We start from the raw sequence: 57,671 nt of genomic DNA, 5'->3' as shown, positions 1-57,671 counted from the left end.
TGACACCAATTATTCCTGTATTGATAGAATATATTGACAAAAAAAGAAAAGAAGACAAGCAGAAGCGCTATCGCGAAGAGTTTTACAAGCACTACAAAATACATGTGCCACCAACCATGCTCGTCTACCCCACAACCACGACTCAAGACATTGGCATATTCAGAATGCGCTATCCGGCTTGGGAGAGACGGAACAAAGACGGCACCCACGCCGGGCGATCAAACAATATGCGAATCCATCAGCACTCAAGTGAGTTGTTCATCGGCCAATGGCAATTGGCAGGGAGCAATCCTTTTGTTGTATATAACCTGATACTGCAACTTCGCGCCGCGGGAGTCGCGATCGCATACTGCGCCGAAGAACAGCGAAAACGAGAGGCCATCCTACGCCGAATGAATACACGATACAACACCGGCAGCATCGATGCCATTGTTGAGCAATTCAGCGATGACCCCGTGAAATTTGAACCCTTCTGTGCTGATATGTTCCGGCACCTCGGCTGGCAGGCATCGGTGACACCGCCAAGTCGCGATGGAGGGTTTGACCTTACACTCTGCGATACGAATGGGAACACTTTTATCGCTGAATGCAAATGCTACAACCGCAAGCACCGCATTGGGCGCCACGTTCTCCAGAAACTCCAAGGCGCCAACGCGACACAGCTCGCACAAGGCACCATCTTCATCACGACAAGTGATTTCACAGCCGACGCTATTGCGTATGCACGACAGGTTAATATGCGGCTCATCGACGGCGCAACGCTCATCCGTCAGGACATCATGAGACATATTCCCATCGATATGCAATACCGCTACGGGTAGTGCTTCTTGTGCTACGGGTAGTGCTTTTTGCGGTACCTCTCTGTATGAACCGCCATTTTCCAATGGTTCTACTTGGACGTGGGCGGTAGAAGCACTACCCGTAGCACAAGAAGCACTACCCGTAGCAGAAAAGTGACAAGAATGAATGACTACCGCTTTGCCACGGCAGTCATTCTGCATGGCACCAGTCTAGAGCGCGGGGTCAGCCAGACGACCGGCGATCAGCTGCGCGAACGGCATGTCGTCCTGCGTCGTCACCTTCATGTTGAGCGGAGAACCGCCCACAACCGCCACGGGCTCGTTGGGCAGGTAGTCCACCACCACGCGGGTGTCGTCGGTCGGGCGGAAATCCGGGTCGTCGGCGGCCAGGTCGTAGGCGGTGCGGATCGTCTCGAAACGGAACGCCTGCGGGGTCTGCGCGCGGAACGAATGGCGGCGCTCCGGCACCTGCACCACGGTTTCGCGGTCGCCCAGGTCCTGCGTGAGCAGGATCGTGTCGGTCGACGGGCAGGCCACGGTGGCGGCCTTGAACTCGTCGAGCGCGTCGATGCAGCCGTCGATCTGGGCCTGTGAGACGAAGGGACGCACCGAATCGTGGATGAGCACCTTCGCGTTGGCGGGCACGCCATGGTCGGCGAGCATGCGCAGCGCGGCCTCGGTGCTGTCGGAGCGTTCGGCGCCGCCGCCGATCACAGCCTGCACCTTGGTGTAGCCGGCGGCGGCGATGAGCTGTTCCACCGCCTGGCGCACCTGCGCGTTGACGACGACGAGGATGTCGGTCACACGCGGGTTGCGTTCGAACGCGGCGATGCTCCAGCCGACGATTGGCGTGCCGGCGAGCGAGACGAGTTGTTTGGGATTGGCCGGGTCGAACCGCAGGCCCGAGCCTGCGGCGAGCACCACGGCCACGACCGGGGTGGTCTGTGCGGTGGTCATTGTGATTCCTTACTTAATTCAATAAATATATGGGTCAGTGGCGCACAATCAGCGCGAGCATGCGGCCTTCGTGGGCCTTGTGCGCGAGCTGGGCGCGGCGGTGCGAGAACCACAGCGGGTTTTCGAGCGTGCACATGCTGTGGCGGATGTGCTTGATGCGCTCGTCGAGCTGCGGATCGCCCTCGTTGTCCTCGCGGCACAGCTGCTCGAGTTCGGCGTCCTGCGCGAGGTACTGTGTGGCGGCGTTGACGCGCGGCTGCGACGAATAGATGTGGTCGGCGCCCACCCCGGCCTGCTCGAGTGCCATGAGTGCGGCCTTGTTGATGTCGATGCCCGGGCCGCCGAAGCGCGTGAGCGTGAACGTGCCGGGGAACTTCGCGTCGAACGCGTCGGCGATCGCGTCGCCGGTCTCATAGCAGTCGCCGCAGATCGCGGGGCCGAGCGTGGCCAGGATGTGCGCGGGGTCGGCGCCCTTGGTCTTCATCATCTCCACTGTGGAGCCGATGACGCCTTCCATGAGGCCTTTGCGCCCGCAATGCGCGGCCGCGATCACGCCGGCCACCGGGTCGGCGAGCAGCACGGGCAGGCAGTCCGCGGCGAACACGCCGAGCGCGATGCCGGTCTGCGTGCTGACCTGCGCGTCGCCTTCGATGATCTGCACGGCGCCGTCCACCGATTCCACGTCGTCCACGGGCGCGGCTTCCTGCGTGCCCGAGGCATCGAAGCCGAACGAACGGTTGGACTCGAAGCGTTCGTCTATGTCGATGGCGTTGCCCGAATGCACTTGGTTGATGAGCGAGAGCTTGGCGTGCAGTTCGTTCGCGAGCGCGTCGCGGTTCGCGCGCACATGGTCCGGCACGTCGCCGGATTTGCCGCCCAGATTGAAATGCGCCCATTCGTCGGTGCTGGCGCCGCCCAAGCGCGTGGTGTAGACCACGGTGATGTTCGGCGCGAGCACAATCGGGATCGTCACCGGGATCGGATTGCCTTCGCTGTCGGTCGGTTCGATCGCGGAGCTGTCGAGGATCGCCTCGTCGTACTGCGAGGCCTTCGCCGCGGCTTCGTCCTGCTGCTGCACGGTCTTCTTGCCGAGCGACTGCACCGCCTCGAGCAGGTCCTGCATGTTGATCTGCACTGGCTTGTGTTCGCCCGCGCCGGCGGGCTGGTTGTTCTGCTGTGGTTCGGCGGGCTGCGCCGATGGTTCTTGTGCATTCATACCGCCCACTGTAGCCGCTCCACCGGCGCGCGTGCATGTTCGCTGACCGTAGATGCGCGCGGGCGGGCGTCATTCGGCCTTGAGCGTAGGACGCTTGGTGCGCGAGCGCAGCGCCGCGTTGACGGGCACTTCGACCGGCATCGGTAGCGAGAATACGTGCGCCGGATGGTTGATCAGCGCGACTGGCTCGCCGTCGGCGTCGCGCAGGCCTTCGGCCGGCACGATATATTGCAGTGGCGCCTCGCCCGGCAGCAGGATCTCGACGAGCTGGCCCGGTTCGATCTTGTTGCGGCTCATGATTGTGAGCCTGCCGCCGTCTTCGGGCGTCCATTCGAGCGCCTCGCCCACCACGAGCCAATCGCGGAAATACGCGCTGCGGTCGGTGTTCTGCGTGACCTTCTGCTGGGGGTAGTAGAAGCCGGTGCTGTAGTCGCGGTGCGCCACCTTGCCCGGCTCCTCACGCAGCCAATCGGGCAGCTCCACGGGCGGGGCCGGGTGCACACCCGCGTGCTTCCAACCGGCGTCTTCGGCGTATTCGGCTTGGCGTTCCAGACCGGTGCGGCGCGCCTGACGGTTCGACAGCTCGCCTTCGTCGACCGCGCTGTCCCAGTTCGGCATGCCGGCGAACGCCTCGTCGGCGTGCAGCGTGATCGAGTCAGGCCGGGCGGCATCTTCCATGGCCTGTTCGCCCACACGGATGACGCGGTCGAGGAACGGCTTGAGCTCGTTGCCCTCGGCGTCTTCGAAGCCGCGCTGCACCATGTATTCGTTGACGGCGCTCTTGTAGGCGTTCGTCATGGCCGCCACATAATACGCGCTCTTGGAGCGGCCTTCGATCTTGAGGCTCGTGGCGCCCGAGTCGATCAGGTCGTCGAGGTGCTCCATCATGTTCATGTCCTGCGAATTGAACAGATAGGTGCCTTGCGCGGTCTCCTCGATCGGGAACACCTGCCCGGGCCGCTTCTCTTCGACGAGCGAATACTTCCAGCGGCACGGCTGCGCGCATTCGCCATGGTTGCCGTCGCGTCCGGTCAGGTAATTGGAGATGAGGCAGCGGCCGGAGAACGCCATGCACATCGAGCCATGCACAAAGGTCTCGATGTCCAGGTCGTCGGGAATGTTGGCGCGGATGTCGCGCACGGCCTGCAGGTCCATCTCGCGCGCGAGCACGACGCGGCGCGCGCCGAGTTCATAAAGCGCATTGGCGGCGGCGTAGTTCGTGACGCCGGCCTGCGTGGAGACATGCAGTTCGAGTTCGGGCGCGATGCGGCGCGCCATCATGAGCACGCCGATGTCAGTGACGATCAGTGCGTCGACGCCGGTGCCGCGCAACTGCTCGATGTAGCGTTCGATCGCGGTGACCTCGTTGTTGCGCGGCAGGATGTTGAGTGTCACGTAGACGCGCGCGCCGCGCTCATGCGCATAGCGCGCGCCTTGCGTGAAGTCGTCGATGCTCAGGTTGCGCGGCGCCGAGCGCATGCCAAAGGCTTTGCCGCCGCAGTAGACGGCGTCGGCGCCGTAGTCCACGGCGGTCATGAGGCCGCGCAGATTGCCGGCCGGTGCCAGTACTTCGGGTTTGGAACGACGTTTGATCACAGGCGTATTCACGAGGGACCAGTGTACAGGCAGGGGCGGCTGACCCCACCTCCGGCAGTGGGGATCAGCCCAGCGTGGCGAGCTCTTCGGGGGTGAGCTCCAGGTCGCCCGCCTTGAGGCTGTCGAGGATCGTGGCCGGGCGGTGCGCACCAGGGATTACGAAGACATGGTCGCCCTTGGCGAGCTCCCAGGCGAGCACGACCTGCTGGTAGCTCACGCCGCGCTTGTCAGCGATCGCACGGAACGGGTCGAACTTCGACTCGTCCTTCGGCTTGCGGAAGCCGCCGAGCGGGCTCCAGCACACGAAGCTGATGCCGATGCGCGCCGCGTGCTCAAGCGTGTCCGCGGTCTCGGTGTAGATCGGCGAGAACTGGTTCTGCACGGCGATCAGCTTGTTGCCGAGGATCTCCTGGGCGATGTCCATCTGCTCAATGGAGGCGTTGGAGACGCCGGCCTCGCGGGCCACGCCTTCGTCGACGAGCTGCTTGATCGCCTCGATCGACTCGCCGTACGGGATGCGCGGATCGGGGCGGTGGAAGTACAGCAGGTCGATCGTGTCCACGCCGAGTGCGAAGGCGCTTTCCTTGGCGCGGCGGATCAGGTTCTCGGGGCTGCCATCGACGGCCCATGTGGGCTTGCCGTCGGTGAAGTTGCGGTAGTGGCCAACCTTGGTGGCGATGAGCACCTCGTCCTTGGGGCCGCTCCAGCTGGCCATGGCCTCGCGCACGAGTTTTTCGCCGGTCTGCTCCTCGCCGCCCGAGCAGTAGTAGGCCCAAGCCGTGTCGATCTGCCGGCAGCCGGCGTCGAGGGCCGCGTGGATCGTCTCCACGCCCATGTTGGGGCCAAGGTTGTTCTCGATCGTCAGTGGCATTTCGCCCAGGCCGATCGCCGTGGTGTCGAATGGGCCCATTGTGCGGTGCAGTACCATCGTGTTCTCCTTATGGTGGCCATTGTGATGCTGACCCCACGGTAGCAGCCTCCCCACATTTTTGGGTTGCCCCGCAATAGTGCGCGCTCCAGCGCGCACTATTGCGTCAAGCCCCGGTGTGTCCCGCGCACTTTTTTCCGGGACGGAAAAAAGTGCGCGGCGGGTCCTGTGACAAATCCCACATAGGCACATCCGGGCCAATGGCCGACACACCGGCCACCACACCGATTTGCAGCACACTGTGGCATTGCTCACAACCACAACCACTGCATCTAGTGGCGTAATTAGATAACAGCCACAAGATATGGTGGTCGCATGACAACATTCACCATGGAAACCACTGAAACCACACGCACGCTGCACGTGACCGTCTACACCAAGGACAACTGCCAGCAGTGCGCCGCCACCGAGCGCGCGCTCAACCGCATGGGCCTAGACTACCGGGAAATCAAAATCACTGAGGCCAACATCCCTTTGCTGCAGGAGGCCGGCTTCACGCAGGCGCCGGTGGTGATGGTGAGCATGGGCTCCGAACTGCAGGACTTCTGGAGCGGCTACCGCCCCGACAAAATCCAGGGGCTGCTTCAGTAAATGGCCGCCGTCGTCTATTTCTCGTCGGCGTCGAACAGCACGGCGCGCTTCGTGGAGCACTGCGCGTTTGAAGACGCCGGCATCCACACCGCGCGCATCCCGCTGCGCCCCGCCGACAAGCCACTCCATATCGATGAGCCATTTGTGTTGATCTGCCCCACATACGGCGGCGGCGAGGCCACCAAAGCCGTGCCGGTGCAGGTCAAGCGGTTCCTCAACGACCCCGCCAACCGCCAATGGATCCGCGGGGTCATCGCCGCCGGCAACACGAACTTCGGCACGGCCTACGCCGCCGCCGGCCCCATCATCGCACGCAAATGCCATGTGCCGCTCATGTACCGCTTCGAGCTCATGGGCACAAGCGCCGACGTGCGCGCCGTCAGAAAAGGACTCATTGAGTTCTTCCGTACCCAGTCACAGGACCAGCCATGACCCAGAACCCACAGCAGGACTACCACGCGCTCAACGCCATGCTCAATCTGTACGGCAGTGACGGGCGCATCCAGTTCGACAAAGACCGCGACGCCGTGCGCGCGTTCATCACCACGCACGTGGAGCCCAACACCAAAAGATTTGACAGCACGGCCGAACGCCTGCAATACCTGATCGACCACGACTATTACGAGCGTGCCGTGTTCGAGCAATACTCCCCCGAGTTCCTCGACGCGTTCTACGCGCGCGCCGCCGGCCTGGGCCACGAGTTCGCCACGTTCGTGGGCGCGTTCAAGTTCTACCGGTCGTACGCGCTGCGCTCATTCGACGGCGCGACCTACCTCGAGGACTTCACGCAGCGCGCCGCGGCCGTGGCGCTCGCGCTCGCCGCAGGCAATGAAAAAGAAGCCGAGCGGTTCCTCGACGAGATCGTGCTCGGACGCTTCCAGCCCGCCACCCCCACCTTCCTCAATCTGGGCAAAGCGCAGCGCGGCGAGGCCGTCAGCTGCTTCCTTGTGCGCATCGAAGACAACATGGAGTCTATTGCGCGCGGCATCAACGCGGCGCTGCAGTTGAGCAAACGCGGCGGCGGCGTGGCACTGCTGCTGAGCAATCTGCGCGAAGAGGGCGCGCCGATCAAGCACATCGAGCACCAGTCGAGCGGCGTGGTGCCGGTCATGAAACTGCTCGAGGACTCGTTCAGCTACGCGAACCAGCTCGGCGCGCGCCAAGGCGCCGGCGCCGTGTATCTGAGCGCGCACCACCCCGACATCCTCAAGTTCCTCGACACCAAACGCGAAAACGCCGACGAGAAGATCCGCATCAAATCGCTCGCGCTGGGCGTGGTGGTCCCCGACATCACGTTCCAGCTGGCCAAGGAACGCAAGCCGATGGCGCTGTTCAGCCCCTACGACGTGGAGCGCGTGATGGGCATGCCGTTCGCCGACGTCGACATCACCGCACACTACAGCGAGATGCTCGCCGACGAGCGCATCCGCCGCACGATGATCGACGCGCGCACGTTGTTCACCACGATCGCCGAGGTGCAGTTCGAATCCGGCTACCCGTACCTGCTGTTCGCCGACAACGCGAACCGCGCGAACCCGATCGACGGGCGCATCACGATGAGCAACCTGTGCTCCGAGATCCTGCAGGTGCAGGAGCCGAGCACCTACAACACCGATCTGAGCTATGCGCACGTGGGGCGCGACATCTCGTGCAACCTGGGCTCGCTCAACATCGCGAAGGCGATGGACGGCGATCTGGCGGCGAGCGTGCGCACGGCGATCCGCGCGCTCACCGCCGTGGCCGAAGCCACGCAAATCGACTCCGTGCCGCCGATCCGCCGCGCGAACGACGAGGGCCATGCGATCGGCCTGGGACAGATGAACCTGCACGGGTTCCTGGCGCGCGAGGGCATCATGTACGGCTCGCCCGAGGCGCTCGACTTCACGAACTGCTATTTCATGGCGGTCGCCTACCACGCCTACCGCGCGTCGAACGAGCTCGCACGCGAGCGCGGCCGCGCGTTCGGCGGCTTCGAGCGCTCCACCTACGCGAAGCCGGTCGGGGCGGGCAATTACTTCGACCGGTATGTGGACGGCCGTGAAACGCTCGAGCCGCGCACACCGGCGGTGCGCGAGCTGTTCGCGCGCTTCGGCGTGGCGCTGCCCACGGCCGCCGACTGGGCGGACCTGCAGCGCGCGGTGCTGCAAAGCGGACTGTACAACCAGAACCTGCAGGCCGTGCCGCCGACCGGCTCGATCTCGTACATCAACCACGCCACGAGTTCGATCCACCCGATCGCCTCGAAGATCGAGATCCGCAAAGAGGGCAAGATCGGGCGCATGTACTACCCCGCGCCATACATGACGAACGAGAACCTGGGCCTGTACCAAGACGCCTATGCAATCGGCTGGAAGGCGATCATCGACACCTACGCCGAAGCGAGCCGGCATGTGGACCAAGGGCTTTCGCTGACCTTGTTCTTCCCCGACACGGCCACCACGCGCGACATCAACAAGGCGCAGATCTACGCGTGGCGCAAGGGCATCAAGACGCTCTACTACATCCGCATCCGCCAGCAGGCGCTCGAAGGCACTGAAGTGGCCGGCTGCGTCTCGTGCATGCTCTGAACAGTTTCATTCATTTTTAAGACAGGACCATCATCATGACCGCATTGATCGACCGCGTGACCGCGATCAACTGGAACCGACTCGACGACGAGAAAGACCTCGAGGTGTGGGACCGCCTGACCGGCAACTTCTGGCTGCCAGAGAAAGTGCCCGTCTCGAACGACATCCCCGATTGGCGCGCGATGAGCGAGGCCGAGCACACACTCACGATGCGCGTGTTCACCGGCCTGACGCTGCTTGACACGATCCAGGGCACGGTAGGCGCGGTGAGCCTGATCCCCGACGCGCTGACCCCGCACGAGGAGGCCGTGTACACGAACATCGCGTTCATGGAGTCGGTGCACGCGAAAAGCTATTCGTCGATCTTCTCCACGCTGTGTTCGAGCGAGCAGATCGACGAGGCGTTCAGCTGGAGCGAACGCAACGAGCACCTGCAGCGCAAGGCGCAGATCGTGCTCGACTATTACGAGGGCGATGACCCGCTCAAACGCAAGGTCGCGTCCACGCTGCTCGAATCGTTCCTGTTCTACTCGGGCTTCTACCTGCCGATGTATTTCGCCTCGCACGCCAAGCTCACCAACACCGCCGACGTGATCCGCCTGATCATCCGCGACGAGGCCGTGCACGGCTACTACATCGGCTACAAATACCAGCGCGGCCTCGCCTTGGCCACTGACCAGAAGCGCGCTGAGATGGAGGACTACACGTACGCGCTGCTCGACGAGCTCTACGCGAACGAGGTGCTGTACACGCATTCGCTCTATGACCCGGTGGGATTGAGCGGTGACGTGGAGAAGTTCCTGCGCTACAACGCCAACAAGGCTCTGATGAACCTGGGCTACCCCGCGCTGTTCCCGTCCGAGGCGTGCGACGTGAATCCTGCGATTCTGGCTGCGCTCTCACCGAACGCCGATGAGAACCACGACTTCTTCTCGGGCTCCGGCAGCTCATATGTGATGGGCAAGGCCGAAGAAACCGACGATGACGACTGGGACTTCTGACACTTTTTTGCGCCGCGGCAAAAAGTGGAAGGTGTTCGAGGGGATATAGGCAAAAAGTGGGAGCTGCAGCTCCCACTTTTTCATGGCCATGCAAAAAAGTGCGCGGGCACCTACCGCGCGCCGCCGCGCCCGCCGCCGGATCCGCCCGAATGGCCCTTGAATCCGCCGCTGCGGAACGAGCCGCCACCGCCCGAGCTACGGCTGCCGCTGCGGGAGCCGCTTGAACTTGACTGCGGCATCGCGTCGCGGATCGTGGACCCCACCGACGAGAAGCTGCTGGAGACCATCGAGCTGAACGACCCACCTGCATGCATGCCATGCATGCCAAAGGCGCCGCCGCGCGCCCGCATGGCGCGGCGGCGCGCGGACCAATACACCAGGCTGTCGTTGGACGTATGCACATTGACCCACTCCGGGTCGGCGAGCTGCGGGTAGGCGCGTTCCATCTGCTCCATGAGCTTGTCGCTGATGCCGAAGGCCGCCGCATAGACCATGTACCGGCCCCACAGCACGGTGTCGAACACACCACGGTCGGAGAACTCGCTGAAATCCTCCATGTACCGCATGAGGCCGCCCACTTGGTCGGCGTAGACCTCGCCCTGCGCCGTGAACGCGCTGCGGGGGCTCACCTGTGCGGCGAACGTGGCGGCGAACAGCAACGGCAGCGAGATGACGAGCGCGAGCGCGACCTGCCCCACCGCCGCCGTGTAGATGAACGCGGTGAGCCACGAGACGATCATCGCCGCGCCACCGAGCATGCGCGCGCCCACACCGACCGGCACGGTGGCGCGCAACGCCTGGTATTCCGCATTGCAGGCATCCTCAAAACCACGCAGCCATGCGTAGCCTTGGCGCCAATCCTTCAACGCGGCCTGCATCTGCCCGAAGTCAAACACGGGCAGGCCAATGCGTTCGGACGCGCGCAGCAGCACGTCGAGCAGCGCGCTCTCCGACCGGCACAACCGCAGCCCCGCGCGGTCGGTGTAGACGCGCGGCATGATCACGAGCGTGCACATGCCCGCGGCGTCCGCTTCACGGCGCGGGTCGCTCGCGATGAGCTGGCCGACCGACACACAATCCGCCTGGCTCAGGTCGATGCCGCGGTAGCCGGCGGCGGAACCGGGATAGATGGCCACGGCCCCCTTGGTCACGAGTGAGAGCAGGGTGGAGGTCATCTGCCGGTCGTCCACGGCCCCCTGGACGCCCGGCATCACGTCGGTGATGAGCGCGGCCGCCGCGGCGGGGCTCATATCCGGGGGTTCCCGCCAATAGGCAAGCCCTTCCGTGGTCCTACGCCCCTGTGTGCACGCGCGTTTGGCGCCGATGAGCGCGGCCACCGTCAGTATGAGCGCGAATGCGGCGGGAATGCTCCACATGACGATTCGCCCGCCCGCCTTGCGGCGCCGGTCGTTCTCCGCGATCTGCGCCTCCTGCCGCTCCTGGCTGAGGATGCGCTGCTTCATCTTGCTCGCTTGGGTGCGGGTGACGGCGGAACCGGGGCGCTTGTCCGTCATGACCACCACATTGATGTATTCACCGCCGGGCAGGTCGGTCACGGTGAACTGGAGCGAGCCGTCGGCGGTGCGCGTCGTCTCGCTTGCCGCGCCCGTGTGCAGCCATGCCCAGGAATTCGACTCGCCAATGCCGTCAGGGAAGGTGAACGTGCCGCTCACCCGCGCGGCGGGCGTGGTGTGGAGCGCACCGAACGGCTCCCATTCGAGTGCCACCACGTCGTCGTACGCCGTGGACACGCCATGCCATGTCATCGACAGCTCGAAGCGCATACTGTCCGCGGAAGCCGTGGACGGGATGTTCCACCCGATCTCCACGTCCTTGGTCTGCGCCGGCTCGCCCATGGCGGTGGATGTGAGCGCGTCCAGCTCGGTGTCGTATGGTTCGGGGTTCGCCGCCGATTGGGTGATGTCGGCGATGTACCAACGGCCGGCGCATTCGCTGTTCCAACCGTGATCGCCGTAGCCGCCCGGCGACCTCACCGTGTCGTCCTGCGTGTAGGTGCGGCCGGTCGTCAGGTCCTTGACGCTGATGTCGCTGATGTTGGTCAGGCGGTCGGAACTGAGCGTGTACTGCTGGAACATCTGGCGCCACGGCGTGCCGCGCGATTCCAGCCGGTAGTCGAAGACCTGCGTGATGCGCAGGTCGCCGTTGTCGAGCATCTGCGCGCGCATGTCCACGGCATTGTAGGAGACCTGCGCGCGGTCGCCGCCCGAGCCATGCCAGGCGAACCCCATGATCAGCACGGCGGCCGCGGTGATCGCCGTGACGACCGCCGCGGCGATGACCGCGCGCGCAGTGCGATGAGTGCCCATTCCCGTCACCGTCCGCCGAACGAACCACCGCCCGAACCGCCGCCCGAACCGCCGAAGCCGCCGCCGCCGAACGAGCCGCCCGAGCTGCTCGACGGCGCCGCGGCCGTGATCGTGGAGCTGACGGCGGCGAAGCCGGAGCTCAGCTGTGTGCCGAGGTCACCGAAGCCGCCTGAGAATCCGCCGATTGCGCCGCCGACGAACCCGGTGCCCGAGGCGCCGATGATCGTGGATGGGCGTGTGGACCAGTACAGCAGCGACGAGGAGCCCGAGGCATGGTCGTCGAGCCACGCGGCGTCGGCAATCTGCGGGTAGGCGGCGTGCAGCTGCTCCATCGCCTTCTTGGAGATGCCGAACGCCGTGGTATACACCAGATACCGGCCCCACAGCGTCACGTCAAGCACACCGCGGTCGGAGAACTCGCTGAAGTCCTCCAAGTAGCGCGTCAAGCCTTGCACTTGACCCGCGTATTCCTGCCCCTCGTCGGTGATGCCGTTCGTGCGGCTCATCACGAGCGCGGCGCTGCCGATGATCGTCATCGGCGCGCTGATGCACAGCGCGAGTGCCAAGTTGTTATTGGCAATCAAGAAATACAGTGCGCTGAACACGCCCAGCAGCATCGCGAAGACACCGCATGTGCGCGCGACCACACCCACCGAGCGTGTGGCGTGCAGTTCGTCGAGTTCGCGATCGCACGCGGTGGTGAACTTGTCGACCTCTTTGTGGCCGTCGGTCCACTTCCTGAACGCGTCGCTCATCTGCTTGAGGTCGAACACAGGCGAATGCAGGCGTGTGTAGGCCTCGGTGAGCAGGCGCAGCATGCGCTCCTCCGACTCGCACAGGTTGAGGTCCTCATGGTGCGGGGCGAGCGCGCGTGGTTTGATCACCACGGTGCTCGTTTTGCCGATCTTCTTGCCTTCGGCCGCCTGCTGCGCGAGCATGCCGGCGAGCACGGCCGAATCGACGCGGCTCATGTCGATGCCGCGGTAGGTTTCGGCTTTGCCCGGGTAGATGGCGATCGCGCCTTTGGTGACGAGCGACATGACGGTGGCGGCCATGCGCCGGTTGAGCAGGTTGCCGCCATTGCCGCTCACCACGTCGTACAGTTTCGCCGCGGCGCCCGGGCTCATGTCCGGCGGGTCGCGCCAGTACTCGATCGGCCCGGTGTACTTGGCGGCCTTGATGCTGCGCACGGCGCTGATGACCGCGGCCACGCACAGCGCCGCGCCGCACACCGCGATGGCGATCCAGATGACGAGCCGGATGATGGCACGGCGGTGCTGCAGGTCGTGCCATTCACGTTCCTGCCGCGCCTCGTCGTCAAGGGTGAGTTGTTTGGCGTCGCCGTTGCCGCGGCGTTCCACGCCCACCGTGTGTGAGGAGTCGACCATCACCACGAGGTCCAGGAATTCGCCGGCGGGCACATTGTAGGCGGTGAATTCGAGGCCGTCGTCGATGCGCTTGGTCGTGGAATTGCCGGTGTAGTGCAACCACGCCCATGATTCGTCTTCGGGTGTGCCCGCCGGGAAGCGCACGGTGGCGTGCACCACGCCGATCGGCGTCTGGTTCTTCTCGCCGAACGGCTCCCATTGGAACTTCGTCACGTCGTCATAGGCGGTGCTCACTCCATGCCAGGTCATGCCGATCTCGAAGCGCATGCTCGAGGCCTTCTCGGTGGACGGGATGTTCCAGCCGATCTCCACCGTGCGCTCATCGTCGCCGTCGGCGTCGAGCCCATCGGTCTCGGGCACATAGGGGTCCGGGTCCGTGGTGCCGTACGTCACGTCGGCGATGTACCAGTGGTTCGCGTAACGCGCGTTCCACTCGTTCACGGGGATTTCGCTCGGGTTCTGCGGCGCGGTCTCCGTGTACTCGCGGCCCGTGCTCAGGTTCTTGACGCTGATGTCCGAGATGTTCGTCAAATTCGAGCTTTTCAGCTGGTACGTCTGGTACAGCTGCCGCCATGGCTTCACGTTGTCGTCGGAATCCTCGCGCTTGTCGAGTTTGATGTCCACGGTCTCGGTGATGCGCAGGTCGCCGTTGTCTTCGACCTGCACATCGTAGTCGAGCGAACGGTAGGTCAGGTCCGCCGAATTGCCTTCCGCGGCGATCAGGTAACCCAGACCCATGGCGAACACCGTGACGATGACGCCTATGACGAGTGACAGTGCGGCGGATTTGGTGTAGGTCCTCATGTGACGCTCCTAGTGGCGCGGCGCAGGGGCGGTTCAGAAACGCACTTGCGGCACGGTGGGGTTCGTGAAGTTGACCTGCGGCACTTGGCGCGACTGTTCGTCGGCGGCGAAGTACTGCGCGGGCACGAAGTGGAACATGCCGGCGATGATGTTGGTGGGCACCTGCATGATGCGGTTGTTGTACTTGAGCACCACATCGTTGTAGAACTGGCGCGCGTAGGCGATCTTGTCCTCGATCTGGCGCAGCTGGTCCTGCAGGTTCATGAAGTTCTGGTTCGCCTTGAGGTCCGGGTACGCCTCGGCCGTGGCGCGCAGGTTGACCATCGCGTTGCTCAGCTGCTGTTCGGCGGCGGCGCGCTGTTCGAGCGTCGCGTTCGGGTCGCTCGCCGCGGCCATCGCGCCGGCGCGCGCCTGCGTGACCTGCGTGAAGACGGCCGATTCGTGCCCCGCGTAGCCCTTGACGGTCTCCACGAGGTTCGGGATCAGGTCGGCGCGCTGCTTGAGCAATACGTCGATCTGCGACCAGCCGTTGCCCACGCGGTTGCGCATGCCGACGAGGCTGTTGTAGATGCCGATGATCCACACACCGATCACCACGATGATCGCGATGATGAGGGCGATGATCCAACCACTCATGATTCTTGGGTCTCCTTGCCAACTGATTGCCGGCCACGGCAGCGCCGTGCCGATACTGGGGCTTCATTGTCTCATGACGCCACCGGGGTATTGACAACGTTGTCCAGCTCGTGGGCAACGCCTCTCCCGCATGCGGCGCCGGATTGCTTTGCGCAAGATATGCAAAGGGCCCTGCGCCAAAATCATGGCACAGGGCCCCAAGCATGGGCGCTCATGGTAGCCCATGCCCTGTCAGCAGGCAGACGCATGGGCTATGCGTGGGGATCAGTCCTCGAACGGGTCGAAGTCGCGGCGCACACGGCGGCGCGGACGCTCGTGGCGCTCCTCACGGCCGGCGCGGTACTCGTCGTAGTTCTCGTCGGCGGCGTAGCGCGGGTTGCGGTCGTCGTTGCGGCGGCGGCGCGGACGGTCATCGCGGTCCTCATGGTGGCGGCGCGGGCGATCGTCGTAGTCACGGTCGTCATCGCGGCGCGAACGACGGCGCGGACGGTCATCGTAGTCGTCGTCGTAATCGTGACGGCGGCGCGGGCGATCGTCGTAGTCGCGGTCGCGGTCATCGCGGTCGCGGCGCGGGCGGCGCTCGGAACGGCGGTCGTCGCGGCGCGGGCGGTCGTCACGGTCGCGGCGCGGCGCCGGGGACTCCTGGTTCTCAAAGCCCGGGATCGCGAGCGAGATCTTGCCGCGGTCGTCCACACCCTGCACCACGACCTCGACGGTGTCGCCTTCCTTGAGCACGTCCTCGACGGCGTCGATGCGCTCGCCGTCGGCGAGGTTGCGGATCTGCGAGATGTGCAGCAGGCCGTCGGTGCCCGGGGTCAGGTTGACGAACGCGCCGAAGCTCGTGGTCTTCACGACCTTGCCCGTGTATGTCTCGCCGGCTTCCGGCACATGCGGGTTGGCGATCTGGTCGATGATCTCCTTCGCCTTCGCGGCGGCCTCGCCACCTTCGGAGGCGATGTAGACCGTGCCGTCGTCCTCGATCGTGATCTCGGCGCCGGTGTCTTCCTGGATCTGGTTGATCATCTTGCCCTTCGGGCCGATGACCTCGCCGATCTTGTCCACCGGGATCGTGATTGTGACGATGCGCGGCGCGGTCGGGCTCATCTCGGCCGGGCCGTCGATGCACTCGTTGATCACTTCGAGGATCGTGGTGCGCGCCTCATGCGCCTGCTTGAGCGCGCCGGCGAGCACGTCGGCCGGAATGCCGTCGAGCTTCGTGTCGAGCTGCAGTGCGGTGATGAAGTCGGCGGTGCCGGCGACCTTGAAGTCCATGTCACCGAACGCGTCTTCGGCGCCCAGGATGTCGGTGAGCGTCTTGTAGACGTGCTCGCCGTCCACATCACCGGAGACGAGACCCATCGCGATGCCCGCGACCGGCGCCTTGAGCGGCACGCCGGCGGCCAGCAGCGACAGCGTGGAGGCGCACACGGAGCCCATCGACGTGGAGCCGTTCGAACCGATGGCCTCGGAGACCTGGCGGATCGCGTACGGGAACTCCTCGCGGCTCGGCAGCACCGGCACGATCGCCTTCTCGGCGAGCGCGCCATGGCCGATTTCGCGGCGCTTCGGCGTGCCGATGCGGCCGGTCTCACCGGTCGAATACGGCGGCATCTCGTAATTGTGCATGTAGCGCTTGGTCTGCGGGCCGCTCAGCGCGTCGATCTGCTGCTCCATCTTGAGCATGTTGAGCGTCGTGACGCCCAGGATCTGCGTTTCGCCACGCTGGAACAGCGCGGAGCCGTGCACGCGCGGCACGATGTCCACTTCGGCGGACAGCGTGCGGATGTCGCGCAGGCCACGGCCGTCGATGCGGTAGTCCTGGGTCAGGATGCGGCGGCGCACGATCTGGCGCTGCAGTTCCTTGAACGCGTTGCCCAGCTCCTTGTCCTTCTCCGCCTCGTCCATGTCGGTGAACTCGACGGACAGCGTCTCGCGCACGCGCTCCTTGATCTCGTGGATGCGCTCCTGACGCGGCAGCTTCTCGGCGATCGACAGCGCCTCGTCGAGGTCGGCGTGCGCGATCTCGTCGATGCGGTTGTACAGGTCGTCGGTGTATTCGGGGAACAGCGGGAAGTCGCGCGTCTCCTTGGCGGCGATCTCCTTGAGCTCGTTCTGCGCGTCGCACAGCACCTTGATGAACGGCTTGGCCGCCTCAAGGCCACCGGCCACGACCTCTTCGTCCGGCTTGGCCTGGCCCTCGTCATAGATGAGCGACCATGCGTTCTTGCCGGCGCCGGCCTCGATCATCGCGATCGCGACGTCGCCGTTCTCGATCACGCGGCCCGCGACCACGATCTCGAAGACGGCGCGCTCGCGCTCGCTCCAGCGCGGGAACGCGACCCACTGGCCGTCGATGAGGGCCAGGCGCACGCCGCCGACCGGGCCGGAGAACGGCAGGCCGGAGATCAGCGTCGACGCGGACGCCGCGTTCAGCGCGATCATGTCGTACGAATCGTCGGGATTGACGGCGAGCACCGTCTCCACAACCTGCACCTCATTGCGCAGGGTGTGCGGGAAGAGCGGGCGCAGCGGGCGGTCGATGATGCGGCACGCCAGAATCGCCTCGGTGCTCGGGCGGCCTTCGCGGCGGAAGAACGAGCCCGGGATCTTGCCCGCGGCGTACATCTTCTCTTCCACGTCGACGGTCAGCGGGAAGAAATCGTAATTCTCCTTCGGGCTGCTGCCGGCGGTCGTGGTCGACAGCACCATGGAGTCGTCGTCGAGATAGGCGGCCACCGCACCATCAGCCTGCTGTGCGAGGCGGCCCGTCTCAAAGCGCAGCGTGCGCTTGCCATATGAACCATTGTCGATGACTGCTTCCACAGCCTTGATTTCGGGACCCTCCATAGGGTTCCTCCTTTTGTTTTGTTCTGTTTCCTACAAACATCCTCGTCAGGCCCGCGGCTCGTGCGCCGCAAGGCCGTGATTATGCCGCGCGCAGTCCGCGCGCTGTGGCAGGCGGTCAGCCCGACCGCATGCCGCGTGATTCCACCAGTGCCTCATTGTAATACCAGCCATGGCGCGAAGGGCGGGCTCACGCCCCGCTTCGCTCACGGCGGCAGCAAAAAGCCCGAGCCGGCTGTGCCGAACTCGGGCGGAAGAATGTCTTATCGACGCAGACCCAGGCGCTCGATCAGGTCACGGTAACGGTTGATGTCAACGCCCTTGAGGTAATCAAGCAGACGACGACGGTCACCGACCATGAGCAGCAGACCACGACGCGAATGGTGGTCATGCTTGTGCTCCTTGAGGTGCTCGGTCAGGTCCGCGATGCGCTTGGTGAGCAGCGCGACCTGAACCTCCGGGGAGCCGGTGTCGCCCTCATGGGTAGCGTACTTAGCGATGATGTCCTGCTTTTCTTCAGCCGTCAATGCCACGGCATCCTCCTTATTGCACTGCGCGGTGCCGCCGGCACTGTGCCGGAGCGCTCTCTATCCGCGGGCGAAAACACGCCAAAGAAACAGTGTACCCACTCCCCGCGACCGTCCACCATGTGGCCTTTTTGTTCACCGAGCGGCGAGCCGCCCATGCGCTCCGCATGGCCGCAACAGGAGCGCCCATACAATGTGCGCAACCATCCAACCGAACCACCAAGGAGGAACAACCATGGGCACTGTTACGAAAATCGGCATCGTCGGCATGGGGCATGTGGGGGCGCACGTGGCGAACAGCCTCGTGCTGCAGGGCATCGGCGACGAACTGTATATGACGGAGCAGTGCTCGGGAGACGAGGACCACAGCGCCAAGCTCGCCGCCGAAGTGCAGGACCTGGGCGATTCGCTCGCCTTCTGCCCGCACAACGTGGCGCTCGCCAACTGCGGCGACGACTATGCGCGGCTCGCCGAATGCGACGTCATCGTCAACGCCGCCGGCAAGGTCAGCCTCGCAAGCCAGGACCGCGACGGCGAGCTGTTCTACACCACCGAGACAGCGAAGACGTTCATCAAGCCGATCGCCGACGCGGGGTTCGACGGCGTGTGGATCACCCTCTCGAACCCGTGCGACGTCGTCGCCACCGAGATCTGGAAACTCTCCGGCATGGACCCAAGCCGCGTCATCGGCACCGGCACCGCGCTCGATTCCAGCCGTCTCAAATATGCGCTCTCGCGCGCCACCGGCTACGACCAGCATTCGATCTGCGCCTACATGCTCGGCGAGCACGGCAGCAGCATGTTCGCCGCGTGGAGCGCCGTCAACTTCGGCGGCAAGCCACTCGCGCAGCTCAGAGGGGAACAGCCGGAGCGATTCGGATTCGACGAGGCGCAGGTCGAGCAGGAGGCGCGGCACGGCGGATATGTGACATACGCCGGCAAACAGTGCACCGAGTTCGCGGTGGCCGACGCCGCCGTGCGCCTTGTGCGCGCCGTCGTGTCGAACGAACATTACATCACGCCGTGTTCGACGCTCATGACCGGCGATTACGGCGAGAGCGGCTTCTTCACGTCGCTGCCGTGCGTCATCGGCGCCAACGGCGTCGAAGAAGTGCTGCACTTCGACCTCAGCGACGCCGAACTGCGCGAATTCCAGGCGAGCTGCGCGCATGTGAAGGAGAATCTGCGCCGCATCGGGCTGTTGTGAGCGGCACGCCTATACGACCGTGAGCAAACCGCCGAACATCACAATGAGCAGCGCGATCGTCTCGAAGACGAGCAGCAGGATCAGCGACGTCCACACATGCGTGAGCACGTTGAGCGGCGAGTCTTTTTTGATCGCGACGAGCAGGCCCACCCACACCACGGCGAACACGGCGAGCGCCAAGCCGGCGGCGATGATGCCCAAGTCGGCGGCGTTCGCCACGCGCGCGGCGTCGCCGTAGATCACGTAGGTGGAATGCCAGAAGTCGAAGCGGAGCATCGCCACGCCGCCGATGAACTGCTCGACGCACAGCAGCACCACGAACAGCGTGAACCACAGCGCCTTGACCCGGTCGATGATGAGCATGACGACCGACAGCACGGCGAACACCGTGACCGACCAGGAGACGAGCGCAATCGCGCGCGGGTCGATGGCGCCGAAGCGTTCGACGACCCACGCGGTGTGCTGCGAGCCGACCGTGCGGCCGGCCCAGTACGGCAGGATCAACGCGACGAGCACGAGCACGATGTAGCACAGCGTGCGCAACGGGTGCGCGCGTTTGCGCTCGATGTCGGCGAGCGAGATGTCCGATTCGGGAATCGTGGCGTCGGGGTGCTTCGACACCACGTTGAGCTCCACAGCCGCGCCGGTGGTGGGGTGCGCGGCGGCGGGGCGCGGCTCGTTGCGCACCGTCGTCTCCTCGTCGAGCATGCGTAGGGGGGCTGCGGTCTGGTCGTCGCCTGTGTGCTGCGAGTGGTGCGCGTCTGTGGTGTGCGGGTCCGTGCGCATTCGTCAACCGCCTTCCTGTGGCTCGCCGTGTGCTGTGCGTGTATGTCTGTGTACGACTGTGTGCGTGGGGCGGCGCGCCATGCCCCAGGTGGCGGCGTGCCGGCCCATGTTCTAGCCGCAACTCTAGCGCAACCCTGGTGCACAGGCGCCGATTCAGCTGCCGGAGGCTGTGTGCGGGTTCGAGTGGCGTGGTCGCAGGTGCGAGACGTATGCGGCTCCCTCCGTGGCCCGCGACGCCAACCCACCTCGCTCTGTAGTGCCCTTCACAAGCGCCCTTCACACTCCATGGCTACCTTCTTCATGCGATCCGCGCTGTCGGACGACGAACCTCAGAGCACCCCTTGACGAAAGTCATATCCGGGGCCGCTGAGCATGACAACCGTCTGTATCTGTCCGAAAACACGGAACGGCACCGATTTTTCAGACAGATACGCCCCGCAACTGTCCGAAAAAACGGAGGGACATTGATATTTGCGACAGATACGCCTAATAACCGTCCGAAACACCTCGGGCACACATGCAAAAACGGCTGAAATCGTTGGAAATCAGCCGTTTCTAGTGGAGCGGATGACGGGAATCGAACCCTCGTATAGAAGCGCTTAGAAACGTTGGAATACCAACGATTCCTTATGGCTGATATGGTGCAATGGCTCATATTCGGCTCACGAAGGCACACGGAAAGAGTGATTTACTCTTTTTACTCTTTCCGTTACTCTTTCCATCTCAGAACCCTTGATATTACTTACTCTTCTTACTCTTTCTACTCTTTTCGCATACTCTCTCTAGAGGGGGCCGGGGTGGGTGGCGTGGTCATGGCGGCGTTCATCCGGTCCGCGACTTCATCCAGATCGCGCTCGAACAATGAAGCGTACGTGTTGAGCGTTTCTTTCGCGTCCTTGTGGCCTAAGAGCTTCTGGACGGCTTTCACGTTCGCACCAGCAGATATGGCTATAGAGGCCGTCGTGTGGCGGAGGTCGTGTATGCGCAGCGAAGGTACGCCGCTGTCCACGATCGCGCGCCCGAACCATTGGAACGCACCTTCCTTCTTTGCGACGTGCGCGCGCTTTTGTTGGGGCATCATCTCACCGTTTGGTTGGCGGAAAACGAAGTCGTCCGGTGCTTTGTCGGCGCAGAGTTCGCGTAGCGCGTCGATCGTGACGGCCGGTACGGCGACGTCCCGACGCTCCCATGTCTTGGGCGGGTTCTCTATCCATCCTTCGGTGTTGGTGCGTTCAAACGTGGATTCGACGGCGATGCGACGCTTGTCGAAGTCGATGTTGCGTACGCGCAGGGCACGGGCTTCACCGTCACGTAACCCGCACGTGCCCAGCGTGAGGATATATGGCTTGTAGTAGCCTGAGGCGTCCGCGAGTCTGCCGAGTTCTTCCGGCGTGAGGCACACCATCTCACGCGGCGGTATCTTGGGGAGCTTGATACCGTCGCATGGGTTCACGGTGATGAGCCGGTCGCGCAGCGCGTATCGGATGAGCGCGGCGAAGTCCGCGTAGACGTTGTGGACTGTCTTCGGTGCGAGTCCTTCCCCTGTGAGTTCCGCTACCCATGCTTGGATGGCGCTGAAGCGGATTGAGCCGATGGTCGTGTCACCCCAATACGGGACAATATGTACGCGGTGGTGCGACTCTTCGGATTCCCATGTGCGTGTCTTTACGACTGACTTGCGCATGTCGAGCCATTCTTCGGATAGTTGGCTGATGGTGATGCGGCTGGCCGCTGGGTCGATGCCGACGCCACGATCGTTCGCTTCTTCCATCTTGCGCTTGTATGCGGCGGCGTCGCGTATCGTTGCGAATCCACGCTTCTTGCAGTGCTTCTTGTAGCCGTTGGCGAGCGGCTGCACCCACTGCGCCATGTACAGGCGTCCAGACCGCGCCGTGTCGTACCCAGTCACCCCGGGGACGGAGGTCGTATAACTGGCAGAACTCTTAGCCATGGCTCACTCACCGCCTTTCATTGGCTGCTTGTAGGCGATGTCAACGAACCAGTCCGTCGCCGCTCGCGTTGCGTCATCATCCATGCTGGAGTGCTTGTCTCCGTTGGGGTAGGGCGTCAGCGATTTCTCGCCGCCGCGTAGCTCAGGCCCAAACTTCGCCTTCGCTTTTTTGACCCAGTATGACGCCGTGCGCAGAGGCACGCCAAATGTTTCGGCAACAGTTTTCGTTGGCGGATCACCTGATATGGACGCCACTGCGTAAACGCGCAGCGCCCATTTAAGCACTTCATCGAACCCCGCCGTTTCTCGCAGTTCCTTGAGCGGTACCGTCTCCATCACCTGACGCCAATTCAACAAACCGGACACATGGTCATCCACATAGGCATGTAGCAGCGGAAGATTCGCGTGAACAACGACATCCATGGGTACTTTATTCAACGTAGCCATTGGCACAGGCTCGAAGCCCGCGCCACTGAAAACACACTTCAAAACATCATATTTTGGCGTTGTACGGATATTGAGGTTCAGTTCAACACTGACGTCTATACCCCATTGCGGGATAGAGCACCCCGTTACGACACTATTAGGGGCGAGAAGATTCGGCGCAATGGCATATGCCATATCGCCGGAGTTGTTCCACCACTCGGCTATGTCCGATTCTCTATATACAGCAACGCGCGTATTGGTGAAGAATGCGGTGCCCTTGTATACGAGTTTCCCGTCAACTGTGCAGCCAGTTGTCTCAATCCCATTGCCCATACAGCCATGATACGCAACACTCCGGCACGTTCGGGTTGCGTATGTCCCGAAAGTACGCAATAATATGGTTCAACACGATAGGTTGCGTATATATCATTACTACGCAACATTGGGGAAAGGATCACCATGAGCAGGACAAAGACAACGACGAAGGCGAGGGAGGACTTCTACAACCCGGACTTCCCGGCGTATCTGACAGTCACTGACGCGCTTCGGGCTGCACCATTCCTAACGGAGGGAGTGCTAAAAAACATGCGCTACCGCAGGACTGGCCCAACGTTCGTGAAGCCGTCCAGAAAAACTGTTGGCTATCCGAACGCAGCATTCTTCGAGTGGCTGGCGTCCAAGACGGTGGACACGTCGCCCACTACTCGCCCGCGCGACACCCGCCCGGCATCGAAGGGCGGTGCCCGATGATCGCGATGCTCAAGATGCTGCTGGACGTGATGGCGATGCAGCTCGCCGGTACCGTCGAAGAGATAGACGAACGAGGCTATATCGCGGTCAACAAGGTTCAGATGCTTTTGCAGCTCATGGCCGAGGTGACGAACGCGATCATCGAGGCGAAGAAGTCGAAGGACACTCCGGCCGAGAACCGCCAGCTGTTGCACAAGCTGGACGCGCAGTTCGAGGCGTTGGAACGCAGCACCCGCGCCATGGCGTCTCGTGCGGTACGCGGCGCGGACGTGAAGAACGCGATCGTCGCCGGCGCACTAGCCCAACTCAGGGCCGTGGAATGGGCAGTCACTGACGAGAAGAGCGAGGCGGCATGAGCAATATTTCACAATCGTTGGCAGCATCGAAGCCGGCCAAGTTCTCACCAGACGACACCCATTACTTTGGTGATGGGAACGCGCGCACGGCTGGAGGCGACATCTACGCGAGCATGGACGAAGAACAAGCCCTTAACCCCGAAGAGGAGCACCCTTGCTGGAGCCGTTTGGGAACGTCCATAGCCGACGACAACCAGCAGGATCGACTTGTGTTGAACATGCCCAACGTCGAACTGTTGCGCGCACCTGATTATGTCATGCGGCCGTTGCTACCGCGCAAGAGCGTGGTCGTGTTGGGTGCTGATTCGGGTACTGGCAAGAGCACTCTCGCGGCCCATATAGAGGCGTTGGCGAGCCGTGGTGAACTGGACGAAGGACGCCCGTTGAAGTGCTTGGTCATCACGACTGAGGACAGCGCGGACGACCTCGCCGCCCAATACGCCGCCGAAGGCGCCGACGTGCAGAACTACATCAGAACCGTTTCCATAGAATCGGACACGATCGTAGCCAGTGATGGCTCACCCGCGTTGAAAACAATCGGCGCGAAAGACCTACCAAGAATCATTTCCGCCGCGTACAAGATTCGTCCCGACATCATCAGATTCGACCCGCTGCACCGCTTCGCCACTGGCGACTGGAATAGTGGCAAGAGCGCTGAGTTCATGGACGAACTTACCGTCATGGCCCAGTCGTTGAACTGTTGTGTGGTGGGCATCATGCACACGAAAAAGGGCGCCATGAACGCTAAAGAGGCGATCACCGGCACCGGGCAGTGGGTGGCAAAATCACGGTCTGCTGCGGTCATGGCTGCACCTGACGACGACAAAAACCACGTGGTGCTGCAACAGATCAAGTCGAACCGTTCCGCGACGCAGAACTTCGAGATCGAGTTCGCTACGAAGCCGTTGACGTTCAGTGACGGAAGCGTGTTCGATGTTCGCTATGTTGCTTCGATGACACCGACAACCCGGACGGCCGATGACGTGTTCGCGCAGAACCTGAACGATCGTATGGCGTTCGTGGATCGCGACGAACTCAGCGAGCTGGCCCGGTGGGTATACGACACGATCGAAGCGAACGGCGGTCATATGTTTGCTAACGACGTGTTCAAGCGAGCTGAGAACCGCCCGGAAAAGTGGAGCCGTGGCCAAGTCCGTAAAGCGCGCAAGGAAGCTGGCGTGCAGCTCACCCGCCAAGCCTCTCGTGGTGCGCAGTCGATTTGGTTTTTGCCAACATGCTGCACCGAAGCGGAAGCAAAGTCTTGGGGAACAGTCCCCGCCGAAAAGGAACGAACGAAGGAGTAGACGATGAATAACGAGGTGTATAGGAAGGCAACTACGCGCGCTGTACAGCGGATACGCCATTTGTGGTGGCAGGACGGCCCCGACGCCGGAAAGGCGTTGTGTGGTACAAGGCCGCATGAGTATGAGCCGGCGCCTAGCCGGTTCCTAGCTGGGGACTTCAAGCCCGAAGTGGTGGAAGTCCCGTGCCCGATCTGCCGCGCCATGGCAATCGTCTACGAAGCAGAAAAACAGATATCCCAAAACAACAATACAGATAAAAAGGAAGGTGCCCGATGAACAACAGCAATTATTTTGAGGCTATGCGCGAGCTGTGGCTCACCTATGGTGGCGAACCGGACGAGGAACTCCACCCGGAGGATTATGGGCGTTATATGTCGGCTCGTATGGCAGAGGCACGCCGACCGGATTCCAAGTTGAGCGAGTTTGACGAATGGGCTCGCAGGGAACGTCGGGAACAGGAGGAGGCCGATGATCTGCACGGTGTGCGTGTCGCACTGGAACGGATTGCGGCGGTGCTCGAACACGGCGACGATACCCCGCAGCCCGAGGCGACAAGGCTTATGAATGGTGTTGGCCTCGACCCCGAACCGACCATCGAAGGCGCATACGTACGAAAGCCTTCAATCGAGCTGCACAGGGGTTTGGATGGCTTCGGGGGTGTCTACCGTGACGACGCCGGTGGTTCATGGTTCGCGCTCGATCTAGATCAAGAGCTTAGAGCTGATTCACCGGAAGACCTACGCGACATTGCTGAACTGTTCCGCGACGAGTTCGCGGACGCCCTCGAATGGGCTGCGGACGAGTGGCAGGAACAGCTCGACGCCGACACAGTGAGCCTACTGCCACCGGAGAGCATGAACGACGATATTGCAGACGAAGACAACGAAGAGGAGGACTGACCCATGAACGAAAACAACACGGCCCGGATTGCCGATGCATTGGAACAGCTCGTCAGCATTGCTGAGGCGTGCCGCCTGAACCATGTGGAAAGCCTGACGTGTGGCGAGCTGATGGAGGGCGTCACGTTCAGCTCGGAGGCATTCCACGAAGACGATGGCACCGGCGAGACACTGCACAGCTTCGTGCGGCTCGGGCTGACTGATATGGGCCTCGGGTTCGATGTGCGTTCCATAAACGATGAACCGGCCGAATGCTACGGCGATGCCACGGCAGAATGGCATTTCCAGTCCCCGGACGAGTTGCACGAGCTGGCTACCGCATTCCGCACCCGGTACGCATTCATGATTGACATGGTGGCGTCCGAGTGGGCGCAGCGGATCGCGGACGGCACCATTCCTGCACCGGAGGCGTGACCGTGTGGGACAAGGTGGACGGTATGAGCGCACACCACGGGCGGGCAGGTTGGAGGTTCACCATCAATGGCGAGCCGGTCAGCGAAGGCGCCTACAAGCGGAAGTACATCGCGGCGCTTGAGCATGAGCTGGACGAGGCCCACGCCAAACTCGCGGCAATCTATGACGTTCTGTGAAGGGAGATGAAATGCACATGGAAGACGATGGTCTGACGAACACGGCACCGCAGGCGGCTGACGCCGGCCAAGACGATCGCGAGGCCGCGAAGAAACTGCGGGACGAAGCCGCACGGCATCGTATCGCGGCAAGGGAGGCCCGTGAGGCGACAGAACAGGCGAAAGCCGAACTGAACGAAGCGCAGCTGACTTTGGCAAGATTGCGGATTCAGGCCGAGGACGCCCGCATGAGTGATGAAGTGATCGCCCGGTTGTGCCATGCGAACACCCCTGAAGGGGTGGCCGAATGGGCGTCCGCGTTCGGTGAAGTGATCGAACAAGCCGTTACCGAACGGCTGGAGGCGATGCCGAAAGCACCCGCAGGCAACTACGTGATACGCGACATGATCCGCGCGAACCAGAGGGGCGGCGGACAAATGAAGCCAACAAACACGGGCCTTGAGGGCGTGGCGGCGAAACTCAAAAGATAAAAAATAGGAGGACCACATGGATGAAGAAATGAACGCAGAGGTCGAAGGGCGGGACGATGGCACGCGGCAGAAGCTGAGCGACGAGGCCGCGAAACGTCGCATCGAGGCCAGCGACGCGAAAAACGAGCTGGCCGCTGCGCAAGCCGAACTGAACGCCACCCGCCTGACATTGGCCCGTCTGACAGCGCAGCGTGAGCACCCGCAGATCACTGATGAGATGTTCGACAAACTGTGCGCAGCCACTACACCCGAAGGGGTGGAGGCATGGGCTGAAGCGTGGGAAGAGCTCGTCGCCCCGATCATCGACACAGACCCCCGTATCCAAGCAGAGAAGAAGCGGTACGAGGAGTATGTCGCGTACGAGGAGCGCAACGCGGCGGCGTTCCGCGAACGGATGAAAAAGTTCCGTGCGAGTGGTGAATGCCTGATTAAATAACAGGCAAGTGGTATAATTGAAGCATCTTGCCCGGCTGTGCCGGGCGGTTTGCGCCGGGGGCGCGACCCACGAGATACACAAGTATTTACGTCGGTCGCGTCCCCCTTTGCATATGTGGGGTGCGGCCATGAAATTGAAGGAGAATTGAAATGGCTGATACCATTACACCGAACCCCGCGATCGCGGCGCAAATGTTCAAGACGACCCCGACGAAGGCGGCGTTCGCTGACACCAACTTGCTGCCGCCAGAAGAGGTGATCCGGGACGCGATCGCGCTCAACCAGTACTGTGCGACACCGACGGTGACGATTCATGGTGATGCGCCGCGCGTGCGTATCCCGTATGTGGAGACTGACCCTACGGCGGGGATCGTGGCCGAGGGTGCCGAGATCACCCAGACCTCGGCCGCGCTCAACGAGATTGAAATCGCGACTCACAAGGTTGCGTTGACGATACCCATTACAAATGAGGCTCTGACGTACACTGATGCGACGAAGTTGGTGAGCACGAGCGCGGCGAACGCGGTGACGAACCGGGTTGATGCGATGTTCCTGTCGGCTGCGGCTGATGCGACGGCGGGCACCCCGGCTGGCTTGGCACAGTTGGATGGATTGACCACGGAGACGGTCACCGACCTCAAAGACCTGTCACCGATCCTGACCGTGCTGAGTAAGATCACCGACCATGGTGGAGAACCTTCCGCGCTTGTCATGCGCTACAGCGTATGGGCGCGTCTCATGGCGTTGACGGCGAAGGACGGTCGCCCGCTGATCGCCCCAGACGTGACATCCAGCGCGGAACCGAGGCTCTTCAACGTTCCCGTTTTCTTCAACTCGTATGCTGCGGCTGACACCGTGTTGGCCCTGAGCGCCAAGGATATTTTCGTTTCCGCGTCGCAGGTGGAAGCGGCCGTCAGCAAAGATGCGCTGTTTACATTCGATTCGTCCGTGATGCGCCTCGTTATGCGTTTCGGCTACGGGTTGGCCCACCCGGAGCGTATCGGCAAGGTCGTGTTGCCCGCAGCCTGATATGAGAAAGGCCCCCGTTTTTGGCGGGGGCCTTTTGGTATCCAGACATCGAAAGGATAGCTATTCAAGTGTATCACGTTCGCCCGGTTTTTGGGAGATGAAATATTCCGCGACACGCCTCGAATTGCAACGATTCCGGCAGGGTGTCACGGCTTGTTCAAATAGTCCCCGGACGCATTCAGCCCGAGAACCAGAACCAGCAGCGGCCAAATCAATAGTATACCGGGTACCCTCCCCCGCCCCCATGCGTTCTTCTACCGCGGTTCTAACGTGCGTACGTAGGTGCGTGCGTAGGGTTTATCGTGTTGGCAGTGTGCGTGCGTTAAAACAGCGTTTAGGGGCTTCTATGCTGCTGGTGGTCGGTGGACGTCCCAAAACTGCCGGATTGACATTGTTGCGCCTGATGCTCGTGGATCGCAGCACCCTTTGCCGCCGTCATGACATGCGCGTGTGTTGCGTGTAACCCGATAACGCGGCGTTATCCAGTTGGGGCCCGTGGGGTGGTGGGGCGCCATGGCATCTCATGGCGTGAAGCGTGACGTGGGTCACAATGCGGAGGTGTAAAGTCTACATGTGCGTGCGGGGGTGTGAAGTCTAGAAAGTATGTAAAGTCTTAGTGTTTCCAAGGGGTGCGGAGTGTAAAGTCTCAGTGAAAGTCTAAGCATGGGCATGAAAGTCTACATGTGCGTGCGGGGGTGTGTGTGATGTGTAGAAAGAGTAGCAAGAGTAAGTGTTTCCAAGGGGTGCGGGGTGCAATGAGTAAAAGAAAGAGTAAACGTGTAAATGCCGCTGCGGAATGAGTAAGCCGGGCATGTGTGGTGTGGTGATCTGTTGGCGGTGAGTGTGGTGGATCGCGTGTGTGGTGGTTGTGGCTCACACTTGGCTCACACTTAATGTGACTCATGCGTGTTCATGGGATTCTTGAGATTCTAGAATCGGCTATTTTCCAAGGGTTTCGGGCGGGATCGTTGGTATATATGAGAGCGGATGACGGGAATCGAACCCGCGTAATCAGTTTGGAAGACTGAGGCTCTACCATTGAGCTACATCCGCGTGCCGTCTCTCGCGAAACAACGTGTGCCATTATACACAAGGGGTGCCGAAGCGTCCAGCCAGCGGGAAACCCGCGCGCCGACGGCCACCGCCGCTCCCCTCCATGAATCTTACGGGGTGGAGCGTCACACCGTACCACGCGCATCCGGCCCACCGTCGCGCGTCTCACTCCGCACGTTCCAGAACGGCCACTGCGGAGGCGATCGGACCGTCGTGCGAAATCGACAGATGCCACCGCAATCCCCCATCAGTGCACGCCGCTGCGCCGGCGGGCATGGCATCCGCCGCGCACACGCCCTGTGCCCGAAGGGGATGCACCGGGCATGCCAGCGAGCGCACAAGCTCGGCGTGCACACCCGCCTGCAGAAGCACATGCGGCACACCACGCGCGTCGCCAAGGATCTCGATGCCACTCCATGGCGTGTTGTCGAGCGTGTACGGCGCCGACCCACCGCCGAGCGCCGCGCACCACGCTTTGACGACCGACTCCTTGGCCGCCCATTTGCCGGCGAGGTGCACGGACTCCCCGTCGTGCTTCAGCTCGGCGCGCATCCGCGCCTGCCGCAATTCGCGGGCGGAGAAGAGCGCGCGCATCCGCGAGCCCGGCTCTGCGAGCTGCTCGCCGAACGCGCGCACATCCACCACGTCGTGCCCGATGCCGAGTATTCCCAATGCGACCGCCTCCTCACACTGCATCATGCGTTGCCACCGCCAGTCTAGAAACCAGCCATGCCAGACAGACAATCACCACAACCAAGGGGGCGTGGTTCATCAAGCATGAACCACGCCCCCTCAGCATACGCAGGCCCTTACGGCACAACCGCCCCCGCTACGCGAAGGTGCCGTCGGCGCCCAGGCGCGCGGACGGGTCGAGCAGCATCGCCTTTTCGACCTCGTGCGCGTCGTAGCCGCGGCCGTCCTCGCGGAAGCGGCGGTTGTCGATCGGTTCGTAGAGCGCGGCGCGCCCCATCATGCCCTCTTCGAAGTGGCGCCGGCCCGCGGCCAGTCGCCCCTTCGCACGCTCACGCCACCGCTCGAGCGCCTCCGCGCCGGCCGTGCGCGCCACGGCCGCCTCGAACGCGCCGGGGTGCACGAGCCCCACGAACCCGCTCACATGCCCGAATCCGAGCGACGTGGCGAGCGCGGCCTTCACCGTGCCGCGCGCGCCCAGGTTGAGCGGTTCGCGCAGCCACACCATGTGGTCGTCGCGCGCGAGCTTCGGGTCGACGCATTCGAGCGCCGCGTTCGCCGGCACCACGCCCGACGTGAACAGCTGCGTGATGCCGTTCACCTGGAAGATGCACGCACCGCCCTTGGCATGGCCCGTGAGCGACTTCTGCGAGATCACGAACAGCGGGTTGCCTTCGGCGCGCCCGATCGCGTGGGCGAGCGTGTTGTGCAGTTCGGATTCGTTCGGGTCGTTCGCGTTGGTGGACGTGTCGTGTTTGGAGACCACGGCGATGTCGTCGGGCGTTACACCGAGCGCCGCCAGGTCGCGCACGAGCTTGGACTCGCGCCCGCCCATGCCGGCGGCGAGCGCGCCCAGTCCCGGCGCGGGGATCGATGTGTGTGCGCCGTCGGCGTACGAGTGCACGAACCCGACCACGCCGGCCACGGGCAGGCCGAGTTCGAGCGCGATGCTGCCGCGCGTCAGCAGCACGGTGCCGCCGCCCTGCGATTCGATGAACCCGCCGCGCCTGCGGTCGTTGGCGCGCGAGAAGAACCGCGGTTCGATGCCCTTGGCGAGCATGTCGCCCGAGTTGGCGGTGGCGTTCATGTTGCCGAACCCGATGACCGACTCCACGCCGATGTCGTCGATCGCGCCGGTGACCACGAAGTCGGCTTTGCCGAGCGCGATCTTGTCGGCGCCCTCTTCGAGCGAGACGGCGGCCGTGGCGCACGCCGAGACCGGCTGCACCATGTTGCCGTAGCCGCCGATGTAGCTTTGCATCACATGCGCGGCCACGACGTTCGGCAGTGCCTCCTGCAGGATGTCAGTGGGGATCTCGTGCCCGAGGAAGCGGTTCAAATACAGCTTGCGCATCGACGCCATGCCGCCGAACCCGGTGCCCTGCGTGCTCGCGACCATCGACGGGTGCACGGCCTGCAGGATCTCGCTCGGCGAGAAGCCGGCCGAAAGATAGGCGTCGACGGTCGTCACGATGTTCCACAGTGCGATCGGGTCCACATCGCCCACCATCGAGGCGGGGATGCCCCACTTCGTCGGGTCGAATCCGTCGGGGAACTGCCCGCCCACCGTGCGCGTCATGGTGGCGCGGCGTGGCACGCGGATCATCGACCCGGCGTGGCGTGTCACGGTCCACTCGCCGCTTTCGGCGTCGGCCGCGATGGACGTGTACGCCTCGTCCATCTTCACGTATTCCTCGGCGATCGCGCGCGTGGGCACGCTGAAGCTCACGTCGCGGTCCAGATAGACCTCGGCCTCCTCTTCGTCGGTGCCGTCGCGGTAGTCGGCGCCCATGCCCTCGGCGAACGGGCGCACGCCCGACTTCGCCACGACCTCGTCGTGGTACCGCTGCGCGATGTCTTCCTCCGGCACGAGATTGCCGTCCGCGTCGTACCAGCCGGGCGTCGGTGAATCGGCCCAACTGAGCAGGCCCATGCCCCACGCCAGTTCGAGCACGGCGCCGGCGGAGAGCTCCACCTGGCCGTCCGCGCGGATGCCGAGTTCGGCCTCGGCGCGCGTGCGGCCCGAGCCCCACGGGCCGAGCTCGCCCACCGACACGATCACGATCTGGTCTTCGGGCCGCGCGGTCACGCCCTGCCATTCGGCGAGGTCGACGCGCGCCTGCCGCGGCACGTGCGGGCTCGGCAGCGCCTTGATCGACGCGCGCGCCTCGGCTGCGGCGTCTTCGGCGGCCGCCTCGTTGAGCGCGGCGTCGGCCATCGCCTCGGCGCGCAGTGCGCGGATGTCGATCGGCGCGCCGCCCAGACCGCCGGTCAGGTCCACGTCGAGCGGCGCCGTGCGCGCCTGGTCGCGCGCGTCGGCGGAGACGAGCTTGAGCAGCTCCGCCGCGATCTCTTCGGTGGAATACGTGGTCAGGCCGTGGCGTTCCACCACCTCGACGAGCGGGTCGTTGCCGCCCATGAGGCCGGTGCCGCGCACCCAGCCGATCTTCGGGTGGGCGAAGGTGACGCGGCCGGACCAGTCGTGCTCGGCGCGCGCACGGTTCACAATCGCATCGAACGCGCTCTTGACCTCGCCATACGCGCCGTCGCCGCCGAACACACCGCGGTTCGGCGAACCAGGCAGCACCACATGCAGGCGGTGCTGCACATCGGTGTCGGCGCCGATCGCGGCGAATCCGGCGATCGCGCGCTCCACGCCCCACAGCATCAGGCGCGCCTGCGATTCGAACAGCGCGCCCGAATCGGCGAGCGAACCGTGCACGGGCGGCGCGGCGAAGGGGAAGAACAGGCTCGGCTCGTACACCGGCTTGAGCACCGTGGTGGTGGCGCCGTTCGTCTTCTTCTGCACATGGCCCGCCCAGTCCACGAGTGCGTCCACATCGCGGTAGCTCGACAAGTTGGCGGGGACGAGCCACAGTTGCGCACCGGCACGGGCGTGCGTGCGGTAGGTCTCGCGCGCCCACGCCTTGACGGACGGGCGGAAGCTGTGCGATGTGGCGATCACGGTGGCGCCGCCCGCGAGCAGGCCGTTGACCACCTGCGCGGCGATCGAATTCGGCGCCACGCCGGTCACCACGGCCACGTCGCCCGCGTACGGCGCGGGATCGGCGATTGCGGACGCGGCCGCCGCATCAGCGATCTGCGCGTAGCGGTCGGCCAGATCGGCGCGGCCGTCTTCGCGCGCCCGCTCGGCGAACCAGCGCGCTTCGGCGGCCACGGCCTCGCCGAGCGCGCTGAAGTCGCCGGCGATTGCAGCCGCATCGTTGTTGTAGAACGCGCGGGCCAGATCTTCGCGCGCGCTCGCCCATCGGTCGTCGAAGAGGATCGCCTTGCGTGCGTCGAAGCGCGGCGCCACCTGCTCGGGCCAGTCGGCGCCGAGTTCGGCTTCCACCGCCGCCACGACCGCCGCATTGGCGTCGTCTTCCGGTGCGGGCGCCGGCTCGTCGAGGCCGAGTTTGCCGAGCACGAAGCGCGCGGTCTGCGCGAGCACGCCGTCGGATCCGGTCACCTGCGCGGCGAACGCGTCGAGCGCGGCGGAATCGACGACCGCGCCACCCGCGGACCCGCCGGCGGACGGCTTGGCCACGGCGATGCCCTGCTGCGAGGCGACGAGCTGCACGGCGGCGTCGATCAGCGCGTTCGCCTGCGCCGCGTTGGTTGCGGTGTCGGTGCCGAGCTCGGCCAGATCGCCGCCGCGCGCACTGGTGCCTTCGCGCGTGCCGAGCACGAGCGCGGCGACGACGCGGCTCGCCCAGCCTTCGCCCAGACCCCACACGTCGCGCACACGCGCCTCGACCTGCGCGGTCTTGATGCCGGCGGCGCCGAAGAGGCCGCGCATGCGGTCACGCACGATGTCGGCGAGCACGGGGCCGAACGCCTTGTAGTTGGGGGCGACCTTGTCGACGAGCGCGCTGAGCGCGTCGATGCTCGCCTCTGCCGCGCCGTCCACGCTCGCCACGCCCAGCTCGGAGCTGATGTCCATGAGCAGCTGGTTGCGGCGCGACGAGACGCCGTTCGTCAGTGTGTCGGTCGTGTCCTGGCCGCCGATCTGCTCGGGGCGGATCTTCGCGGCGTACGCCAGCAGCGTGGCGATCGCGTCATGCGCCTTGAACGGAACATCCGCCACGTCGCTCCCCGACACGCCCTGTGCGCCACCCTGTGCACCAGCACCGTCTGTAGCCGCCGCCTGCGCGCTACGGGTAGTGCCTTCTTCGCTACGGGTAGTGCTTTCTGCGGCAACACGCCCGAATTCTACGGGGTTTTGGGCACCCTGACCACTACCCGTAGCGGTGGAAGCACTACCCGTAGCGGTGGAAGCACTGCCCGTAGCAGAGGTTGGGGTTGCAGAAGCGGAGGCGACGGCAGACGACGCGGCGGCGGACGACGCCTCGGCACCTGCGGACTCCGGCTCGGGGGCCAGGGAATCCGTGTCGGTCATGTAGATGCGGGCCTCGTCACGGCCCACGTTGAGCACCGTCACCTTGCGGCGCGAGAACTCGGGCAGCTTGAGCGTCTTGGCGCCCAGGTTCGCGAGCGTCGGCGCATTGCCCAGGCCGACCTCCACGTATTCCTCCACGCCGAGGCCACCCTGTTCGGCCGAGCCGAACAGCAGCGCCTGCGTTTCGATCCAGCGCACCGGCGAGGCGAACTGCCAGCTGAGCAGTTCGGTGAGCAGCAGGCGGCCGAGCTTCTGGTCGTCTGCCGCATACGCCTCCCACACATCGCTGTCGGCGAGCGCCTCGGCGATCCGCTCGGACGGCACCACTTCGAGGATCGCCGCCGCGAACTCGCGCGTCATCTCGAACGGCACGGCCACAAGGTTCGGGATGTACCGGCCTTCGAGCGCCCCGCGGTAGTCGATGTGCGCGGGCAGCAGCGCGTCGAGCTTGTCGCGGAACTCGGGCACACCCTTGCGCAGCAGCGTGGAGTGGAACGGCACGTCGATGCCCGGCACGAACATGAACGCCTTCTTGCCGCCGAACTCCGCCACGCGCCGCGCGGAATCCTCGGCGAGCGCCTTGAGTCCGGCGATCGTGCCCGCCACCGCGTACTGCTGGCCCGCCAGATTGTAGTTGACGATCTCCAGGAACTCGCCGCTCGCCTGCGCGACCGACTCCACATACTCGCGCACATGCGCGTCGTCGACGCCGAACTGGTTCGGCCGCAGCGCGCCCATGCGGTAGTTGGAACGGCCCTGCGCGTCGCGGTCGATGAGATGGTGCATCGTCGAACCGCGGTGGAACACGAGCTCGAGCACGGTCTCGAGCGGGATCACGCCCGCGAACGAGCTGAGCGCGTTGTATTCGCCGAGCGAATGGCCGGCGAAATACGCGGGGCTGATGTCCGCGCCCGCCTCGCGCAGCCGCGCGGTCTGCGCGAACGCGACCGTGGCGAGCGCGACCTGCGTGAACTGCGTCAGGTTGAGCAGGCCTTCGGGGTGGCGGTACGTCACGCCGTTCGCGGTGAGCTCCTTGGGGTTGTCGCGCACCACGGCGAGGATCGAGAATCCGAGCCGCTCGCGCGTGAGCCTGTCGGCGCGCTCCCACACGTCGCGCGCGGCCGCGGACTTGGCGCGCTCGCCGAGCACCATGCCCTGCTGCTGGATGCCCTGGCCCGGGTAGACGAACGCGCTCGCCGCGGGCCGCGTGATGGCGGTGCCGCGCGAGACGATCTGCCCGCTGATGCGGCACGTCGCCTCGAGCACGAGGCCCGCGTGCGCCACGCGGCCGATGCGCTCCACCGTGATCTCCACGTCGTCATCGAGCTGCACCATGCCGTACATGTTGTAGGTCCAGCCGGCGATCTCGTAATGCGCTCCGGCGTTGTCGAGTGCCTGCACCGCGTGCTGTGCCGTAGCGGAAAGCCACATGCCGTGCACGAGCGGTTGCTTGAGCCCGCTGATCGCGGCGCCGCGGTGCGACGTGTGGATGGGGTTGAAGTCGCCCGACGTGCGTGCGAACGCCGTCATCTCGTGCGGCGCGCGCACGGTGACGCGGCGCAGCACGCGGCGCGGCGTCTTACGGATGTCCTCGAGCAGGCCGCCGTAGTTCGGCGCGGGCGTGGGCAGGTCGTCGCTGTACGCGCGGCCACGGATCGCGAACCGCTCGGTTTCGCGCGCCACGAGCGTGCCGTCGGCGAGGTGATGCTCCACATGGATCGTCACGACGCGCCCCGACGCGGATTCCGCATACTGTTCCGCCCAGCCATACAGTGTGATCCGCTCGCCGGTGTGCTCGAGCAGTTCCGCCTCGGGCATTTCGAGTTCGATGAGGTGGTCGAGGTGCACGGCGTTGAGCAGGCCCTCGATGACCGGATAGCCATCCACCATGACCGAACCGAGCGCCGCGTAGATCGTGGGCCATGCGGGGCCGACGAGCGCGTCGGGCGCGATGCGCGACGGCGCCAGGTCGAGCGGCAGCGCGCCGCCGGTGGCGGCCTCGTGGTCGGCGCCGAGGTTGGCGGAGAGCGTATAGACGGACTGCGCCACGCCGAACGGGAACTCCTGCGCGTCGCCGGCTGGACGCACGTCGGGCATCGCGGTCAGCGCGTCGCCGGTGATCGCGGTGTTGCCGATGCCGGCGGTGGCCGCGAGCATGCGGTAGACGTGTTCGGGCAGGCGCTCGCGGTCCACCACGGGGATCGTGCCGGTCGCGTCGAGCGCCACGTTGAGCGGGATGACGATGTCGCGCACGGCGTGCTTGCTCAGGCCGCCGTCCGGGTCGTTGTCCCAGAACGTGTCGAGATGGATGTCAAGGTCGAACCGCTCGACTCCCGCAGCCTCGTCACGGCCCACATGGCGCAGCTCGTACTGCGCGCTGCCGCGCTCGGTGCCGTAGGCCGGGTTGGCCGTCACGTGGCCGATCCACGAGATGTTGGCGCTTGCGCGGATGAAGTCCTCGGCGCTGCGCACGTCGCTGAGCGCCGCGAACACGGGTTCCGCCGCGGGCTGAGCGCCTCCGGCCACGCGCGCGGTCATCGCGTCACGGAAGCGGCCGAGGATGTCCGCCACGGGCTCGTCCACGGTCGTGATGCCGGCCACCGAGATCGGGCCGGGGATGATGCGCACGGAATCGGCCGAATAGCGCGGGTCCTCGGACTGCCACAGTTGGTCCTGGCCCCACCAGCGCAGCAGGTCGCCGTCGATCGCGGGCACGAACGGCATGGGCTTGGGGTATTCGCGCACGAGTGTCGTGAACCACGCCTCGTCCATCGGCGACACCACCAGTTCGGCGATCTGCGGGTAGGCGGCGAGCAATGCGTCGACCGCGCCGAACGGATCGGCCTCCACATCGCCGCGCGCGGCGAACATCGGCGTGAACTCGCCTTGTTCAAGGTCGATCACGCGCGCCTCGATGCGCTGCAGCAGGTGCAGGAACCGGTCGGCGTACGTGCCGTCGGCCCACGGGAACGCGAGTTCGGCGAATCGGCGCGCCCAGTCGAGGTACGTCATGGTGCCCAGATCACCGAAATACGGCTTGGCGGTGGCGTTGAGCGCGTCGATGATCTCCGCGCGGCGGCTCACCAGCTCCTCGGGGTGCTTCATCACGCGCACCAGCAGGCGCCCACAGCGCGCCGAGGCGTTCTCCAGCTCGTAGATGTCGGCGTGCAGATGGCTCAGGCCGGATGTGACGCCGCCCACGGCCTGCCCGCTCGGCACCCACTGCTCGCCCAGCGGCGCGAACACGTCGCCGTTCCTCGCGCCGGCATCGATGCCCGGCGTATCGACGAGCATGCGCTTGACCTCCGGGCTCGTGTGCGCCTCTTTCGCCGTCATGACGGCCGTGCCCACGAGCACGCCGTCCACCGGCATGTTCGGGCGGTCGTAGCGCGCCGCCCATTCGCCGCTGATGTAGTCGGCGGCGCGTTCGGGCGTGCCGATGCCGCCGCCCGCCACGAGCACGAGGTTCTCATGCTCGCGGATCTGCGCGTACGTGGAGAACAGCAGGTCGTCGAGCGATTCCCAGCTATGGTGGCCGCCCGCCGAACCGCCTTCGACCTGCATGAGGATCTTCGCCGGCGCCACCGCGCGCGCGATCGCCGCGACCTGGCGGATCTGCTCGACCGTGCCGGGTTTGAACGCGACGAAGGGGAAGCCGTCCGCGTTGAGAGCGCGCACGAGTTCCACCGCCTCGTCCAGCTCGGGGATGCCGGCGGAGATGACGACGCCGTCGATCGGCGCGCCGCTCGCGCGCTTCTTCGGCACGATGCGCTGGGTGCCGAACTGCAGGTTCCACAGGTAGCGGTCCATGAACATCGCGTTGAATTCGACCGTGCGGCCTTCGTCCAACTCCTCTTCGAGCTTGGCGATGTTGCGGTCGAACACCTCGGCCGTCACCTGACCGCCGCCCGCGAGTTCCGCCCAATAGCCGGCGTTCGCGGCGGCCGCCACGATCTCGGGCTCCACGGTCGTGGGCGTCATGCCGGCGAGCAGCACCGGCGGCTTGCCGGTCAGGCGCGTGAACGCGGTCGAAATCGTGTCGCCGTGCGCGGTGCGCACCACGCGCGGGGCGAACCGCGACCAGTCCTGCGTGCGCGCCGGGGTGAACCCGGGTTCGGTGAGAGCGGTGCGCGCGGCCGTGCCGGAGGCCTCCACAATGCCCACACCCGTGCCCTGCGCGTTGTTCGCGAAGAGCTTGGTGAGCGTGGTGCCCGGGCCCAGGTCCACGACCCACAGATCGCGCGGGTCGTTTGCGGTGAGCAGCACATGCACCTGCGTGGACCAATCCACTTGGTTGAGCAGCACTTCGGCCGCGAGTTCGCGCGCGTGCGCGGCGTCGATGCCGCACGCGGCCGCCCACTGCCCCACGAGTTCCACCGCGCGCTCCATGAGCGGGCTGTGGAACGGCAGCGTCACATCAAGGTATTCGAGCGTGGGGTCGAACACGCGGCCGCCGCGCACCTTGTCGGCGCGCAGCTGCGCCTGGTGCGCGTGCTCCTTGTCCACTTCCACAGCGAACGACGCGAGGTCCTGCGGGTGGCCGGAGAGCACCACATGGTCCATCGCGTTGATCACGGCCACGGCGATCGGGCCACGCGCGTCGTTCACACGGGCGATGAGCTCGTCCGCCTGCCGCGGCATGATGCCCTTCACCGAAAGCATCGGCGTGGCGTCGCCGTAGCGCGGCACCATGCCGTGCGCGCGGGCCTCGCGCGTGCCGGCGGCGCCGATCAGTGCGGCGATCGCGAGGATCTCGCTGATGGCATCACGCGCGGCTTCGATGGAGCCGGCGTCGATGATCGCACGGGCCATGTGCACGCCGAGGATGCCCTGCGAGTGGCCGAGCAGCGCGCGCGGGGCGGCATGGACCACGTCGTAGCCGAGCTGGGCGGCGTCGAGCAGCGCGCCAAGCTGCGCGAGCGCGATGCCTTCGACGCTCGCGGTCGCGTCGGCCGCGGCGCCCAGATGCACGGGATTCGGCGTGAAGCCGAACAAATCGATTTCGCGGCCGGTCGTGGCCAGCAGCTCGGCGCCCACCGGCGCGAGCAGGTCGTGCGCAAGGCGCGCGTAGTTGTGCAACGCCTCGTCGAGCTGTGGGCCGGCGGCCAGCTCGGCGAGCGCGGACGTCCACGGCGTGGACTGGCCCGCGAACATGAGGGCGTGCGGCTCGCTGGCAAGGCGGCTGAGGAACGGTGTGGTGGTCATCGGTGTTCTTTCTGTGTTGTGGTTGGTGTGAGTTGTGGTTGGTGTGATGAGTATGTGTGGGCGCATGGCCGCCATGTGCCCTCTGGCATCGCGTTTTATCGCGTTTGCACCTCTTTTCGCTACGGGTAGTGCCTTCTTTGCTACGGGTAGTGCTTTTCCCACCACCCTGCGAGTAGAATCCGCGGAAAATGGCGGTTTTTACGCGCAGGCAGCGAGGTTGAGCACTACCCGTAGCGGAAGAAGCACTACCCGTAGCGAATAGAGCGAGTGCCGGATGGCTAGCGAGGTTGTTATCGGATGGCCAGTGGGGTTGTTAGAGGGGTTGGTTGCCATGGTGGCGGGGGGTGGCGCGCACGCGGCGCTTGCCGGCCAGCAGCTTGAGCCCCTCCACGAGCGCGCCGCGCGTCTGCTCGGGGTCGATCATCGCGTCGATCTGCCCGGTTTCCATGGAAAGGTTCGCGTTGACCGTGGTGCGCTCGTATTCCGCGGCGTACCGCGCGCGCACCTGCTCCACGTCCTGCCCCGCGTCGCGCGCTTTCTGCAGGTCCTTGCGGTGGATGATGTTGACCGCGCCGGTCGCTCCCAGCACTGCGATCTGGCTGCTCGGCCACGCGTAGTTGAGGTCGGCGCCGATCGCCTTCGACCCCATCACGATGTACGCGCCGCCGAACGCCTTGCGCAGGATCACGGTGATGAGCGGCACCTGCGCGCTCGCATACGCGTAGATGACCTTCGCGCCGCGCCGGATGATGCCCGCATGCTCCTGCTCGGCGCCGGGCTTGTACCCGGGGGTGTCCACGAGCGTGACCACGGGCAGGTTGAACGCGTCGCACAGCCGCACGAACCGCGCGATCTTCTCGGACGCATCCACGTCAAGGCCACCTGCGAGCACATTCGGCTGGTTCGCCACAATGCCCACCGGACGCCCGTCGATGCACGCGAACCCGACCACGGCCGAGCACGCGAACAGCTCGTGCACCTGCACGAATTCTCCGTAATCCACAATGCAACGGATCACGTCGAGCACGTCGTACGGCTGGCGGTCGTTCTCGGGCACGATCTCGCGCAGGCGCGCGGCGACCTCCCGGTCCGCGCGCGTGGCCATGTACGCGTAGGTCGGCGGCTGCGCGGTGGAGTTCGCCGGCAGGTACGCGAGCACCGTGCGCGCGTAGTCGATCGCGTCGGCCTCGTCGGCGCCCAGATAGTGCGCCACGCCCGATGTGGTGCTGTGCACGGCGCCGCCGCCCAGGTCGTTCATGCTGATCGATTCGCCCGTGGCGGCCTTGATCACGTCGGGGCCGGTCACGAACATGTTCGAGTTCTCGCGCGTCATGATGATCAGGTCGGTGAGCGCCGGGCAATACACCGCGCCGCCCGCGCACGGCCCCAGGATCAGGGAGATCTGCGGGATGAACCCGCTCGCGTCGCACGTCTTGCGGAAAATGCGCCCGTATTGCGTCAGCGCCGCCACGCCTTCCTGGATGCGCGCGCCGCCCGAGTCGATGAGCGCCACGACCGGCACCTGCAGCGCGAGCGCCTGGTCCATGAGACGGCAGATCTTGCGCCCCTCGGCCACGCCAAGCGTGCCTCCGCGCACGGAGAAATCCTGCGCGTAGACGGCGACCTTGCGCCCGTATACCTCGCCGAAGCCGGTGATGACGGCGGCGCCGGCGTTGCCCGCCGCGATGTCGCCGCCGCTGAACCGCCCTATCTCCTCGAACGTGCCGGTGTCGAGCAGCAGGTCGAGCCGTTCGCGCGCGGTGAGCTTGCCTTTCACATGCTGGCGGTCGCGCGCGCGTTCCTCGGCGTCGCGCGCCAGCTGTGCCGCGCGCAGCACCGCGGGGCGGATCGGCTGGCGTTCACCGTCCGGTGTTTCGGCCGCCGCCTGCGCCGCCGCGTTGAGCCCGCCGTGCGCTTCGGCGAGCGCGAGCAGGGTCGGTGAATTCGTGATGTCGCTCATGCGCGCTCCTCCTCGGATTCTGTGGCATGGCGCGTGTCGCCGGCGTGCCGCCCGCCCTCCACGTCCATCGTGAGCAGCGTCTCGCCGGCCTCCACGCCTGTGGCGGGCGAGGCGAAGATCTCGGTGACGGTGCCGCCCGCAGGCGCATAGACGTAGTTCTCCATCTTCATGGATTCGAGCACCACCAGCAGGTCGCCCTTCGCCACCGCCTGCCCGGGCGCCACCGTGATGCGCGTCACGATCGCCTGCATCGGCGCCGAGATGACGCCGGGGCGTTCGTCGCGGGTCTCCTTGCGCTCCGCATGGTGCATACCCTGCCCCCGCAACGGCTGCGTGGGCATCTGCGCGGCGCGTGCATGGCTGCCGCCGGTCAGGTTCGCCACCACGTCGAGCGGCACGGTCAGCTCCACGCGCCGGTTGTTCACTTCGATCACGAACCGCTCGCTCGCCGGCCGCGCCGCGTCGGCGCCGCCCGGGGCGCCGGTCACGGACGCCGGCTGGCCCGCGCGCGCCGCCTCGGGCTCGCGGTTGAGGTATTTGCGTTCGAGCCATTTGGTGCTCACATCGAACGGGGCGCCATGCTCGCAGGTGAACTCGTCGTCGGCGAAAATCCGCGCATAGAGATCAACGGGCGTGGGCACGCCGTCGATGTCAAACTCGGCGAGCGCGCGCCTCACGCGGGCGATGGCCGCGGGGCGGCTGTGCGCGGTCACGATGAGCTTGCCCATCATGGAATCGAATTTCGGGGAGATCGTGTCGCCTTCCGCAACGCCCGAATCCACGCGGATGCCCGGGCCGGACGGCCAGCGCACCGTCTCGAGCGTGCCCGAACTGGGCGTGAGGTTCGATTTGGGGTCTTCGCTCGTGATGCGCAGTTCGAAGCTGTGGCCGCGCGGCGCGGGCGCGGGCGTGATGTGCCCGCCCGCGGCGATGGTGAGCTGTTCGCGCACCAAATCAAGCCCGCAGACCTCTTCGCTCACCGTGTGCTCCACCTGCAGGCGCGGATTGACCTCCAGGAAATACGCCTTGCCCGTATCGGTCACCATGAACTCGCATGTGCCGAGCCCCACGTATTGCACCGCTTCGAACAGACGGCGCGAGTAGGCGTGCAACTGCCCCTCCACCTCACTGGTCAGGAACGGGGCGGGCGCCTCTTCGATGAGCTTCTGGTTGCGCCGCTGCACCGAGCAGTCGCGCGTGGAGTAGACGGTGAACTCGCCGTGCGCGTCACGCCCGCACTGCGTCTCCACATGCCGGCCGTGGTCGATGAACCGCTCCACGAAATGCTCGGCTAGGTCGCCGCCCTGCACCGCGTTGTGGTTGAGGTAGAACCCGCGCAGCTCGTCATCGTCGCGCACGAGCGTGATGCCGCGCCCACCGCCGCCGTCAGCGCGTTTCATCATGAGCGGATAGCCATGCGTGTGCGCGAAGTCGAGCAGCACGCGCATGTCGCTCACCGCGTGCGAGATGCCTGGCACCGGCGGCACCTTCGCTTTCGTGGCCACGTTGCGCGCGCTGATCTTGTCGCCGAGCGCCTTGAGCGCGCGCGGCGACGGGCCGACCCACACGGCGCCGGCGTCCATCACGCGCGCGGCGAACGACGCGACCTCCGAAAGGAAACCGTAGCCGGGGTGCACGGCGTCTGCGCCGCTGCGCTCCATGATGGAAAGCAGCAGGTCCTCGTTGAGATACGTGTCGGCGTATGTGTCCCCCGAGAGCAGATACGCTTCGTCCGCCATCTGCACGTACTGGCAGTGGCGGTCCTGCTCCGCGTATACCACCACGGTGGGGATGCCCATTTCGCGCGCGGTGCGCACCACGCGCAGGGCGATCTCACCGCGGTTGGCGACGAGCAGTTTGCTGATGTGTTGAGGCATGCCTATCAGATTGCCGTGATGCACCGTGCGCGCGCTTTTTGTTTTTCGCAAAGATCGCGCCCCGGTTTTGTTCACGGTTACAAACCGCGCGCCGCACACACGTACATAAGCTTGGGGCGACTGGCCCGGGGCGGTAGCGGGCAACGCATGGGCCCGGTACGGACGATGAAAGGAATAGATATGCAAAACACTGAAATCACCACGTCCTCGCGTCTCACTATGCGGACATTCATGCTGCAGTGGGCGCCGTCGGTTGTGGCGGCGGGACTGCTGTGGGCGGCCACGGCGGCGGGGCGCATTCCGATTCCCGGAACACCGGTGCCGATCACGTTGCAGACGCTCGTGGTGATGATGGCGGCCATGGTGCTCAGCCGGCGGCAGGCGGTGGCTGCGGTCGTCATGTATGTGGCGATGGGCGCGTGTGGCTTGCCGGTGTTCGCGGGCGGCATGTCCACGCTTGCGCTTGTGGGGCCGAGCGCGGGGTTCATCTTCGGTTTCGTGCCCGCGGTGGCCGTGACCGCCACCCTCGCGGCCGCCGTGCAACGTGTGAGTGCGCGGTGGGCACATTTGTGCAGCGATCATGCCGGCAGCGGCGTGCCTACCGTGGAGGATGGTGCCGGCGTGCGCGTGATGCACCGCCCCGCCATGGACGGTACCAATGAGGCCGCGCCCTACACCCGTGCATGGCGGGCAACGATGCATTGGGCGCTGCGTTTCGCGGCGTATTGGATGGCGGCGGTGATTGGTTGCATCGTATTGCATTATGCGTGTGGCCTGCTTGTGCAGACGGCGGTCACGGGTGTGCCGCTTCGTCTGATCGCGAGCGCCTCCGCCGGCTTCCTGCCCGGCGACCTGTGCAAAGCCGCTCTGGCCGCCACGGTAGCCGCCACCTTCCGCCGCTAGTCGCTGCTCGAATTCATCAGCGATGCGCCAATCGGCATGATCGGTGCGCGACAAAACGCGGGACTCAGTGGCAAATGGTCATGGAAAAGGTTGGTGTTGGGCGTATCTCGCTTACGAGAGTGCCGTAACTTTGACGCATGCAAGTATTGTCCCTGTAAATCGCTGAAATCCCAGTGATCAGTAACGCCAATACTTCGAGGCCGCCCGATTAAGGCACTCTCGTAAGCGAGATACCCCCGCGAATCCGCCTATCCCCAGACAAACGTCATCCCAACGGCCTCCAAACATGACCTTCGTCTCTCCCCTCTCGACGAAGGTCATTCCTATGGCCTCGAATCATGACGCTCCTCTGCACGGCACCCGCAAGATATCGGAGTCCAGTCATGTCGGCTGCCATCAAACACGGCTGTAGACATGGCCAAACATATATGTATGCGGGTGAACCCGGGATCAGTGCACGAATCGTACGCAGAATTCGTGGCGTGCGTACAATTCGCACGCAATCGAAGGCACCGCACTCCCCCCGCAACCCATGGGATAATCGACTGTATGTGTAGCAACGTGCAACCGGACGAACTGAACGCCGGCAATCTGAACAATGACGACCTGCCCCAGACACGGGCGGTGGCGCACGTGTGGTCGCTCAAGACCACGCGCTCCACGAACGCCACGGCCGAGCGGCTCATCACGAGTGGCCAGTGGCCGCGCGACGGCATGACGATCGTGGCGGCCCGCGAACAGACGGCCGGCCGCGGGCGCCTCGACCATACGTGGTTCAGCGCGCCGGGCGAGTCGTTCACGGCGACGTTTGTCTCGGCGGTGGGTGCGGGCGTGGCGCACGACCCCACGCTCAATGGCTGGCTGCAGATGATCGCCGGGGTCTCCGTGCTCGACGCGCTGCGTGAAACACTGCAGGAAACCAATCTGCGATGGGTCGCCGACCCGGTGAACGCCGACGGTTCCACCGACGACGTCAAGCTCAAATGGCCGAACGACATCGTGTTCCACGGGCGCAAACTCGGCGGGATCCTCGCGCAGACCGTCACCTTGCCGGATGACCCGGCCACGGTCGCGGTGATTTTCGGCGTGGGGCTGAACATCGCCGTGCCGCAGGACGACCTGCCGATTGACGCGGCCACATCGTGGCACCTGATCACCGAGCCCGTGGACGAAGGCGGCCGGCCGGACGCCGCGCGCGTGGCCGATCTGCTCGCCGCACGCATTGTGCGCGACCTCGAGGGGCGGCTGTGGCAGTTCGGGCTCAATCCACACGGCTACGCGCGGAATCTGCGCAAACGCGTGACCGAGGAATGCTGGACGCTCGGCCGGCCGATTCTCGTCCACTATATGGATGGCAGCACGCGCAACGGCATCGCGCGCGCAATCGATGCCGACGCCTCGCTCGCCATGACCGACGACAACGGCGCCGAACGCCTTGTGCGCACCGGCGACGTGGGGGTGCTGCCCGTCGGCGATTGACAAAATAGCGGCAGGGGAAGGCATTCCGGGCGAAATGTACAATCGCTGACTATGGATCGCGATCATCTGGGCCACTCCACCACGCCCGTCCGCACACGCAACGCCACTGCACCAGCCGTCCCGCATACCACCGGCACCCCCGGCGCGCCGGCTGGCCCAACCGCCGCCGCAGTGGCCGGCACCGCCCACGCGCCCGCACGCGTGGGGGCAGCGCTGTGCTGGGGCATCGCGGCACTGGCGTGCGCGTGGATCGCCTGGTGCACCGCGATCGGCCCGCTGATGCGCGCCGACGCCGGGCTCGCCGCCTTCCGTTGGACCAACGGCGCGGCGTTCGTGGCCATGTTCGCGGTGTGTCTCGGCATCGTGTGGCTGCTGGTGCGTTCCGCCCACCGCACAACAGGCTCCACCCCACACACAGCGTTCTCCACGCGCATGCCCACGCTGCCGCCGCGCGCCGCGCGATTCTTCGCCGCCGCCGGGCGCTTCATCATGCGCGCGACCGGCACCTGGCGCCGCATCTGGCTTGTGCTCGCGATCGGCTGGCTGTGGGTCCCCACGACGTTGCTCGTGGCGTACGGCGCCGACATCCTTTCGCAGACGCGCGAATTCGCCTGGGCGTGGAACCAGTGGACCGGCCTTGAGCAGCCATACATCGGCTTCTTCTCGTTTGTGCCGATGGACATCTACCCCACCGCGCATTACATGTGGTCCGCCGACCCGACATACCTGACCGACCAGCACAACATCGTGCTCACCGTGGTCTACGGCGCCACCGCAGCGCTGTCCCGCTACCTGACCGGCTCGAACGATGCCGGGTTTGTGGCGCTCGCCGCCCTGCAGTGGGTCTTCGCCGGCTTCTGCTGCGCCTCCGCCGCCAACCGTTTCTTCAATCTGCCGTGGCTTGCGCACACGGCACCGGGCCGGCGCACGCACCCGGATTACGCGCACCCCGAACGCCTGCGCACCGCGGATCCAATCGATTTCACCCACCCCGAACATGGCTTGCGCGCGTTCACCCAGCCCGCAGCGCACACCATGGGCGCCCCCGCCGGCCCGGCCTCCCGCACGCTTGTGCTGCTGCTGTTCCTGTGCTGCCCGCTCGTCACGTTCTCCACAATCTCACTGACCAAGTCACCCCTGTTCGCGTTCGCGTTCACCTGGTGGTTCGGCCTGATGTACGAGCTGTACATGACCCACCGCTCCGGCCGCCCGCACCCCACGCGCCCCGTTACGATCGCCGCACTGATCGTCTCGTGCGTCGTCATGCTCGTGAGCGCGAAATACGCGTGGTACATCATCATGGCCCAAGTGGTGCTGTCGCTGCTCGCCGACCGCCGCCGCTGGCGCCTGTACCTGCTCACCCTGCTGCTGCCGACGGTGCTCATGCACGGCGCGATCGCCATGCTGATCGGCTCGGGCGCGATCATCGGCGGCGACCCGATCGAAAGCCGCGGCGCGCAACTGCAGATGATCGCGCGCGTGGCGCAGCGCAACCCGGGCGCGATTCCCGAAAGCGCTGCGAAAAAACTCGCGCCGATCTTCAACATCGACCAGATGGCGCAGGCGTACCGCAGCGAGGACGCCGACCCGGTCAAATCGTCGGGCATCCAGTCGAAGAAAGTGAGCTACCGCTGGCGTTCGGTCACGGCGGAAGACATGAAGCAGTTCAACGCCGCATGGCTCGAGATCGTGCGCGCGGACCCGCAGACCGCGTTCGACGCGCTGTTCGCAAAATCATACGGGTATTTCGACGTGTTCGACCCGCCGTACGTGCCGATGAGCTATTACGTGGACAATGATTACGTGCAGCGGTCCAACACGTGGATCAAATACTACAATCACGATTGGCGCGGCGGCGTGGCGCATGTGGCGCGGCAGTGGAGCCGGATCCCGGTGCTCGGTTGGGTCACGCACGGCAATTTCTATGTCACCCTGACGCTGCTCATCGGCGCCGCCGAGCTCGCGTTGCGCCGATGGCGCGCACTGAGCTGGCATATGCCGCTCCTGCTGTTGATGGGCGTGATGATCACCGCGCCGGCGAACAATTTCGAGCGCCACATGCTGCCGATCGCGTTCGTCTTCGGGTTCCTGTGCATCATGTTCGCACGCGACAACCGCGGCGGCGACTGGGTGCGCGGCACGCCCCGGGGGCAGCGCTAGGCGTCGTGCATGCGGCCGATCGCGATCGCCGTGTTCAGCACGAACGCGTCACGCGGGTCGGTCGCGTCCCAGCCGGTCGTCTCGGCGGCGCGTTTGAGCCGGTAACGCACGGTGTTGGGGTGGATGTTGAGCTCTTTCGCCGTCAGTTCCAACGATCCTCCATAGCTCAAAAACGTGGAGACGGTCAGGAACGTCGGATCGTCGGCGTGGTCGCCATACAGCACACGGTACACGTTGCAATACAGCTCCTCGCGGGCGATCTCGTCACCGAGAAGCGCGCGCTCGGGCAGCAGGTCGTCCGCACGCAGCGGGCGGGGCGCATGCTGCAGCGAAGGCGCCGCCTGCAGCGAAAACAGCGTTTCGTGCAGGGCGTGGCTCGCCCCCCGCGCACCGGTGCGCACGGGGCTCAGGTAGAGCGGCGCCGCAGAGAACGCTCCGGCAACCGCCGTGCACGCCACTTCCGGCGAGACGGCCGCCTGCACGCGCATGCAGACGAGCACATACCGCCCATACGTGCCAATCAGCGGGGCTTCGCCGCCCAGGTCGGCGACGGCTTTGCTCACTGCGGAAGCGGTGGCGCCAAGCGATTCCGCCGGTTCGCCGCCGATGGCGAAACAGCTGAAGTCGCCGCGCCAACCGATGATGTTGAGCAGCGAGACCACACGGTCGTCGTCGAGCCCTGCAAGCAGGCATTCGAACGTGAGCCGCATGATCGTCGTATCGTCCGTATGCCCCGCCAAAAGATCCAGAATATCCGCCTGCTCACGTTCCACCATGCTGCCCAGTGTAGCGGCGGGGCGTTATTTTCGGCCGCCGGCTCGCAACCCGCAGGGCACCCCGCGCATATACGAACAGCGCCCCGCACGCAAACGTGCGGGGCGCTGTGTCAGCTACCGAAGAGCCTGTGCGAACAGGCTTCAGCTCAACACTTCGCTCAGAGCGAGGCCGGATCCACCGGGATGCCCGGGTTCATCGTGGAGCTGATCGTGGCCTTGGTGATGTAACGGCCCTTCACGGTGGACGGCTTGAGACGCTTGATCTCGTCGGCCACAGCGCGGAAGTTCTCATCGAGGGCTTCGGCGGTGAAGCTCAGCTTGCCGAAGAGGAAGCTGAGGTTGCCGTTCTTGTCGACGCGGAAGTCGACCTTGCCGCCCTTGATGTCCTTGATCGCCTTGGTGACGTCCATGGTCACGGTGCCGGTCTTCGGGTTCGGCATGAGGCCACGCGGACCGAGCACACGGCCCAGGCGGCCGACCTTGCCCATCATGTCCGGGGTGGCGACCACGGAGTCGAAGTCGAGGAAGCCGTTGGCGACCTGCTCGACCAGATCGTCGTCACCGACGATGTCGGCGCCGGCCTCGAGGGCCTCGGTGGCCTTCGGGCCACGGGCGAACACGAGCACCTTGGCGGTCTTGCCGGTGCCGTTCGGCAGGTTCACGGAGCCGCGGACAAGCTGGTCGGCCTTGCGCGGATCCACATTCAGACGGAGCACAGCTTCGACGGTCTGGTCGAAGTTGTAGGCCGGCATGCTCTTGAGCAGAGCGATGGCCTCTTCCGGGGTGTACAGGTTGTTACGGTCGATGCGCTCGGCCGCTTCACGATACTTCTTGGAGTGCTTAGCCATGATGGTTACCTATCCTCTCAGCTCAGTCGTTCACGGTGATGCCCATCGAGCGCGCAGTGCCCTCGATGATCTTCATGGCAGCGTCGATGTCACGAGCGGAAAGGTCAGCCATCTTGGTTTCGGCGATCTCGCGGACCTGATCCTTGGTGACCGAACCGACCTTGGTGGTCAGCGGGTTGTCGGTGCCCTTGGTGATGCCTGCGGCCTTCTTGAGCAGCGCAGCCGCCGGCGGGGTCTTCAGGATGAAGTCGAAGGAACGGTCTTCGTAGACGGTGATCTCGACAGGGATGATCTGGCCCATCTTGTCCTGCGTCTTGGCGTTGTACGCCTTGCAGAAATCCATGATGTTCACGCCGTGCGAACCCAGAGCCGGGCCCAGCGGCGGGGCCGGGTTGGCCTTGCCAGCCTCAATCTGGAGCTTGATCAGCGCCGAGACTTTCTTCTTAGGAGCCATAATATGGTTCTTCTTTCTCTGAAGCGGTACAAACGGCACGGGACCTCCCCGTACCTTCCGCAACTGATGATTTGTCGCGCGCGTACGCACACAACTTTTCCAGTATGCCATGCGCGCGGGACTTGTGGGCCCCGCGCGCAACACAAAACCGGCCGTAGTGCACGGCCGGTTTTCACGTAAAGAATCAGGCGAGCTTTTCGACCTGGTCGAAGCCGAGCTCGACCGGCGTGTCGCGGCCGAAGATCGAGACGAGCACGGTGAGCTTCTGCGTCGTCGGCTCCACGTCGGAGACGACGGCGGACATCGTGGCGAACGGGCCGTCGGTCACCGTGACCTGATCGCCCACGGCGTACGAGACCTCCATGACGCGCTTCTTGGCGGCGGCCGGCTTGTCACCGGCCTTCTTGAGCGCTTCGGACGCGATCATCGGGGCCATCATGGCCACAACCTCTTTGCGGCTCAGCGGCGCAGGCTCGCGGGTCGGGCCGACGAAGCCGGTCACGCCCTCGGTCTCGCGCACAATGCGGCGCGCGTCCTCGTCCGGCCACATGCGAATCAGCACATAGCCCGGCACACGCACACGCGTGATGACCTTCTTGCCCTTTTCGGTGTGCTTCTCCACCTCTTCCATCGGCACTTCCACCTGGAAGATGGTGTCTTCGAGGCCGAAGCTGGCCACACGGGATTCGATGTTGCTCTTCACGCGCTTCTCATAACCGGAATACGTGTGCAGCACGTACCACTTGCCTTCGAGTGTGCGCAGGCTCTTGGAGAATTCCTTGACGGCGAGTGCGCCGGCGTCGGCGGCTTCCTCTTCGGCCTCGTCGGCTTCGGCGGCCGGCCCGTCGTTGTTGGCGTCCGCGTTGGCGGTGCCTTCGGACTTCGCGGACACATCGCCTTCCGGCGAATCGTCGATGGAATCCTGCAGGCTGTCGTGCGCGGCTTCGCCCGCATCGTCCGCGGAGGCGGAGTCGGCGGCTTCCACGGAGTCGTAGGCCATGCCTTCGGCAATGTCTTCGCTCGGCGAGGCGGCGGCGACGGCGTCAATCTCTCCCTGTGCGTCGGCCAGCGCGGCATCGGCGGGCTCCTGCGCACTGAACGTCATAGCCTGTACGTCTACCTGCGACTGGTCGTCAGCTGCGTCGGGCAGCTGGTCGAGGTTCTCGAGATTCACTTCGTCACTCATGCACGTTCACCTTTGCTTGATTGTATGTATTCAGAACGAATATTACCTTCAGCCAGAGTATAGCGGGTGGAGCGAACGGCGCGGATCAGCCGAAGATCAGCAGTGCGAGCTTGCCCAGACCAAAGTCCATTGCGGTAACGAACACCATGAGCAGCAGCACGAAGATGAACGACGCGAGCGACCACCAGAACAGCTGCTTGCGGGTGGGGGTCACGACCTTGCGCAGTTCGTCGATGATCTGCTTGAAGAACAAGCCGATGCGCATGAAGATGTTCGGATTGACGACTTCTTCGCCATGATCTGTCTTAGCAGCCATGATCCCTCCAGAAATAGCTTGGTAAGCTCACTCGATCTTACTCGATGGTCTTTGCAGGGAAGGCGGGACTCGAACCCACAACCTACGGTTTTGGAGACCGTTGCGCTACCAATTGCGCCACTTCCCTAGGAAGATCATGCTCAGCCCGCCGCCGGGCGCCTTTCGGACCCTGCCGGTGGCTTCGCAAAACCGCCAAGTGAATATAGTAGCGGCTCATGGCGACTTCGCCAAATCCCCGCGTGTATCTTCACGTGTCGCACACGTTTCACCACGTGCCGTGTGCCATCCCTCTCCCCACCGCATCCACCGACCCTCCCCTCATCTACGCCAAAAGTCATCCTCCACCACCCAAACCATGACAATCCCCTGCCCACTTACGCCAAAAGTCATGCATACCCACCCAAACCATGACAACCGTCTCCCCACCTACGACGAAAGTCATCCTCCACCACCCAAACCATGACAATCCTCTGCCCACTTACGCCAAAAGTCATGCATATCCACCCAAATCACGACAACCCTCTGTCTTACTTGACGAACGTCATCCCCAAACCCCCACAACACGCCAAACCTCTCCCCACCTACGACGAAAGTCATGCGTGCAGGCGCACAGCATGACTTTCGTCTAGTACAGGTACAGGCAGAGGCTGCTCACACAGCTACCGACTCACGCAGCGGGCGAAGCGGCGACCCACTCCTGGAAGCGGCGCATGCCCTCGGCGAGCTGGTCGTCGGCGAGCGCATACGAGAAGCGCAAGTACCCGGGCGCGCCGAACGCCTCGCCGGGCACGGCCGCGACGTGCGCCTCGTCGAGCAGCGCGGCGGCGAGCGCCGACGTGTCTGCGAACACCTGCCCGTTGAGGCCCATCGGGCGGTTCAGTAGCCCGCGCACGTCGGGGAACGCGTAGAACGCGCCCTTCGGCGTGGGGCAGTGCACGCCGTCGATCTGGTTGAGCGCCGCGACGATCGCCTGCCGGCGCGCGTCGAACGCCTCGCGCATGCGGTCCACCGCGTCGAGCGGACCAGACACCGCCGCGAGCGCCGCGCGCTGTGCGATGTTGTTCACGTTGGACGTCATGTGCCCCTGCAGCTTGGCGTCGGCCTTGGCCACGCGCGCGGGCGCGACCATCCAGCCGACGCGCCAGCCCGGCATGGCGTAGGTCTTCGCCACGCCGTTGAGCACGATCAGCTGTTCGCGCACTTCGGGCACGGCGGCGCCGATGTACGTGGTGTGCACGCCGTCGTACGTGAGATGCTCGTAGATCTCGTCGCTGATGACCCAGATGCCGTGCTCGATCGCCCATTCGCCGATCGCGCGGATCGTCTCTTCACTCCAGACCGCGCCGGTCGGATTGTTCGGCGAGGTGACGATGACCGCCTTCGTGCGCTCGGTGCGCGCGGCCTCGAGGTCGGCGACGTTCGGCTCGAAGTTCACTTCGGCGCCGGCGAACACTTCGACCGGCTTGCCGCCTGCGAGCTTGACCGCCTCGGGGTAGCTCGTCCAGTACGGGGTGGGGATGATGACCTCGTCGTCATCGTTGAGCAGCAGTTGGAATGTCTCGTAGACGGCCTGCTTGCCGCCGTTCGTCACCACGACCTGCGCCGGCTCCACTTCGTAACCGGAGTCGCGCAGCGTCTTCGCGGCGATCGCCTCGCGCAGTTCGGGCAGGCCGGCGGTGGGCGTGTAGCGGTAGTTGCGCGGGTCGACCACGGCTTCGGCGGCCACGGCCACAATCGCCTCGGGCGTAGCGAAATTCGGTTCGCCGGCGCCGAAACCGATGACGTCTATGCCTTCGGCCTTCATGGCTTTCGCCTTGGAATCCACGGCGAGTGTGGCGCTCGGCGCCACATGGTTGATGCGGTCAGACAGGGGGAGGGAATCTGTGTTGGTCATGGCTCTCATGCTACTGCCGGACCGCAACAACATGCCTAGATCAACACCAGGTTGTCTCGATGGACGAGCGGATGCGCATATTCCTCCCCAAGCAGACGCCGCAGCTGCGCGCTCGTGCGGCCGAGCATGTGCGGAATCTCCTCAGCGTCGAACCCGGCGAGCCCGCGTGCGAGGTGATTGCCGGCCTCGTCGTCGATCCACACGGCATCGCCCGCGGCGAACTGCCCGCGCACCTCCACTACGCCGGCGGCGAGCAGACTCGCGCGCCCTCCGCGCACGGCGGAGGCGGCGCCGGCATCCGCCACGAGTGTGCCCTGCGGGTGCGAGGCGAATTTGATCCACAGGCGGCGCGCCGACCCGCGCTGGCGCACCGGCGCGAACGCGGTGCCCACAGTGTCTCCCATGAGCGCGGGGCCCGCGTTGGCCGCGCTCGTCATGACCGCGGGGATGCCCGAGACCGCAGCCATGCGCGCCGCCTCGAGTTTCGTGACCATGCCGCCGGTGCCCACGCCCGAGCCGGAGCCGCCCACGCGGATCTCGTCGATCAGCTTGGTCACGTTCGGCACGAACGGCACGCGGCGCGACCCGGGCTCGCTCGGCGGCGCCGTGTACAGCGCGTCGACGTCGGTCAGCAGCACGAGCGCGTCAGCGCGCACCATGTTCGCGATGAGCGCGGAGAGGCGGTCGTTGTCCCCGAAACGGATTTCGTTGCTGGCGAGCGCGTCGTTCTCGTTGACGATCGGCACGACGCCCAGCTCGAGCATCGTGGCCATCGTGCGGCGCGCATTGCGGTATTGGCGCGGCTGCATCGTGTCTTCCGCGGTGATCAGTAGCTGCCCCACGCGAATGCCGTACCGGCCGAACGCGGCCTCGTATTGCGCCATGAGCAGACCCTGCCCCACCGACGCGGCGGCCTGTTGGGTCGCCACGTCCGTCGGCCGCGAGCTGAACCCGAGCGGGCCGAAGCCGGCGGCGATCGCACCCGACGAAACGAGCACGATGTTGCCGCCGAGCATGTGCACTTGGGCGATCGCGCCGACGAGCGCGGTGAGTTTATCTACGTCCAGGTGCCCCGACGGCTGAGTGAGCGAGCTCGACCCGACCTTCACCACCACGGTGTGCGCCGCGGCGACCGCCCGGCGCACGTCTTCCTGCGTCATCGGCGTGGATTGTTCCATCCGTTCAGCTCCTTTGTTCTCACGCACATCATACCGGGGCAGCTTCCTTGCGCCTTCCCTGCAATATTTCCGTTACGGGCAGTGCCTCTTCCGCTACGGGTAGTGCCCACCCCGGCAGCCTTCTTGCTACGGGTAGTGCTTCTCGCGCTACGGGTAGTGGATTTTCCCATAAAATCCGGGCGTGTTGCGCGCGATGACACTACCCGTAGCAAGAGGACTACTGGGGTGAGCACTACCCGTAGCAGGAGAAGCACCACCCGTAGCGAAGAAAGCACTGCACTACGCGTAGCGGGAGTCACTCGGCGCGATCACCGGGCTCCTCGTACTCCTCGGGGTCGCCGCGGCCGAAGAGCGACGTCTCGTCGTGCCTGTCGTCGTCCACCGCGGGGTCGGCCCAGTGGCCGGCCTCGCGCTCCGCCTGCATGGCGGCGCGCACGGCGGCGCGGGCGTCCATCATCTCGTGGTACTGGCGGCGGCGCTCGGTGTTGGTGCGCCGGCGTCCGCGCGAATCCTCCGCCTCGAGGCGCAGGTCGCGGCCGCGCGAGCCGAGCTGCGTGCCGTCGAGATTCTCCGCGCCGGCGGCGATCGTCGGGTCCCAATCGAACGCGACCGCACGCGCGCCACGCCCGATGCGTACTTCGTCGCCGGGGCGCGCGCCGTTCTTGCGCAGCGCGTCTTCCACGCCCAGCTTGGCCAGGCGGTCGGCCAGATAGCCCACGGCTTCGTCGTTGTCGAAGTTCGTCTGCACGACCCAACGCTCGGGCTTCGTGCCCGTCACTGTGAACCAGTAGTTGCCGTTGCGATCCTCTTCGCGCTCGATCTCGAACTCCTGCACGCCGGCATTGCGGCCGTTGCGGCGGCGCTGGCCCGGCTCGCTGAGTGGATTGATGACCACGCGCTCCTCTTCCACGGTCTCTTCGCGCGCGGCGATGTCCGCACGCATCTGCGTGACGAGGTTCGCGAGCGCGAAATTGAGCTCCTTGAGCCCTTCGTGTGACGCGGTGGAGACGATGTACACCGGCAGATCGAGCTTTTCGAACTCCGGCTTGACGAACTCGGCAAGCTCCTTCGCCTCGGGCATATCGACTTTGTTGAGGATGATGATGCGCGGGCGTTCGGGGATCGGGATCGCGCCGAGTGGAAGCTCTAGGTCGTTCGCGTATTCGCCGAGCTCCTGTTCGAGCGCGTAATAGTCGCTCAGCGGGTCGCGGCCCGGTTCGAGCGTGGCGCAATCGATCACGTGCGCGATGATCTCGGTGCGCTCGATGTGGCGCAGGAACTGCAGGCCAAGGCCTTTGCCCTGCGAGGCGCCCGGGATCAGGCCCGGCACGTCGGCGATTGTGTAGCGCATGTCGCCGGCCTGCACCACGCCCAGGTTCGGCACGAGCGTGGTGAACGGGTAGTCGGCGATCTTCGGCTTGGCGGCGCTCATCGCGGCGATCAGGCTCGATTTGCCCGCCGAGGGGAAGCCGACGAGCGCCACGTCGGCGATCGACTTCAGTTCGAGAATCACATCGCGTTCCTCGCCCGGTTCGCCCAGCAGCGCAAAGCCGGGGGCGCGGCGCGTGCGATTCGCAAGCGCGGCGTTGCCCAGACCGCCGGCGCCACCTGCCGCGGCGACGAATTCGTCACCGGCGTGGCGCAGGTCGGCGAGCACCTCGCCGGGGCGCTTCGGCTGGCCTTCGGCTCCGCGCGCGGTGAACACCACGGTGCCGATTGGCACGGGCAAGCGCAGGTCGTCGCCTTGCGAGCCGTCTTTCGTGTCGCCGAGGCCCATGGTGCCGTTGCCGGCGGAACGGTGCGGCATAAAGCGGTAATCCAGCAGCGAATTCGCATTCGGATCGGCCACGAAGATCACCGATCCGCCTTTGCCGCCATTGCCGCCGTTCGGCCCGGCGAGCGGCTTGTATTTCTCGCGGCGGATGCCGGCGGAGCCATTGCCGCCGTCGCCGCCCTTCACATGCACAGTTACTCGATCCACAAAATCACTCATGGTTGCCCATTCTATCTGTGCGCCACTATTTCGGTAGTGCCTTCGCTGTATTGCCGCTGTGCGCCGTGTGGTTCCGCTGGGCCGTGGCCCGTACGCCGTATGCCCACGCACTACCCGTAGCGAAAAAGATGGATTGCAACCGCAGAGAGATTGACCGCACCAGCAGAAAGGTCGGCCCACTGCAGTAGAAAGGCTGGCTGCTCCAGAGAAGGGTCAGTATGTCTCAGACGAAAGTCATGAATTTGACTGCCGAGCATGACGTTCCTCAGAAGTTGTACGACGAAAGTAATGCTGATGGCTACCGAAAATGAGAAGCCTCAAAGAGCATAAGACGAAAGTCATGCTGGAAGCCGCCGAGGATGAGAAACCTCAGAAAGGTACAGAGATTCGTCATGAATCAGGGCATACAACATGACGATCCTCAGACAGACTTCGCCGAAAGTCATCCCGGAGACCGCCGAGCATGAGAAACCTCAAGAAGCTAAGACGAAAGTAATGCTGATGATCGCCGAGAATGAGAAACCTCTGCTAGGCAGCTGCTGCGATGCCCCAAGAACAGTTGCTAGGTCAGCCTTCCTTGCTACGGGTAGCGCTTCCTTGCTACGGGTAGCGCTTCCTCTGCTACGGGTAGTGCTTCCTCACCGTACCCCCTGATAAAACCCGCCGTTTTTCAACGATTCTACTCGGGTCTCCAAGGCACATTCACTACCCGTAGCGCAAGAAGCACTACCCGTAGCAGGAAAGCAGCCCGCCACAGCAGAAGATTGACAGCAACAGTGCAAGAATCAAGGGTTATACGCCAAAAGATGTGTCTCTAATCTGAGCTGAAGCCTTCTGCCGATTGGCGTGTCGGGGTGTTCATGATGTGTCCGGTCATTATGGCGCCTGGCCATTTCGTGTGTCCGAAATGATTCC

The 57,671-nt window shown here is 64.8% G+C and carries 43 protein-coding genes and 2 tRNA genes (1 of these 45 running past the window's edge); 19 read left to right on the top strand and 26 right to left on the bottom strand.

Features of this window, described 5'->3' with window-relative positions:
* Positions 1–821 carry the 3' portion of a restriction endonuclease gene (locus PG2093B_RS01820; RefSeq protein WP_165369675.1) on the top strand. Its footprint begins 61 nt before the window's first position, so only the last 821 of its 882 coding nucleotides appear in the window; its start codon lies off the left edge, out of view; the stop codon is at positions 819–821.
* A 189-nt stretch (positions 822–1,010) separates the two neighbouring features.
* Here PG2093B_RS01820 and PG2093B_RS01815 read toward each other — a convergent pair whose 3' ends face one another.
* From PG2093B_RS01815 to PG2093B_RS01800, 4 genes are all read right to left on the bottom strand, one after another.
* Positions 1,011–1,757, bottom strand: coding sequence for an IspD/TarI family cytidylyltransferase (locus tag PG2093B_RS01815; protein ID WP_129896889.1), 747 nt, complete (start codon positions 1,755–1,757; stop codon positions 1,011–1,013).
* 34 nt (positions 1,758–1,791) lie between these two features.
* Positions 1,792–2,880 carry a polyphenol oxidase family protein gene (locus PG2093B_RS01810; protein ID WP_165369680.1) on the bottom strand — a complete coding sequence of 363 codons (1,089 nt, stop codon included), beginning with the start codon at positions 2,878–2,880 and terminating at the stop codon, positions 1,792–1,794.
* 162 nt (positions 2,881–3,042) lie between these two features.
* Complete coding sequence (locus tag PG2093B_RS01805; protein ID WP_165369679.1) at positions 3,043–4,566, bottom strand: peptidase U32 family protein; 1,524 nt, start codon at positions 4,564–4,566, stop codon at positions 3,043–3,045.
* Positions 4,567–4,633: 67 nt separating this feature from the next.
* Positions 4,634–5,497 carry an aldo/keto reductase gene (locus PG2093B_RS01800; RefSeq protein WP_129896887.1) on the bottom strand — a complete coding sequence of 288 codons (864 nt, stop codon included), beginning with the start codon at positions 5,495–5,497 and terminating at the stop codon, positions 4,634–4,636.
* A 315-nt stretch (positions 5,498–5,812) separates the two neighbouring features.
* Here PG2093B_RS01800 and PG2093B_RS09015 point away from each other — a divergent pair, with 315 nt between their 5' ends.
* Genes PG2093B_RS09015 through nrdF form a run of 4 tightly spaced genes read left to right on the top strand, consistent with a single transcriptional unit; the run spans position 5,813 to position 9,656 of the window.
* A complete protein-coding gene (locus tag PG2093B_RS09015) occupies positions 5,813–6,088 on the top strand; it encodes a glutaredoxin domain-containing protein (RefSeq protein WP_242502777.1) in 276 nt (91 codons plus the stop codon).
* Entirely contained in the window at positions 6,089–6,520 is a 432-nt protein-coding gene (gene nrdI / locus PG2093B_RS09010; protein WP_129896886.1) for a class Ib ribonucleoside-diphosphate reductase assembly flavoprotein NrdI, read from the top strand. It begins immediately after the preceding gene.
* The gene (gene nrdE / locus PG2093B_RS01785) at positions 6,517–8,655 is read left to right on the top strand and encodes a class 1b ribonucleoside-diphosphate reductase subunit alpha (protein WP_129896885.1); all 2,139 of its coding nucleotides are present in this window, start codon (positions 6,517–6,519) and stop codon (positions 8,653–8,655) included. The genes nrdI and nrdE overlap by 4 nt, the downstream gene beginning before the upstream one ends.
* A 35-nt stretch (positions 8,656–8,690) precedes the next feature.
* Positions 8,691–9,656: a class 1b ribonucleoside-diphosphate reductase subunit beta gene (gene nrdF, locus PG2093B_RS01780; RefSeq protein WP_039171145.1), complete on the top strand. Its 966-nt coding sequence runs from the start codon at positions 8,691–8,693 to the stop codon at positions 9,654–9,656.
* 110 nt (positions 9,657–9,766) lie between these two features.
* On the opposite strand, the gene PG2093B_RS01775 is transcribed toward nrdF, so the two are convergent.
* The 5 genes from PG2093B_RS01775 to rpsO all read right to left on the bottom strand — a co-directional run bounded on the left by PG2093B_RS01775 (position 9,767) and on the right by rpsO (position 18,188).
* Entirely contained in the window at positions 9,767–11,983 is a 2,217-nt protein-coding gene (locus PG2093B_RS01775; protein WP_129896884.1) for a DUF2207 domain-containing protein, read from the bottom strand.
* A gap of 5 nt (positions 11,984–11,988) precedes the next feature.
* Positions 11,989–14,175 (bottom strand): DUF2207 domain-containing protein, encoded by a 2,187-nt coding sequence (locus PG2093B_RS01770; RefSeq protein WP_129896883.1) that lies wholly within the window; start codon positions 14,173–14,175, stop codon positions 11,989–11,991.
* Positions 14,176–14,208: 33 nt separating this feature from the next.
* Positions 14,209–14,811, bottom strand: coding sequence for a LemA family protein (locus PG2093B_RS01765; RefSeq protein ID WP_129896882.1), 603 nt, complete (start codon positions 14,809–14,811; stop codon positions 14,209–14,211).
* Between the two features lie 264 nt (positions 14,812–15,075).
* Positions 15,076–17,658, bottom strand: coding sequence for a polyribonucleotide nucleotidyltransferase (locus PG2093B_RS01760; protein WP_129896881.1), 2,583 nt, complete (start codon positions 17,656–17,658; stop codon positions 15,076–15,078).
* A 260-nt stretch (positions 17,659–17,918) separates the two neighbouring features.
* Positions 17,919–18,188: a 30S ribosomal protein S15 gene (rpsO, locus tag PG2093B_RS01755; protein WP_022858378.1), complete on the bottom strand. Its 270-nt coding sequence runs from the start codon at positions 18,186–18,188 to the stop codon at positions 17,919–17,921.
* A gap of 229 nt (positions 18,189–18,417) precedes the next feature.
* On the opposite strand from rpsO, the gene PG2093B_RS01750 reads away from it, so the two are divergent.
* Positions 18,418–19,389 carry a lactate/malate family dehydrogenase gene (locus PG2093B_RS01750; RefSeq protein WP_129896880.1) on the top strand — a complete coding sequence of 324 codons (972 nt, stop codon included), beginning with the start codon at positions 18,418–18,420 and terminating at the stop codon, positions 19,387–19,389.
* Positions 19,390–19,398: 9 nt separating this feature from the next.
* Here PG2093B_RS01750 and PG2093B_RS01745 read toward each other — a convergent pair whose 3' ends face one another.
* The 3 genes from PG2093B_RS01745 to PG2093B_RS01735 form a co-directional block, all read right to left on the bottom strand.
* Complete coding sequence (locus PG2093B_RS01745) at positions 19,399–20,097, bottom strand: teichoic acid transporter (RefSeq protein WP_431520207.1); 699 nt, start codon at positions 20,095–20,097, stop codon at positions 19,399–19,401.
* A gap of 838 nt (positions 20,098–20,935) precedes the next feature.
* The gene (locus PG2093B_RS01740; RefSeq protein WP_165369674.1) at positions 20,936–22,033 is read right to left on the bottom strand and encodes a tyrosine-type recombinase/integrase; all 1,098 of its coding nucleotides are present in this window, start codon (positions 22,031–22,033) and stop codon (positions 20,936–20,938) included.
* A 96-nt stretch (positions 22,034–22,129) separates the two neighbouring features.
* On the bottom strand, positions 22,130–22,885 hold the full coding sequence (locus tag PG2093B_RS01735; RefSeq protein WP_129896878.1) for a hypothetical protein: 756 nt from the start codon (positions 22,883–22,885) through the stop codon (positions 22,130–22,132).
* Between the two features lie 126 nt (positions 22,886–23,011).
* On the opposite strand from PG2093B_RS01735, the gene PG2093B_RS01730 reads away from it, so the two are divergent.
* From PG2093B_RS01730 to PG2093B_RS01690, 10 genes are all read left to right on the top strand, one after another.
* Positions 23,012–23,302, top strand: coding sequence for a hypothetical protein (locus PG2093B_RS01730; protein ID WP_129896877.1), 291 nt, complete (start codon positions 23,012–23,014; stop codon positions 23,300–23,302).
* Complete coding sequence (locus tag PG2093B_RS01725) at positions 23,299–23,658, top strand: hypothetical protein (protein WP_129896876.1); 360 nt, start codon at positions 23,299–23,301, stop codon at positions 23,656–23,658. The genes PG2093B_RS01730 and PG2093B_RS01725 overlap by 4 nt, the downstream gene beginning before the upstream one ends.
* Positions 23,655–24,962, top strand: a complete 1,308-nt coding sequence (locus PG2093B_RS01720) for an AAA family ATPase (RefSeq protein WP_129896875.1) — start codon at positions 23,655–23,657, stop codon at positions 24,960–24,962. Before PG2093B_RS01725 ends, PG2093B_RS01720 begins: the two co-directional genes overlap by 4 nt.
* Positions 24,963–24,965: 3 nt before the next feature.
* Positions 24,966–25,238 carry a hypothetical protein gene (locus PG2093B_RS01715; protein WP_129896874.1) on the top strand — a complete coding sequence of 91 codons (273 nt, stop codon included), beginning with the start codon at positions 24,966–24,968 and terminating at the stop codon, positions 25,236–25,238.
* Positions 25,235–25,861: a hypothetical protein gene (locus PG2093B_RS01710; protein ID WP_129896873.1), complete on the top strand. Its 627-nt coding sequence runs from the start codon at positions 25,235–25,237 to the stop codon at positions 25,859–25,861. The genes PG2093B_RS01715 and PG2093B_RS01710 overlap by 4 nt, the downstream gene beginning before the upstream one ends.
* A gap of 3 nt (positions 25,862–25,864) precedes the next feature.
* Positions 25,865–26,275, top strand: coding sequence for a hypothetical protein (locus PG2093B_RS01705; protein ID WP_129896872.1), 411 nt, complete (start codon positions 25,865–25,867; stop codon positions 26,273–26,275).
* Between the two features lie 23 nt (positions 26,276–26,298).
* Positions 26,299–26,451 carry a hypothetical protein gene (locus PG2093B_RS08930; RefSeq protein WP_165369673.1) on the top strand — a complete coding sequence of 51 codons (153 nt, stop codon included), beginning with the start codon at positions 26,299–26,301 and terminating at the stop codon, positions 26,449–26,451.
* A gap of 11 nt (positions 26,452–26,462) precedes the next feature.
* Positions 26,463–26,921 (top strand): hypothetical protein, encoded by a 459-nt coding sequence (locus PG2093B_RS01700; RefSeq protein WP_129896871.1) that lies wholly within the window; start codon positions 26,463–26,465, stop codon positions 26,919–26,921.
* 16 nt (positions 26,922–26,937) lie between these two features.
* Entirely contained in the window at positions 26,938–27,357 is a 420-nt protein-coding gene (locus PG2093B_RS01695) for a hypothetical protein (RefSeq protein ID WP_129896870.1), read from the top strand.
* Between the two features lie 149 nt (positions 27,358–27,506).
* Positions 27,507–28,385 carry a phage major capsid protein gene (locus tag PG2093B_RS01690; protein WP_129896869.1) on the top strand — a complete coding sequence of 293 codons (879 nt, stop codon included), beginning with the start codon at positions 27,507–27,509 and terminating at the stop codon, positions 28,383–28,385.
* Positions 28,386–29,367: 982 nt separating this feature from the next.
* Here the strand turns inward: PG2093B_RS01690 and PG2093B_RS01685 are convergent.
* The 5 genes from PG2093B_RS01685 to PG2093B_RS01665 form a co-directional block, all read right to left on the bottom strand.
* A tRNA-Gly gene (locus PG2093B_RS01685) sits at positions 29,368–29,438 on the bottom strand.
* A 165-nt stretch (positions 29,439–29,603) separates the two neighbouring features.
* Positions 29,604–30,137 carry a holo-ACP synthase gene (locus PG2093B_RS01680; RefSeq protein ID WP_242502775.1) on the bottom strand — a complete coding sequence of 178 codons (534 nt, stop codon included), beginning with the start codon at positions 30,135–30,137 and terminating at the stop codon, positions 29,604–29,606.
* Between the two features lie 130 nt (positions 30,138–30,267).
* Positions 30,268–39,732 (bottom strand): type I polyketide synthase, encoded by a 9,465-nt coding sequence (locus tag PG2093B_RS01675; protein ID WP_129896868.1) that lies wholly within the window; start codon positions 39,730–39,732, stop codon positions 30,268–30,270.
* Positions 39,733–40,045: 313 nt separating this feature from the next.
* The gene (locus PG2093B_RS01670; protein ID WP_129896867.1) at positions 40,046–41,692 is read right to left on the bottom strand and encodes an acyl-CoA carboxylase subunit beta; all 1,647 of its coding nucleotides are present in this window, start codon (positions 41,690–41,692) and stop codon (positions 40,046–40,048) included.
* The gene (locus tag PG2093B_RS01665; protein ID WP_129896866.1) at positions 41,689–43,569 is read right to left on the bottom strand and encodes a biotin carboxylase N-terminal domain-containing protein; all 1,881 of its coding nucleotides are present in this window, start codon (positions 43,567–43,569) and stop codon (positions 41,689–41,691) included. The genes PG2093B_RS01670 and PG2093B_RS01665 overlap by 4 nt, the downstream gene beginning before the upstream one ends.
* 180 nt (positions 43,570–43,749) lie before the next feature.
* On the opposite strand from PG2093B_RS01665, the gene PG2093B_RS01660 reads away from it, so the two are divergent.
* The 3 genes from PG2093B_RS01660 (at position 43,750) to PG2093B_RS01650 (ending at position 48,111) form a co-directional block, all read left to right on the top strand.
* Positions 43,750–44,472 carry a biotin transporter BioY gene (locus PG2093B_RS01660; protein WP_165369672.1) on the top strand — a complete coding sequence of 241 codons (723 nt, stop codon included), beginning with the start codon at positions 43,750–43,752 and terminating at the stop codon, positions 44,470–44,472.
* Positions 44,473–45,021: 549 nt separating this feature from the next.
* The gene (locus PG2093B_RS01655; protein ID WP_129896864.1) at positions 45,022–45,951 is read left to right on the top strand and encodes a biotin--[acetyl-CoA-carboxylase] ligase; all 930 of its coding nucleotides are present in this window, start codon (positions 45,022–45,024) and stop codon (positions 45,949–45,951) included.
* A 51-nt stretch (positions 45,952–46,002) separates the two neighbouring features.
* Positions 46,003–48,111 (top strand): DUF6020 family protein, encoded by a 2,109-nt coding sequence (locus PG2093B_RS01650; protein WP_129896863.1) that lies wholly within the window; start codon positions 46,003–46,005, stop codon positions 48,109–48,111.
* Here PG2093B_RS01650 and PG2093B_RS01645 read toward each other — a convergent pair.
* The 9 genes from PG2093B_RS01645 to obgE all read right to left on the bottom strand — a co-directional run bounded on the left by PG2093B_RS01645 (position 48,108) and on the right by obgE (position 56,756).
* Positions 48,108–48,887: a PucR family transcriptional regulator gene (locus tag PG2093B_RS01645; protein ID WP_207214992.1), complete on the bottom strand. Its 780-nt coding sequence runs from the start codon at positions 48,885–48,887 to the stop codon at positions 48,108–48,110. The genes PG2093B_RS01650 and PG2093B_RS01645 overlap by 4 nt on opposite strands.
* A gap of 158 nt (positions 48,888–49,045) precedes the next feature.
* Positions 49,046–49,735, bottom strand: a complete 690-nt coding sequence (gene rplA / locus PG2093B_RS01640; RefSeq protein WP_129896862.1) for a 50S ribosomal protein L1 — start codon at positions 49,733–49,735, stop codon at positions 49,046–49,048.
* Positions 49,736–49,757: 22 nt separating this feature from the next.
* Complete coding sequence (gene rplK / locus PG2093B_RS01635; RefSeq protein WP_026643714.1) at positions 49,758–50,189, bottom strand: 50S ribosomal protein L11; 432 nt, start codon at positions 50,187–50,189, stop codon at positions 49,758–49,760.
* 184 nt (positions 50,190–50,373) lie between these two features.
* Positions 50,374–51,375: a transcription termination/antitermination protein NusG gene (nusG, locus tag PG2093B_RS01630; protein ID WP_129896861.1), complete on the bottom strand. Its 1,002-nt coding sequence runs from the start codon at positions 51,373–51,375 to the stop codon at positions 50,374–50,376.
* 85 nt (positions 51,376–51,460) lie between these two features.
* Entirely contained in the window at positions 51,461–51,691 is a 231-nt protein-coding gene (secE, locus tag PG2093B_RS01625) for a preprotein translocase subunit SecE (RefSeq protein WP_022858364.1), read from the bottom strand.
* A gap of 54 nt (positions 51,692–51,745) precedes the next feature.
* Positions 51,746–51,818: transfer RNA gene (locus PG2093B_RS01620), tRNA-Trp, on the bottom strand.
* A gap of 540 nt (positions 51,819–52,358) precedes the next feature.
* Positions 52,359–53,594 (bottom strand): pyridoxal phosphate-dependent aminotransferase, encoded by a 1,236-nt coding sequence (locus PG2093B_RS01615; RefSeq protein WP_431520203.1) that lies wholly within the window; start codon positions 53,592–53,594, stop codon positions 52,359–52,361.
* Between the two features lie 26 nt (positions 53,595–53,620).
* A complete protein-coding gene (gene proB / locus PG2093B_RS01610; RefSeq protein WP_129896859.1) occupies positions 53,621–54,763 on the bottom strand; it encodes a glutamate 5-kinase in 1,143 nt (380 codons plus the stop codon).
* 295 nt (positions 54,764–55,058) lie between these two features.
* On the bottom strand, positions 55,059–56,756 hold the full coding sequence (gene obgE / locus PG2093B_RS01605; RefSeq protein ID WP_129896858.1) for a GTPase ObgE: 1,698 nt from the start codon (positions 56,754–56,756) through the stop codon (positions 55,059–55,061).
* Positions 56,757–57,671: the final 915 nt, after the last annotated feature.

It is taken from the genome of Bifidobacterium pseudolongum subsp. globosum, assembly GCF_004155535.1.
In the GTDB taxonomy this organism is placed as follows: domain Bacteria; phylum Actinomycetota; class Actinomycetes; order Actinomycetales; family Bifidobacteriaceae; genus Bifidobacterium; species Bifidobacterium pseudolongum_C.
This window is presented reverse-complemented; position numbering and strand designations above follow the sequence as displayed.

Coding starts and splice junctions, on each gene's coding strand:
- PG2093B_RS01815 (WP_129896889.1), bottom strand. CDS start 1,757: ATGACCACCGCACAGACCACCCCGGTCGTGGCCGTGGTGCTCGCCGCA.
- PG2093B_RS01810 (WP_165369680.1), bottom strand. CDS start 2,880: ATGCAGGACCTGCTCGAGGCGGTGCAGTCGCTCGGCAAGAAGACCGTG.
- PG2093B_RS01800 (WP_129896887.1), bottom strand. CDS start 5,497: ATGGTACTGCACCGCACAATGGGCCCATTCGACACCACGGCGATCGGC.
- PG2093B_RS09015 (WP_242502777.1), top strand. CDS start 5,813: ATGACAACATTCACCATGGAAACCACTGAAACCACACGCACGCTGCAC.
- nrdI (WP_129896886.1), top strand. CDS start 6,089: ATGGCCGCCGTCGTCTATTTCTCGTCGGCGTCGAACAGCACGGCGCGC.
- nrdE (WP_129896885.1), top strand. CDS start 6,517: ATGACCCAGAACCCACAGCAGGACTACCACGCGCTCAACGCCATGCTC.
- nrdF (WP_039171145.1), top strand. CDS start 8,691: ATGACCGCATTGATCGACCGCGTGACCGCGATCAACTGGAACCGACTC.
- PG2093B_RS01775 (WP_129896884.1), bottom strand. CDS start 11,983: ATGGGCACTCATCGCACTGCGCGCGCGGTCATCGCCGCGGCGGTCGTC.
- PG2093B_RS01770 (WP_129896883.1), bottom strand. CDS start 14,175: ATGAGGACCTACACCAAATCCGCCGCACTGTCACTCGTCATAGGCGTC.
- PG2093B_RS01765 (WP_129896882.1), bottom strand. CDS start 14,811: ATGAGTGGTTGGATCATCGCCCTCATCATCGCGATCATCGTGGTGATC.
- PG2093B_RS01760 (WP_129896881.1), bottom strand. CDS start 17,658: ATGGAGGGTCCCGAAATCAAGGCTGTGGAAGCAGTCATCGACAATGGT.
- PG2093B_RS01750 (WP_129896880.1), top strand. CDS start 18,418: ATGGGCACTGTTACGAAAATCGGCATCGTCGGCATGGGGCATGTGGGG.
- PG2093B_RS01745 (WP_431520207.1), bottom strand. CDS start 20,097: ATGCTCGACGAGGAGACGACGGTGCGCAACGAGCCGCGCCCCGCCGCC.
- PG2093B_RS01735 (WP_129896878.1), bottom strand. CDS start 22,885: ATGGGCAATGGGATTGAGACAACTGGCTGCACAGTTGACGGGAAACTC.
- PG2093B_RS01730 (WP_129896877.1), top strand. CDS start 23,012: ATGAGCAGGACAAAGACAACGACGAAGGCGAGGGAGGACTTCTACAAC.
- PG2093B_RS01725 (WP_129896876.1), top strand. CDS start 23,299: ATGATCGCGATGCTCAAGATGCTGCTGGACGTGATGGCGATGCAGCTC.
- PG2093B_RS01720 (WP_129896875.1), top strand. CDS start 23,655: ATGAGCAATATTTCACAATCGTTGGCAGCATCGAAGCCGGCCAAGTTC.
- PG2093B_RS01715 (WP_129896874.1), top strand. CDS start 24,966: ATGAATAACGAGGTGTATAGGAAGGCAACTACGCGCGCTGTACAGCGG.
- PG2093B_RS01710 (WP_129896873.1), top strand. CDS start 25,235: ATGAACAACAGCAATTATTTTGAGGCTATGCGCGAGCTGTGGCTCACC.
- PG2093B_RS01705 (WP_129896872.1), top strand. CDS start 25,865: ATGAACGAAAACAACACGGCCCGGATTGCCGATGCATTGGAACAGCTC.
- PG2093B_RS08930 (WP_165369673.1), top strand. CDS start 26,299: ATGAGCGCACACCACGGGCGGGCAGGTTGGAGGTTCACCATCAATGGC.
- PG2093B_RS01700 (WP_129896871.1), top strand. CDS start 26,463: ATGCACATGGAAGACGATGGTCTGACGAACACGGCACCGCAGGCGGCT.
- PG2093B_RS01695 (WP_129896870.1), top strand. CDS start 26,938: ATGGATGAAGAAATGAACGCAGAGGTCGAAGGGCGGGACGATGGCACG.
- PG2093B_RS01690 (WP_129896869.1), top strand. CDS start 27,507: ATGGCTGATACCATTACACCGAACCCCGCGATCGCGGCGCAAATGTTC.
- PG2093B_RS01680 (WP_242502775.1), bottom strand. CDS start 30,137: ATGATGCAGTGTGAGGAGGCGGTCGCATTGGGAATACTCGGCATCGGG.
- PG2093B_RS01675 (WP_129896868.1), bottom strand. CDS start 39,732: ATGACCACCACACCGTTCCTCAGCCGCCTTGCCAGCGAGCCGCACGCC.
- PG2093B_RS01670 (WP_129896867.1), bottom strand. CDS start 41,692: ATGAGCGACATCACGAATTCACCGACCCTGCTCGCGCTCGCCGAAGCG.
- PG2093B_RS01665 (WP_129896866.1), bottom strand. CDS start 43,569: ATGCCTCAACACATCAGCAAACTGCTCGTCGCCAACCGCGGTGAGATC.
- PG2093B_RS01660 (WP_165369672.1), top strand. CDS start 43,750: ATGCAAAACACTGAAATCACCACGTCCTCGCGTCTCACTATGCGGACA.
- PG2093B_RS01655 (WP_129896864.1), top strand. CDS start 45,022: ATGTGTAGCAACGTGCAACCGGACGAACTGAACGCCGGCAATCTGAAC.
- PG2093B_RS01650 (WP_129896863.1), top strand. CDS start 46,003: ATGGATCGCGATCATCTGGGCCACTCCACCACGCCCGTCCGCACACGC.
- PG2093B_RS01645 (WP_207214992.1), bottom strand. CDS start 48,887: ATGGTGGAACGTGAGCAGGCGGATATTCTGGATCTTTTGGCGGGGCAT.
- rplA (WP_129896862.1), bottom strand. CDS start 49,735: ATGGCTAAGCACTCCAAGAAGTATCGTGAAGCGGCCGAGCGCATCGAC.
- rplK (WP_026643714.1), bottom strand. CDS start 50,189: ATGGCTCCTAAGAAGAAAGTCTCGGCGCTGATCAAGCTCCAGATTGAG.
- nusG (WP_129896861.1), bottom strand. CDS start 51,375: ATGAGTGACGAAGTGAATCTCGAGAACCTCGACCAGCTGCCCGACGCA.
- secE (WP_022858364.1), bottom strand. CDS start 51,691: ATGGCTGCTAAGACAGATCATGGCGAAGAAGTCGTCAATCCGAACATC.
- PG2093B_RS01615 (WP_431520203.1), bottom strand. CDS start 53,594: ATGAGAGCCATGACCAACACAGATTCCCTCCCCCTGTCTGACCGCATC.
- proB (WP_129896859.1), bottom strand. CDS start 54,763: ATGGAACAATCCACGCCGATGACGCAGGAAGACGTGCGCCGGGCGGTC.
- obgE (WP_129896858.1), bottom strand. CDS start 56,756: ATGAGTGATTTTGTGGATCGAGTAACTGTGCATGTGAAGGGCGGCGAC.